Here is a 54,826-nt window from a genome sequence, read left to right as displayed (position 1 = left end):
AAGGCGGTCGCAATCGCGCGCATCGTCGACGGCGCCCATCACGAATCGCAGGTCGCTGGCGCGCTCTTCTTCCATGCGCGCCGCGTCAGCCCGGGCTGGCGCCTCAACCGCGTCGGTACGGTCGGCAACCACGTCTTCTACAACTGATCCGGTCCATCGCCGGTTCGAAAAAGGGGCTGCGAGCGCTGGTTCGCGGCCCCCTTTTGTTCTAGGTCGGACGGATGGCCGATCTTCCCTGTCTAGACGAGTCGCCGCCGCTCGCGCTCGATGTCGCCCGCGGCGTGACGCGACTTTTCGCGCGCGCCGACATCTTCGCGATCTGCGAGGTGCCGCTGCCCAACGGACGGCGCGCGGACCTGATGGGACTCGACCGCAAGGGCAAGCTCGTCATCGTCGAGATCAAGGTCGCGCGCAGCGACCTCGTAGGCGATGCCAAGTGGCACGACTATCTCGACTATTGCGACCGCTTCTACTGGGCGGTGCCGCCCGGGCTCGCGGCGATCTGCGAGGGAGAGGAATATCTGCCCGAGCGCGCGGGGCTGATCGTCGCCGATCGCTACGATGCGGCGATGGCGCGCGAGGCGGCGGAGCAGGCGCTCGCCCCCGCACGCCGCAAGGCCGAGACGCTGCGACTGGCACGACGCGCGGCGCGGCGATTGGCGGGGCAGCTCGACCCGGGTCTCGACGACGGACGCTGACGTTTAGCGCAGGATCGGCCCGAACTCGAGCTTGGGCTGGGCCTGCGTCTTCTCGATGATCGCGAGCAGTTCGGGGTTTCGCGTGTCGCGCGCCGCATACTGGCGCGCCGACATGCCGCCGGCATGGTCGACCTTGTCGGGATCGGCACCTTCCTCGAGCAGCGATTCGAGGATGTCGGGACGGCGCAGCTGGACCGCGAGGATCGCCGGCGTCTCGCCCCAGCGATTGCCGAGATTGGGATCGGCGTCGAAGGCGAGCAGGCGGTCGACCGCTTCGAGATGATCGTTGCGGATCGCGATGTGGAGCGCGGTCTCTCCGTCCTTGTCGAGAATGTCGGGATCGGCATCGTGGATGAGCATCGCCTCGATCCACGCCACCTTCTTGGCGCGGGTGGCGATGTGAAGTCCGGTCTCGCCGTCATGCCCCTTATAGTTGGCAATGCGCGAGCCCGGCGCCTGGAGCATGGGGACCGCGACCGCGCCGTTGAATTCGCGCACCGCGGCGATGAATTTCTCGCCCTCGGGCCCCGATTGCCCCTGCGCCGGCACCACGGCCAGCATCGCTAGCCCCGCCATTGTCACGAACCACTTCCCCACGTCGTCGAATCCTCCTGCCCCATCGATGGATTTTGCCCTTGCAGCCGCCAAGTTGCCCGCGCAAGGGTCGCTTCACGCCATGAATAGCAAAAAACCTTTCTGGGAAAAGCCCTTGGCCGACCTCGACGCGGGCGAATGGGAAGCGCTGTGCGACGGGTGCGGGCGCTGTTGCCTGCATAAGGCCGAGGACGAGGACACGGGCGACTATTACGCCACCAACATCGCGTGCCGCCTGCTCGACCGCGAGACGGGCCGCTGCCGCGACTACGAGACGCGCAAGCGCCACGTGCCCGATTGCACCCAGTTGACGCGGGAAGGCGTCGGCACGATCGGCTGGCTCCCCGCAAGCTGCGCCTATCGCCTGCGCCACGAGGGAAAGCCGCTGCCCGCCTGGCATTACCTCGTGTCCGGCAGCCGCGAGACCGTCCATCAGGCGGGCGAGTCCGTGCGCGGCTGGACGATCGACGAGGACGAAGCCGGCGACATCGAGCATCACCTTGTCGACCGCGCGCTCTGAGCACCGACTTCGCATCGGCGAGGAGGAGGTTGCACTGGAAGTGCGCCGCCATCCGCGCGCGCGCCGCATGGCGCTGCGCTACGACCCGCGCGAGGACCTGCTCAAGCTCACCATCCCATCGCGTCTCGGTCTCGCCATGGCGTTGCGCTGGGCTGGCGAGCATGGCGACTGGATCGAACGACAGCGAAAGGGGCGTCCGGAGGAGATCCGGCTGGTCCCGGGTGCGACGATCCCGTTCGATGGGCGGGAGCTTCTTCTCGTCCATGAGGAGAGCGCCTCTCGCCGCGTTCGCCTCGAAGGCGATACGATCGTCACCGGAGGCCCCGAGGAGGCGTTCGCGGGCCGCGTCTCGCGGTGGTTGAAGGAGCAGGCCCGCACCATCCTCAGCGAGGAAACCGCCGCGATGGCCGCCGCTGCCGGGGTCAGGATCGCCGGCGTGTCGGTCGGCGATGCGCGCAGCCGCTGGGGCAGCTGCTCGTCGGCAGGGCGGCTGCGCTACAGCTGGAGGCTTGTGATGATGCCGCCGCAGGTCCGGCGGTACATCGTCGCGCACGAAGTCGCGCACCGCGTCCACATGGACCATGGCCGTGCATTCCACGCGCTCGAGGCCAAGCTTTTCGGCGGATCGGTCCGCGAAGCGAAGGGCCTATTGCGAGTCTGGGGGAAGCGGCTTCAGCGGGTCGGTTGACGGCTGCTGCTGCGGTTGGGGCGGCTGTACGCGCTGCGGCTCGACGCGCTGGGGCACGACCCGAACCGCGCCCGGTCCGTCCTGGCTGGGCGGCGGGACCTCCTGAGGCTGGCGCTGGCGATCGCGGCGCAGCACGTCGTCGAGCCAGCTCTGGTCGACTTCGCCACCGTCGGGTGACGGCGCCAGCGGATCCGCGGGATCGTAGGGCAGGCCGATGATCTCGCCGTCGGGCCCGATCAGCGGCTCGTTGCCGAACCAGGCTTCCTCGTCCGGCTCGAGTTCCCATTCGGGCAGCGGACCGTTTGTGTCGAATTCCTCGACCGGGCGGCCGGCAACCGCCTTGACCATGAAGTCGCGGAACGCTTGCGCGGGCGCGGTTCCGCCCGCCAGGCCGCCGACGCGCTTGTTGTCGTCGCGGCCCATCCACACGCCGGTGGTGAGGCCGGAGGAGAAACCGACGAACCAGCCGTCGCGATTGTCGTTGGTGGTGCCGGTCTTGCCTGCGACCGGCCGCCCGATCTGGGCCGCGCGGCCGGTGCCGAACTGGACCGCGGATTGCAGCAGGTCGGTCATCTCCGCCGCAACCCACGGCGCGACCAGCACGCGGTCCGCGCTGCGCTGGTGCTGGTAAAGCAGGCGTCCTTCCGCCGTGACGACCTTGCTGATCGCATAGGGCGGGGCGGACACGCCGCCGTTCGAGACGGCGGCATAGGCGCGGGTCAGGTCGAGCAGGCGCACTTCGCTCGTCCCCAGCACCATCGAGGGATAGGTCGACACGTTGTCGGAAATGCCGAACCGGTTGGCCATCGCGGCGATGGTCGAGAAGCCGAACTCCGCGCCGATCGAGGCGCTGACCGTGTTGATCGATCGGGCGAAGGCTTCGCGCAGGCTGACCTCGCCGAGGAACTGGCGGTTGGAGTTGCGCGGCGCCCAGCCGTCGATCTCGATCGGCTCGTCGACGACCATGTCGTCGGGACGCAGCCCGTTCTCGAGCGCGGTCAGGTAGACGAACAGCTTGAACGCGCTTCCCGGTTGGCGCTTGGCGACGGTCGCGCGGTTGTACATCGATTCGACATAGTCCTTGCCGCCGACCATCGCGCGAACCGCGCCGTCGCGGTCGATCGCCACCAGCGCGCCCTGTGCCCCGCTCGGCGCGTGCGCATTGATCGCGGCGTCGGCGGCGTCCTGCATTTTCGCGTCGAGCGTTGTCCACACGTCGATCGGCTCGCCGGTCTCGTCGATCAGCGTGTCGAGCTGGGGCAGCGCCCAATCGGTGAAGTAGCGCGCGCTGTTCTCGTTGGCGCGGCGCTCGAGCTTGATCTCGGCCGGATCGACGCCGCGCGCCTCGGCAGGCGAGAGGTCGCCATGGTCGACCATCAGGTCGAGGACGACGCCGGCGCGGCTGCGCGCCGCTTCGACGTCGGCGGTCGGCGAATAGCGCGAGGGCGCCTTGACCAGCCCGGCGATGATCGCGGCCTCGCCCAGTTCGAGCTCGGTCGCCGAATGGCCGAAGAAAGTACGGCTGGCGGCGTCGATGCCGTAGGCGCCGCCGCCGAAATAGACGCGGTTGAGGTAAAGCTCGAGGATCTGGTCCTTGGTGAACTTCTGCTCGAGCGCGAGCGCGATGATCGCTTCCTTGACCTTGCGACCCATCTCGCGGCGCGGATGGAGGAAAATGTTGCGCGCAAGCTGCTGCGAGATGGTCGACACCGCGCGGACGCGGCCACCGTCGCGGACCGCGACCGCGATGCCGCGCACGATGCCGATCGGGTCGACACCGGGGTGGCTGCGGAAGCGACGGTCCTCGACCGCGACCATCGCGACCTTCATCGTCTCGGGGATCTCGTCGTAGGTCAGCCATCGCCCGAAGCTCGGGCCCATCGAGACGAGGACCGTGCCGTCGACCGCGCGCATGCGCACCGTCTGGCCGAGATCGTCGCGGCGGGTGAGTTCGCGGTAGGAGGGGAGCGACTGCATCGCGATTCCCACCGCGATCGCCAGGCCGACCAGCCCGACGAGTGCCAGGGCCACGCCCCACTTGACGAAACCGATGAAGAGGCGGCGGGCGTTGGTCTTGTTGGTCATCCGGTCTCGTCGCTAGACCGCCGCGCCGTTCGCGACAATCGGGAAATCAGTCGTCGTCCTCGTCGGGCCGGAAATCGAGCGATGCGCTGTTGACGCAGTAGCGCAGGCCGGTCGGGCCGGGTCCGTCGGGGAAGACGTGGCCAAGATGGCCCTCGCAAGCTGAACAGCGGATTTCCACGCGGGTCATGCCGTGGCTCTGGTCGGACCGCTCGTCGATCGCGTCGCGTTCTGCGGGCGCGGTGAAGCTGGGCCATCCCGAGCCGCTGTCGAACTTCGCGTCGGATGCGAACAGGAGCGTCCCGCAGCCCGCGCAGCGGTACCGTCCCTTGCGCTTCTCGCCGTTGAGCGCGCCCGAGAAAGGCGGCTCCGTCCCGCCCTCGCGCAGGATCCGATATTGCTCGGCGGAAAGGCTCCCCTTCCATTCGGCATCGGTGCGGGACTTGTCGGTCATGTCGTCTCCAAGCGTCGGCGGGGCAAAAAGTTGCCCGTTCATTAACCCTGTTTTCATCCTCGCCCAATAGGCCGGGAGCATGACCAAGGGCTGGCTTGCCCCGATTGGCGCGACTCTGGTCGCGATTCTGGCTTCCGTGGCACTGCCCGCCGCGGGGAACGCCCAGTGCCGCCTGTGCTCGAGCCCGGTCACCACGCCCAACCAGTCCGAAAGCGAGCAGCAACTCGTGGAACTGCAGGTCGAATCGCAACTCGACTTCGCGCAGCTGATCGTCCTCGATTCGGGCGAGGGCAGCGCAACGCTCGCCGCCGATGGCGAACGGCGCGTGTCGGGCTCGGTCACTGCCATTTCCTCGCGCGCCATGCTGGGCAGCGTCACCATCCACGGCGAGCCCGGACGGCGCGTGTCGATCGACATGCCCGCGCGAATCGAGCTTCACTCGGTCGACGGCCGGCGAATCGTGCTCGAGGACATCAGTGCCGACTTTTCCGACTTTCCCGCGCTCGGGGGCGATGGAAGTTTCCAGTTCAACTTCGGCGGGCGCCTGATCGTCGAAGGTGGGCTGGAGGGCGATTTTCGCGGAGATATCCCCATTTCGGTGGAATATCTGTGAAATCCATTCCGTTTTAGCGGAATCGTAAACGGCAAATTTACCATGGCCCTGAGCAAAGCCGTAAGCGATCAGGGTTAATTCCCCAAACCACGGACGGCCGGCTTTTCGAGTTGGCAGGCCGAATCACTTCTGATGGACCAGTGGGGAATAACCAGATGACCAATTTTAAGCGTCTCGCCGTTCTCGGCACCTCGATCGCTGCCGTCGCGCTCACCGCGATGCCGGCACATGCCGCCAACCCGAACACCGAAGGCCGCGCCAAGGTGAAGATCGTTCGCCCGATCGACATCACCAACACCGGCGAGCTGGACTTCGGCACGATCGTCCTGCCGTCGGGCGGCACGGGCCTCACCAGCGCGACCGTCGCGGTCAGCGCCGAGGACGGTTCGGTCACCGCCAGCTGCGCGGGCTTCACCTGCTCGCTCAACACCGGCGACACCAGCACCTACGAAACCTATTCGCTCTCGGGCACGCGCGCCGTCAACGTGGTCGTCACGATCCCGCAGTCGGCCCGTCTCTATGTCGACGGCAACACCGCCAATCCGTTCATCGACGTCAGCCTGTCGGGCCAGGCCTCGGTGCTCGGTGCCGCGACCGCTGCCGGGACCGACAACGAGCACACCGTGACGCTCCCGAACACGGGTGCCGCGGGCAGCGCCGCGAGCTTCGACTTCAACGTCGGCGGCTCGATCACCGTCCCGGACAACCAGACGGACGGCGACTATTGGGGTGATTTCACCGTCAGCGCCGACTACGAGTAAGCGACTGACGACCGGGGCTTCCCGGTCCTGAAGAAGGAGGGCGTCGGCGTTTGCCGGCGCCCTTTTTCGTGGTCGGCACGCAGCCTACTCCGGCGGAAATGTTAATCGACGACGCCGACGCGTGGGCAGCGCCGGGCTCTTGCGCCCCGAAAGAACGAACAGGGTTGGCATAAAATTAACCAATTTTGGCGAGGAATAGGTCCGAAACGGCGCAAGAGCTGCGCCGCAGGACCAGGAGTATGTCGCCGATGACCCGTTCCCACCGCCTGATGACCGCTGTTGCCGCCCTCGCTGCGACGCTGGTGCCGGTCTCCGCCAATGCCGGGGTGGGCGACCTCCTGGTCGCCCCGACCAGGATCGTCCTGACCAACGGGCGCGGCACCGAGGTGCTGCTCAACAATATCGGCGAAGAGGAGGCGACCTACCGCGTGTCGGCCGAACTGCGCCGGATGACGCCCGACGGCCAGTTGATCGAGGTCGAGGATCCCACCGAGGCCGAGCGCCTGGCGCAGGAAATGATCTATTTCGCCCCGCGCCGCGTGACGTTGCCGCCCGGCCAGCCGCAGGCGATCCGCATCGCCGCGCGCGCGCCGCAGGGCCTCGCCGACGGCGAATATCGCGTCCACCTGCTGTTTCGCGCGATTCCCAAGCCGCGCCCGGTGGAAAAGCGCGAAGTGGGCGGTGGCATGAGTTTCCGCCTGATCCCGGTCTACGGCGTATCGATCCCGGTGATCGTCCGCTTCGGCCAGCTCGAAGTCGACACCACGATCACCGACGTACGCACGACGAACGAGCGCGCGATCGAGGTCGACCTCAAGCGCGCAGGCGATCGCTCGACCTACGGCGCGATCGAGATCACCAAGGACGGCGAGGAGATGCCGATCGCGGAAATCCGCGGGATCGCGCTCTATACGGAGATTGCCGACCGCACCGTGAAGGTGCCGGTACGCGGCGACTACCAGGGCACGCTCAGCGGACCGGTCAAGGTCACCTACCGCGAGCACCCCAATGACGGCGGCGCGGTGATCGCGGCCTACGACGCGGTCCTCCCCTAGGGCGGCGCCGGGGGGAAGAAGAACCAGCGATGCGGCTCCGGTCCATCTTCAGGAACGCGCTGACGCTGCTGGCCCTCGTGGCCGGCGGCGTTTCCGCACCTGCGGAGAGCCCGGTTACCGAGCGTTGGGTCGCCGATCCCGAGGAGCAGTATCTGCTCGACGTCCGTCTGCGGATGAACCGCATCGGCGATGGCGTGCGTGCTTACCCGACGCCAGAGGGCGCGTGCATCGTCTTCGGCGATTTCCTGTCGACGCTCGACGTGCCTTTGAAAATCGATATCGAAGAACAGCGAGCACACGGTTGGGCGTTTTCCGAGGAAAATACCATCGACATCGATCGCGCTGCTGGCGAAGTGATTACCGCCCGCAATCGCGAGGCAATTGCAAAAAGCGATATTCGCGAGGTTCCCGAAGGCTGGTGCGTGGCCAGCGACGCGCTCGCCCGCTGGTTCGATCTGGGGCTCGAGGCGAACATGTCGGGCGCGCTGTTGCGTGTCGAATCGGAAGCCAAGTTGCCGGTCGAACTCGCCATCGAGCGTCGCAAGCGCGCCGAGGCGCTCCTCGAGCGTGCGACCTTCGACATGGCCGCACTCCCGCAAGTAAAGCTGCCCTATCGCATGTGGCGCACCCCTGCGCTCGACGTGATCGTCAGCGGCGGCGCGGCCTACAGCGCACATAGCGGCGTCAAGATCGACCGCAGTGCGGCGGTCTACGCCTCGGGCGAGATCGCGAAAATGTCGTTCGACGCGCGCCTGGCCAACGAACAGCTGAACGGCACCAGCCTGCGTCTGCGCGCCTATCGCTCGGACCCGGGCGCCGACCTGCTCGGTTTCCTCCACGCAACCCATCTCGAGATCGGCGATCTCGTCCACGGCGCCAACGGCGTCGGGTCGATTGCGGGCGGCGGGCGCGGCGCGCTCGTCACCAACCGCCCGCTGCGCCGACTCGCCAATTTCGATCGCGTTACCTTCGAAGGCGAACTGCCTGCCGGCTGGGACGCCGAACTCTACCGAAACGGCCAGCTGCTGGCCTTCGCCACGGCGTCGCCCGACGGCAAGTATCTGTTCGAGGACATCGAGCTGACCTACGGCGACAACGAAGTCGAGATCGTCCTCTATGGACCGCAGGGCCAGATCCGCCGCCGCCTCGAATCGGTGACGGTCGGCGAACAGCAGATTCCGCCCGGGCAGACCTGGTATTTTGCGTCGGTCAGCCAACCGGGCCGTCAGCTGGTCGAGCTGGGCGGGGGCAACAAGCCGCAATACGACCTCCAGGCAACCGTCGCGCTCGACCACGGGCTCGACCGCAAGACATCGGTCGGCCTCCTCGCGCAGACGCTGCTCGAAGACGACCAGCGCGTCTCCTATGTCGAGGGTGCGGTACGCCGGACTCTCGGGCGTGCGTTCGTCGAAGTGTCGGCGAGCGCCAACGAGAAAGGCGGCTTCCAGTTGCGCAGCCGCGCCATCGCACAGCTTGGCAAGGTCGCGCTGTCGCTCTCGAGCCGACTCAATCGCGGGCTGACCATCGACAGTCGCGAAAATCCGGTCCGCGCGGAATATGTCGCGGGCGCAAGCGTGCCGATCAAGCTCGGCAAGCGCACCGTACCGGTGACCGCGCGATTGCGATTGACCGACAATGCCGACGGTTCGAAGGCGCTCGAGGCAGCGACACGGTTCAACGTCGCCCTCGGCCGGTTCAATCTCGGCACCGAATTCGACTGGACCCGCAGCGGCATCGGCCACGCTTACCGAACGCCCTCCGACGCGATCGGGGCGCGACTGATCGGGTCAGGCCGTGTCGGCAAGGTCCGGCTCCAGGGAGTCACCGACTTCGACCTCGACAAGGGACGGCTGCGAACCGCCGAACTGAGCGCCTACTGGTCGGCCGGCGAACGGGTCGACTGGGACGCGGGGATCGGCTGGCAGCCTGATGCTGGGCGACTGCGCGCGCGGGTCAGCCATATTCGAAAGCTGGACATTGCCTCGCTCGCCTTGACTGCAGAGGCTGCCACCGACGGATCGGTCGCGGCGGGGATCAACCTCGCTTTCTCGATCGATGCTCCGAACGGTCGCTGGCGACCGACCTCCAGGACGCTGGCGCGCAACGGATCGATCAAGGCGCGATTGTTCCGCGACGACAACGGCAATGGGATTCGCGATGCCGACGAGCCTTATCAGGCTGGCGCGGGGATCACCGCAGGGATGCGTGCGAGCGACGCGGTCACCGACGATCGCGGCGAAGTGGTGATGGCGGGGCTCGCCACGCACACGCCGGTGGCGGTCGGAGTCGACCTTGCCACCATCGATCCTTCGCTCGCCCCGGCCGAGGCGCTGCGCGTGGTCGTGCCGCGCCCGGGCGTCACCGCTTCGGTCGACATCCCGCTGGTCGGTGCGGGCATGGTCGAGGGCGTCCTCGTCAATGCCGGCGGCGGCGGGACCGAAGGGGTGGAAATCGTGCTGCTTGATCGCACGGGCCGCAAGGTGGCGAGCGCGCGCAGCGAATTTGACGGCTATTTCCTGATCGAAAAGGTGCCCTACGGCAATTACCGCCTCGCCATCGCCAAGGCGTCGGCCGCGTTCCTCCAGGTCAAAGCGTCGCTCGACACGCCCGTGCTGGTCACTCCCGACGCGCCCTACCAGCGGGTCGGCACCATCGCGCTCAAGCCCGAGACGGGGCGGATCGCCGAGTCCGCGCCGACCCCAACGCTGCCCGACGGGATCGACCCGCCGCAACCGCCGCCTGTCGCCACTGCCTCGCTCGCGCCCGCGCTGGGCGGAGGCGAATAGGGCCCCCGAAAGGGGCGGTTTTTCCAGATTTTCAGGGAGAAATGGTGCGGTCGAGAAGACTCGAACTTCCACGGCCTTTCGGCCACAACGACCTCAACGTTGCGCGTCTACCAGTTCCGCCACGACCGCACATTTCATGGAGGAGCCTTCAGAAGGCTCGACTGGCTGGCGGCGCCTCTAGCAAAGCGTCCTGCCCCATGCAACGCCCGATTTGCGCGTCCCGCATCGGGACGCTCGTTAGGGTCACGGTAACCATCCCGCTTCGATTCGCGTTAAGTCCGGCAGATGGTCGGAGCGACACTCCTCCTTGCAGCGATGACGCTGCCAGCCGAAGGGCCGCACAGCGCGGCGCCGATGGGTGCGAGCGCGCTGCAGGCGAGCGGCCGTGCCAGCGTGAGGATCGAGCGACCGTTCCGCCTTACCGCCGAAAATGCCGAGACGGGGATGCTGCCCGCAGGGGCGCAGCGACGCATGGCGCGACTGACCGATGCCGACGGGATCGCCCGTCAGGCACGGATCGTCATCTTCGAATAGAAATCAGGCTCCGGGATCGGCGAGCGACAGGGTCAGCTTTTCCGCGCCCGCCGGCACGTCGACTTCCGCGCTGTTGAAGCTCGCCGCCTCGCCGGGTGCGAGCGTCGGCGCGGGCGGAGCGATCGTCCAGCTGTAGACGACGCGGCCCTGGGCATCGCGCAGCACCGCGTGCAGCGGGGGCACGCGCTGTTCGGTTTCGGTCGGATTGACGACGCGTCCGGCAACCGTGAACAGCTCGTTGCCGCTCGGCACCGCCTGGCGGTCCGAGGAGGTCAGCACCACCTGCAGCGGTGAAGCAGGCTTTGCGCCCGCCATCCCGAACCGCTCCTTGAGCGCGTCGGGAGCGAGGAAAACGAACGCTGCGGCGGCCACGGCGACCAGCAATAGGAGGACGAGCAGGATCGTGCGCCCGCGCCCACGCCGGGGCTCGCCCCAACCATCGTCGTCGGGGTCCGCGAAATGCATGTCGTCGGCGGGTTCGACGGGATCGAGCGACGTGTGCGGCAGCGCTTCCTGCGCGATCGCCGCCTCCTGCATCGCGGCCTGCTCCTCCACGGCCGCGGCGACTTCCGGGGCGACCGGTTCGTCGTCGAGCGTCACGGGCGGCTCAGGGATCGGCGGCGGTGCCTGTTCGGGCGCCTCGTAGGCGGGCTCGGGTGGCGGGGGCGCAAAATCCTCCGTCACGGGCGGCGGTGGCGTCTCGACGGGCGGCGGCACGAACTCGCCGTCATCCGCATCGGGATCCTGATGCCAACTGTTGCCGCAACTGGCGCAGCGCACCTTGCGTCCCTGGGGCGGGATAGCCCCGTCCTTGACCACGTAGCGCGTTTCGCATGCTGGGCAGGTTAAGATCATTATGTTCCCGTCTCGCTTTCTGGCGGTAAACATGACTTGCAACGGATTGGCAAGTCGAAGGGGGCGTGCGAGAAGACGAGACGATGATCCGGGGGCGTTCGACTTCATGATGGTTTCGTTCGAAGGAGTGGGCTTGCGCTACGGCACCGAGGCCGAGGTGCTGCGTGATCTCGACTTCACCCTCGACAAGCGCGGCTTCTACGTCCTCACCGGCCCATCGGGGGCGGGCAAGACATCGCTGCTGAAACTTCTGTATCTCGCCCAGCGCCCAACGCGCGGGCGCATCACGATGTTCGACCAGGAAGTGACTGACCTGCCGCGCGAGGCCCTGCCGCCGCTGCGCCGCCGGATCGGGATCGTCTACCAGGACTTCCGGCTGATCGAGCACTTGTCGGCGTTCGACAATGTCGCGCTGCCGCTGCGCATCGCGGGGATGAGCGATGCCGATCTCGAACAGCCGGTGCGCGAAATGCTCGCCTGGGTCGGCCTGTCCGACCGCGCGCGCGCCAAGCCGCCGACTCTGTCGGGGGGCGAGCAGCAGCGCGTGGCGATCGCGCGGGCGGTGATCGCGCGACCCGAACTGCTGATCGCCGACGAGCCGACGGGCAACGTCGATGCCGAGATGGCGCAGCGTCTGGTCGGGCTGTTTTCGGGACTGAACCAGCTCGGCACGACCGTGGTGCTGGCGACGCACGACTTGTCGCTGGTCAAGCAGGTGCCTGGCGCGCAGCTGGTGCGGCTTGAGGGCGGCAAGTTGTCCGATCCCACCGGCGCACTGCGCCACCCGCCGCAACGACGCGAGGAGGCCGGGGCGTGAGCGTGCTGAGGATGAGCGCGGCCGAGCGGCGCCTGCTGCCGGGCGGCCGGCTGAGCGGAGCGACCCCGTGGCTGATCGCGATCATGACCTTCGTGATGATGCTCGTGGCGGCAGCGGGACTGACCGTCTCGCACGGGGCGGCGACGCTCGAGGACGCGAGCGCGAGCCGCTACACGCTCCAATTGCCGGGCGGTGCGGGTAAGGAAGAGGCGCTGGCCGCTTCGATCCGCGGGCTGCCGCAGGTGCGAAGCGTCGAGGCGGTGCCGCGCGAAGCGGTCGTCGACAGTCTCGAACGCTGGCTCGGCGCGGCGAGCGAGGGCGCCGACCTTCCGATTCCCGCGCTGGCGGAAGTGACACTGACACCGGGTGCCGACGCGGCGGTCGTCGAGAAAGCGGCCCGCACGAAGTTTCCGACCGCACAGTTGAGTTCGAGCCGGTCGACCCTGGCACCGCTGGTGCGCTCGCTGCGCGCGCTCGGATGGGTGTCGCTCGGGCTGGTGCTGCTTATCGGGCTGGCGGCAGGCGCGGCCGTCGTGCTCGCGACGCGCGCGGCGCTCGCCGCCAATCGCTCGACCATCGCAGTCATGCACGGCGTCGGAGCGACCGACGCACAGGTCGCGGCACTATTCCAGCGGCGCATGGCGCTCGACGCGCTGGCGGGCGCGCTGGTCGGGGCGGCAGCCGCCGGCGGACTGCTCCTCCTGCTGTTCGGCGCCGGGCAGGTCAGCGAGCGCTGGCTCGGGGGTGGCGCACCGATCGGCCCGGGCGCGCTGTTCGTCCTCGCTTTGCTGCCGTTCGCCGCGACCCTCATCGCAATGACGGTTGCACGCGGCGCCGTGATTGCGACATTGCGCCGCACGCCATGATCTTCCGCCTCCTGTCCTTTGTCGCCATGCTGTACGCATTGGGTTTCGCGCTGTTCGCGGTGTCGCTCGGCGAGCCGGCGCCGGCCGACAGCCGCGAGACGCAGGCGATCGTCGTGATCACCGGCGGCTCGGGTCGCATCGAGCAGGCGGTCGACCGGCTCGAAGCGGGCAAGGCCAAGCAGCTCCTGATCGCGGGGACCGACCCGCTCGTCACCGAGGCGGACATCGCCGAGCGGCTGGGCGGGCGCGAGGAACTGATCGAGTGCTGCGTGACGCTGGGCTCGGAATCGGTCGACACCCGCTCCAACGCCGAGGAAGCGCGCGCCTGGCTCGAAGCCAACGAATTCGACGAGGTGCGGCTAGTGACCAGCGACTGGCACATGCGCCGCGCCGCGTTCGAGTTCCGCCGTGCGCTCCCCGAGGACACCTATATCGTCTACGACGCGGTCAAGACCGAACCCGGGCTGGCAACGCTGTTTCTCGAATATAACAAGTACGTATTGCGGCGGCTCGGGCTGCTCCTGGGAATCTGATGGCACTGCTTCGTTCGATCCTCTTCGTCCTGCTCTTCTATCCGGGCACGCTGATCATCTCGTCGGCGGCGCTGGTCGCCGCGCTGTTCGGTCAGGCACCGCTGCGCGCGGTCGTGCATTTCTGGGCCGACTATCATCGCTGGCTGGTGCGCCACGTGCTCGCCATCCGGTTCGAGTGGGACGGGGAGATTCCCGACGGGCCCTACCTCGTCGCGGTTAAGCACGAAGCGATGGTCGAGGCGGTCGACACGCTGCGCTTCGCGCGCACGCCGGTGGTGGTGATGAAGCGCGAGCTGACGACGCTGCCCATTTTCGGCAAGGTCAATCGCACCTACGGGGTGATCGGGGTCGACCGCGAAGCGGGCGCGGCGGCGCTGCGCTCGATGATGAAAGCGGCCAAGAAGGCCAAGGCGGCGGGGCGTCCCGTGGTGATCTTCCCGGAAGGGACGCGGATTCCGCACGGCGAAAAACCGCCATTGCGCCCCGGCTTTGCGGGGTTGTACAAGATGCTGGGGCTGCCGGTGGTCCCCGTGGCGCAGGACAGTGGGCGGATCTGGCCCAAGGGGTTCGTAAAGCGTTCGGGCGTGATCCGGTTCAAGGTCGGCGAGACGATCCCGCCGGGCCTGCCGCGCGAGGAAGTCGAGCGGCGGGTGCACGAGGCGATCAACGCGCTGAACGACTGAGGGGGTGAGCGATGTTCGATAGCAGCAGGTCGGGGCTCGAGCAGCTTCGTTCCCTAATCGAAAAAGACATCCATGTGCCGATGGCCAAGTCGCTCGACTTCAAGCTCATCGACGTGGCCGAGGGCAGCGCGGTCTTCCAGGGACGCGTCGGACCGCAGGTCGCCAACCCGATGGGTTATGTCCACGGCGGCTATGCCGCGACCCTTCTCGACAGCGCCTGTGGCTGCGCCGTGCATAGCGCGCTCGCGCCCGGTCAGGGCTACACGTCGCTCGAGATCAAGACGAGCTTCCTGCGCCCGCTCCAATGCGACGGCAGCGTCGTGATTGCGACCGGCAAGGTGACCAAGATGGGCGGCAAGGCGGCGTTTGCCGAAGCCGAGCTGGTCGACGGGCACGGGCGCCTGATCGCCACCGCCACGTCGACCTGCCTGATCTTCGGTCTCGACGACTAGCCGCGCAGCGTCGCGCCCTTCTTTACCGCCGCCTCGACGATCTTCTTCGAGATCGCGCTTAGCTCTTCCTCGGTGAAGCTCTTCGCCTCGGGCTGGAGCGTGACCTCCACCGCGAGGCTGAGCGCGTCATTGCCTTCGTAGCGATCGAAGATGCGCGCATCGACGATCGCCTTCTTGTCGGCCCCGCGGATCGCGCGGACCAGCTGGTCGGCGGGAAGGTCGTTGGGGACGATGAAGGCGAAGTCGCGGCTGACCGCCTGCAGCGCGGGGGGCGCGTAGGGCGTGCGGGCGCGTTCGGTCTTCTTGGGCTGCGGGATCTGGTCGAGGAAGATCTCCGCGACCACCGTGCCCTTGGGCAGGTCGAGCGCCCTGGCGAGCTCGGGATGCGGTTCGCCGAACGCGGCGAGGATCTTCTTGGGACCGAGGCCGAGCTTGGCCGAGCGGCCCGGGTGCCAGGTCTCGCCAGCATCCATGAACAGCTGGAGATTGTCGGTCGGCGCGCCGGCTGCCTCGAGCAAGGCGAGCGCTTCGGCCTTGGCGTCGAACGCGGTGAAGCCGGTCGCCTTGCCCACGTCCCAGTCGCGCGCGCTGCGCTCGCCGGCCATCAGCAGGGCGGCGGTCGGCTTCTCGCCCTCGGCAAGGTAGCGGCGGCCGACCTCGAACAGGCGCACGCTCGACGCGCCGCGGTCGAGATTGCGGCGTGCGGCGGCGGCGAGGCCCGGTAGCAACGACGGGCGCATCGCCTTCATGTCCTCGCTGATCGGGTTGGCGACGAGGTTGGGCGCACCGCCGAACAGGTCGGCTTGGCTCGTCGGGATGAAGCTCCACGTGATCGCCTCGTTGAACCCGCGCGCGGCCGCCGCGCGGCGCAGGCGGCGCTCGACCACCTGGCTGCGGGTCGCGGTCGGGTGCGCGACACCATCGGGGCGCGGAAGCGGGGTCGAGGGGACCTGGTCGAAGCCGACGATGCGCGCGACTTCCTCGACGAGGTCGGCGGGGCCTTCGATGTCGTGACGCCAGGTCGGCGCGGTGACGTCGTCGCCCTCGACCGTGAAGCCGAGGCTTTCGAGAATCTCGACCTGCCGTTCGCGCGGCACCTCGATGCCGCCGAGCGCGGCGGTGCGGTTCCAGTCGAACGTGATCGTCGGCCGCTCCATCGGCGGGGTGCCCGCGCGGGTCACCTCGCTCGGCGTGCCGCCGCAGGTCTTCACGATGAGGTCGGTGAGGAGCGCAAGCCCGTCGTCCATGAAGGCGGGATCGACGCCGCGTTCGAAGCGGGTACGCGCATCGCTCGACAGCATCAGCTTCTGGCCGGTCTTGGCGATCCGGTCGGGATCGAAATAGGCGATCTCTAGAAGGACGTCGGTGGAGGCTTCGTCGGCACCCGAATGCTCGCCGCCCATGATGCCGCCGATATCGTGCGCGCCCTTGTCGTCGGCGATCACGGTCATGCTCTCGTCGAGCTCATATTCCTTCTCGTTGAGCGCGAGGACCTTTTCGCCCGCCTTGGCGCGGCGCGCGACGACGGGGCCCGAGAGCTTATTGAGGTCGTAGACGTGCGCCGGGCGGCCGGTCGAGAGCATCAGATAGTTGGTGCAGTCGACGAGCGCGGAGATGGGGCGCTGGCCTGCCGCGATCAGGCGGCGCTGCATCCACTCGGGCGAGGCACCGTTCTTCACGCCAGTGATGACGCGCGCGTAAAAAGCCGGGCAGCCTTCGCTGTCGTCGGTGCGGATCTCGACCGGGCAGGAGCCGTCGGTCTCGATGGTCGGGACCTCGACGGGCTTGAAGGTGCCAAGGCCTGCGGCGGCGAGGTCGCGCGCGATGCCCATCACGCCCATGCAATCGGCACGGTCGGGGGTGATGAACACGTCGAACACGGGCGAGGCACCCGAATAGTCGGCGAAGCTGGCGCCGACGGGCGCGTCCTCGGGCAGTTCGATGATGCCGTCGTGATCGTCGCCCAGTTCGAGCTCGCGCGTCGAACACATCATGCCGTTCGATTCGACGCCGCGGATCGCGGCCTTCTTCAGCACCATGCCGTTGGCGGGCACGGTCGCGCCGGGCTGGCCGAGCACGCCCTTCATGCCGGCACGCGCGTTGGGCGCGCCGCACACGACCTGGAGCGGCTTGCCGTCACCGGTGTCGACGGTCAGCACCTGCAACTTGTCCGCATCGGGATGCGGCGCGGCGGTCAGCACCTTGGCGACCGAGAATCCTTCGAGCCTGTCGGCCGGGTCCTCGACACCCTCGATCTCGAGCCCGATCGCGGTCATCGCGTCGGCGAGATCGCTCACCGAGGCGTCGGTGTCGAGGAATTGCTTGAGCCATTCGAGCGAGAACTTCATGCGCCCACTCCTGCCGAGAGGGTGGGCGTGTCGAGGAAGCTGAACCCGTAGTGGCGGAGCCAGCGCAGGTCCGCGTCGAAGAAGGCGCGCAAGTCGTCCATCCCGTATTTGAGCATGGCGAGGCGGTCGATGCCGCAGCCGAAGGCGAAGCCCTGCCACTCGTCGGGATCGAGCCCGCAATTGGCGATGACCTTGGGGTGGACCATGCCGCTCCCCAGAACTTCCATCCAGTTCTCGCGACCGCCGATGACCGGTCGGCCGTTCTCGATCGAGTAGCCGACGTCGACTTCGGCGCTCGGCTCGGTGAACGGGAAATAGGAGGGGCGCAGCCGCAGTTCGACATCGTCACGCTCGAAAAAGGCCTTGAGGAAGGTTTCGAGCGTCCACTTGAGGTGGCCGAGATGGATGTTGCGGTCGATGACGAGGCCTTCGACCTGGTGGAACATCGGCGTGTGGGTGGCGTCGCTGTCCGAGCGGTAGACGCGGCCCGGCGCGATGATGCGCAGCGGGGGCTTGTCACGCATCATGGTGCGGATCTGGACGGGCGAGGTGTGCGTGCGCAGCACCTGCGGCGCCCCCTCCTCGTTGTCGCCCTGCGCAATGTAAAACGTGTCCTGCATGGCGCGCGCGGGGTGCGCCTCGGGAATGTTGAGCGCCCCGAAATTGTGCCAGTCGTCCTCGATCTCGGGGCCTTCGGCGACCGCGAAGCCCAGGTCCGCGAAGATTTCGGCAAGCTCGTCCATGACCTGGCTGACCGGGTGGATCGATCCCTGCGGCGCGGCCGGGGTGGGCAGCGACAGGTCGAGCGTCTCGGTCTTCAGCCGCGCTTCGAGTTCGGCGCGGTCGAGCTCGGCCTTGCGCGCATCGAGCGCGCCCTGCACCGCTTCGCGCAGCGCGTGGATCTTGGGGCCTTCGGTCTTGCGCTCGTCGGGGCTCATCTTGCCCAGCGTCTTGAGCAGCTGGGTGACCTTGCCCTGCTTGCCGAGATTTTCGACGCGCAGCGCCTCGAGCGACGCGGCGTCGTCGGCCGCCCCGATCCGGGCGAGGATTTCTTCACGATCGATCATGGGGGCTTTCCATAGAGAAAGGGCGCGGAATGCCAAGCCTTCCGCGCCCTTCCAATTGTTCGCTATTCAAGCGGATCGGTTCAGGCGACGGCCTTCTTGGCCTGCTCGACGATCCCCTTAAACGCTTCCGGCTCGTGCATCGCGATGTCCGCGAGGACCTTGCGATCGAGGTCGATGCCGCCGACCTTCAGCGCGTGCATGAAGGTGCCGTAGGTCATGCCTTCGGCGCGCACGGCCGCGTTGATGCGCTGGATCCACAGGGCGCGGAAGCTGCGCTTCTTGGCCTTGCGGTCGCGATAGGCGTACTGGCCGGCCTTTTCGACCGCCTGGCGCGCGATGCGGATGGTGTTCTTGCGACGGCCATAATAGCCCTTCGCCGACTTCAGGATCCGCTTGTGCTTGGCGCGCGTGGTGACGCCGCGTTTAACTCGTGCCATCGATCCGTCTCCTTACTTCAGCCCGTAGGGCGCCCACTGCTTGATCGTCTTCGTCTCGCAGGCGTCCAGCACGGTCGTGCCGCGGTTGGTACGGATATACTTGGCGTTGTGGCTGATCAGGCGGTGACGCTTGCCAGCGACGCCGTGCTTGATCTTGCCGGTAGCGGTCATCTTGAAGCGCTTCTTGACGCCGCTCTTGGTCTTCAGTTTCGGCATTTTCGTCTCCTTGTGGCCCCTCGCTCGCGCGATGGACGACGATTTCAACCTGCCTCGGCAGCCTTGATGGCCGGACCGGTCGGATTTCCAATGATTTGGACAATCGGGGGCGCTCTTAGAGAGGCGCCGCCGATTCTGCAAGCCTAGTCGAAGAGGCTCGACACGCTGCTTTCGTCCGCGATCCGGCTGATCGCTTCGCCAAAGAGCGGGGCGATGGTGAGTTTGCGGATCTTGTCGCTGTCGATCATTCCCTCGTGGTGGATCGAATCGGTGACGACCAGCTCGGTCAGTTCAGACTTGGAGACGCGCGCTTCGGCAGCGCCCGACAGGACGCCGTGCGAACAGTAAGCGAGCACTTCCTTGGCGCCCTGCTCTTTCATCGCGGCGGCCGCGTTGCACAGCGTGCCGCCCGAATCGACGATGTCGTCGACGAGGATGCAGACCTGGCCCTCGACGTCGCCGATGATGTTCATCACCTCGGATTCGCCCGCGCGCTCGCGGCGCTTGTCGACGATCGCCAGCGGCGCGTTGTCGAGTCGCTTGGCGAGGCTGCGCGCGCGCACCACGCCGCCCACGTCGGGCGAGACGATGGTGAGGTCCTTCGAGCCGTAGCGCGCCTGGATATCGGCGGCCATGACGGGCGCTGCCCACAGGTTGTCGGTCGGGATGTCGAAAAAGCCCTGGATCTGGCCGGCGTGGAGATCCATCGTCAGCACGCGGTCGGCGCCCGCCTCGGTGATGAGGTTGGCGACGAGCTTGGCCGAGATCGGCGTGCGCGGCCCGGGTTTGCGGTCCTGCCGGGCATAGCCGAAATAGGGCAGCACCGCGGTGATCCGCTTGGCCGAGGCGCGGCGCAGCGTGTCGATCATGATGAGCAGTTCCATCATGTTGTCGTTGGCCGGGTAGCTGGTCGACTGGATCACGAACATGTCCTGCCCGCGCACATTCTCGTGCACCTCGACGAAGATTTCCTCGTCGGCGAAGCGCTTGACGCTGGCCTTGATCAGCGGGCTCTCGAGATAGTCGGCAATCGCCTTGGCGAGGGGAGGATTGGAGTTTCCGGCGAGCAGCTTCATCGAACAATTTCCCCTGTTGGCGCGCGTCAGTGCGGCGTCCTTAGCGGGGGGCGAGGGCAAAGGGCAAGCTTGTGACGCGCGTGTGACGCGGCTAGCGCTTTGGCCATGACGATCCGCATCGCCCTCGCCCAGCTCGACCAGCGCGTCGGTGACCTCGACGGCAACGCCGCCGCGATGCTCGAATGGCGCGCCAAAGCGAAGGCGCAAGGCGCCGACCTCGTCCTGTTCCCCGAGCTCCAGCTGACCGGCTATCCGCCCGAAGACCTGGTACTCAAGCCCGACTTCATTCGCCGCACGATGGAGGCGGCCGAGCGGCTGGCCGATGCGACCGCTCACGAGGGGCCCGCGATCCTCTTCGGGACGATTCATGCGGAGGGCGGGGCGAATTATAACGCGATGGTGCTGGCCGAGGACGGCAAGGTCGTCGCGCGGCGCCTCAAGCACGAGCTTCCCAATTACGGCACGTTCGACGAGCTGCGCGTGTTCGCGCCGGGCCCGCTGCCCGAGCCGATCGAGTGGCGCGGCGTCAAGCTGGGCCTCCCGATCTGCGAGGACATCTGGCTCGAACCCGTCTGTCATCACCTCAAGGCGGCCGGAGCGGAACTGCTGCTGGTCCCCAACGGCAGCCCCTACGAGCTGGGCAAAGACGAGATCCGCCAGGCGCTGGTGCGCGACCGGGTGACCGAGACCGGCCTGCCGCTCGCTTACGTCAACCGCGTCGGCGGACAGGACGAACTGGCCTTCGACGGGTCGAGTTTCGTGGTCAATCGCGGCGGCGAGATCGTCGTCCAGATGCGCGACTGGGACGAGGCGATGGTGGTCACCGACTGGGAGCAGGGCGAGGGCGGCTGGACCTGCACCACGCGCAGCCTCGAGCCGCTCGATCCCTATCCCGAGGACGTCTACCACGCGATGATGGTCGGGCTGGGCGACTATGTGAACCGCAATGGCTTTCCCGGCGTGATTCTCGGCCTGTCGGGCGGAATCGACAGCGCGCTTTCCGCCGCGATCGCGGTCGACGCACTAGGGGCCGATCGGGTCTGGTGCGTGATGATGCCGTCCGACTACACCAGCAGCGAAAGCCTCGAGGACGCCAAGGCCTGCGCCGAGATGCTGGGGTGCAAGTACGACATCATCCCGATCAAACCGGGCGTCGAGGCGATGGACGAGATGCTCGGCGGGGCAAGCGGGCTTGCGGCGGAGAATATCCAGTCGCGGCTGCGCATGGTGACGCTGATGGCGCTGTCCAACGCACACGGGCACATGCTGGTGACGACCGGTAACAAGAGCGAGATGAGCGTGGGCTATGCGACGCTCTACGGCGACATGTCGGGCGGCTACAATCCCTTGAAGGACGCCTACAAGACGACCGTGTTCGAGCTGTCGCGGTGGCGCAATTCCGTGAAGCCGCGCCGCGCGATGGGGCCCGACGGACCGGTCATGCCGGTGCGTATCATCGAAAAGCCGCCGAGCGCCGAACTGCGCCCCGACCAGAAGGACGAGGACAGCTTGCCGCCTTATGCCAAGCTCGACCGAATGCTCGAGGCGCTGGTCGAGGACGAGGTTTCTGTAGCCGAGGCCGCGCGCATCACCGGGGTCGACGAGGCGACAGTGCGCGAGATCGAGCGCAAGCTGCTGCTGGCCGAATATAAGCGCCGCCAGGCCCCGCCGGGGGTCAAGATCGGGCGGCGCAACTTCGGGCGCGACCGCCGCTACCCGATCACCAATTTCTTCCGCACCGGACGCTAGGACCGATGCGGATCCATCATCGATCGAAGGGGAGAAGCATGAAGAAACTGATCCTGACAGCCGCCGCCACGCTGGTGCTGGCCGCCTGCGGCGAGGCCGACGCGCCCGTCGAAGAAGCGACCACCAACGAGGTCGTCGAGGAAGCGGCCGAGGCTGCACCTGCCGAACCCGCGGGCAGCATCGAGGGCAATCTCACGCTGACCGCGATGGGCGGCCAGCCGGTGCCCGATACGGTCCAAGTCTCGGGCAGCGCGTCGGGCGGCAAGATCAGCCTGAAATCGCACTGCGCCAACATGAGCTGGCCGTTCGAACTCAACGGCAATCTCATCACCATGGGCGAGGGCTCGGGCGTCTCGGGTGGCTGCGTCGCCGACCGCACGACTTACGAATATGCCGTCGCCAAGGCGATGAACCAGGCCAACATCGCCATGTTCAACGAAGGCGAAGTGATGCTGTCGGGCCCGGGCGGGTCCGTCACGCTGGCGATGAAGTGATGCGCCGCGGCTTCCTTCTGTTCCTGGCCGGCGCGCTTGCCGTCTCCGGCTGCAATCAGGAGGAGGCCGCGCCATCGATGCCGGTCGAGGACGCATTGCCGGAAGCGCGCGAAGAGACGATCGTCCTTCCGGTCGGCGCGACCACGCCGCCGATGTTCGAAGGCGAATGGCGCGTCGCCGGGGTCGACCGACAGGAGATCGACATCGGCTGGGCAATGACCGCCTCGATCGATGCCGACGCGATCACGATCGTCTCCCAATGCATGACCTTTTCGCGCAGCTACACGCGCGAGGGAATGACGCTGGGCATGCCCGACGTCCCGCCCGCCACCGGGCGGATCGAACCGCCTGCGCCGGTCTGCGCGCGGATGCCCTTGCCGGAGGAACAGGCGGTGTCCAAGGCGCTGCAAGGCGCGACCCTCACCTATCGCCTTCCCGACAACTCGCTGGTGCTCGACGGGGAGGGGGGCAGTCTCACCCTCTTCACCCAATAGGCACGACGCGCTAGGCGCACGGCCATGAGTGTCACCACCCGCTTCGCGCCTTCGCCCACGGGCCGCCTCCATGTCGGCAATATCCGTACCGCGCTCCACAACTTCCTGTTCGCGCGCGCGACCGGCGGGCGCTTCCTGCTGCGGCTGGACGATACCGATGCGGCGCGCTCGACCGCCGACTATGCGCGGCTGATCGGGGAGGATCTCGACTGGCTCGGGCTCGCGCCCGACGCGCGCGTGCGCCAGTCGGACCGGTTCGACGTCTACGAGACGGCGTTCGAGCGGTTGCGCGCGGCCGGGCGGATCTACGCCTGCTACGAAACGCCCGAAGAGCTCGACCTGAGGCGCAAGGTGTTGCTCGGACGTGGTCTTCCGCCCGTCTACGAGCGTCGGCCCGACGGCGCGCCGGTACCCGAGGGGCGCAGTCCTCATTGGCGCTTCCGGCTCGATCACGACGCGCCGATCGAATGGGACGACGCGATCCGCGGCCACCAGAAATTCGATCCCGGACTGATCAGCGACCCGGTCGTGCGACGCGAAGACGGCAGCTGGCTCTACATGCTGCCGAGCGTGATCGACGATATCGACCTCGGCGTCACCCACATCGTTCGCGGCGAGGATCACGTCACCAACTCGGCGATCCAGATGCAGATGTTCGACGCGCTCGGCGCGGCGCGGCCGCAGCTGGCGCACGAGGCATTGCTGGTCGCGGCTGAAGGCAAATTGTCCAAGCGACTGGGCTCGGCGGGGGTCGAGGAAATGCAGGCGCGCGGCCTCGAGCCGATGGCGCTGCTGTCGCTGCTCGCGCGGATCGGGACCTCGCAGCCGGTCGAACCCGTCGCCTCGCTCGACGCACTGGCGGAAGGTTTCTCGTTCGATCATTTCGGGCGCGCCCCGGCGCGGTTCGACTGGGGGGAGGTCGAGCAGCTCAACGCCAAACTGCTCCACGCGATGGACCATCACGAGGTCGCCGACCGATTGCCCGAGGGCGCGGACGAGGCGGTGTGGAATGCGTTGCGCGGCAACGTCGCCCACCTCGGCGAGGTCGCGGACTGGCTGCCCGTCCTGCGCGGCGAGATCGAGGTCGGGGCGAACGAGGAAGACCGCGAGTTTCTCGCGCGAGCGGCGGAGACGGCCGAGGGAATCGAGTGGGACGGCGACGCGTGGAAGACGCTGACGGACGAACTCAAGGCGGAGACGGGTCGCAAGGGCCGGGCGCTCTTCCACCCGCTGCGCCGCGCCCTGACGGGGCGCGACAGCGGACCCGAAATGGCCGTCCTGTTGCCGCTGATCGGCAAGGACCGCGCCTTGAAACGGCTCCGCGCCTGACACGGGCGGCTCCAGTCATCTGCGGTTCATTGTAACATTATAACATGACTTGTCTCGAAAGGAGGCCTGTCATGCTCGCTTATGCTCCCCGTTCGCGCCCCACTCCTTCTCCGTCCTCGCTGGCCCTCGTCATCGGTCTGCACGGCGTCGCGCTTGCACTGCTTGTGACCTCGCGCCCCGACTTCGTCTTTCCGGAAGCCCCAACCCGCACCGAGATCTACGACGTGCCCGTCGTCCCGCCCGAGCCGCTCGATCCGGTCGAGGCCGTGCCGAAGAGCGCGCCGTCGCAGCCGCGTGTTCCGACGCCCGCGGTGCAGTTGCCGATCGCGGGGCCGACCATCGATTTCGCGCCGGTGATCGAGGACATTCCCCTCGGCGACATGGTCGTCGCCGACGGGCCGCTGGTCGAGGACGGGTCAGGCGAGCTTTCGGTTCCGACCGTGTTCGAGGCAGCGCGGCCGAAGACTCCGGCCGATCTTGTCCGCCCTCCCTACCCCGCATCCAAGATTCGCAGCGGAGAGGAGGCGACGATCCAGCTTCGCCTGCACATCGATGCCAAGGGCCGCGTGACCGCGGTCGAGCCCGCCGCGGATGCCGACCCCGCCTTCTTCCGCGCCGCCGAGAAGCATATCCGCCGCAACTGGCGCTACGCCCCGGCAAAGGAAGACGGGCGCGCGGTCGCGAGCCAGATGGTCGTCTCGATCCGCTTCGAGATGATCGACTGACCGATCCCTGAAAGACCGGGGCGCGTCGAGCCTCTGGCAGACGCGGCCCGCTCGCCCTATGGAGGGCCGATGGCCATCATGCCCCCCTTCGTCGGCCCGCGCGCCGCCTTCAAGGACCTGCGCGCCTTCCTGCGCGGGCGCAGCCGAGAACAGCGTCTCGGCGCGGTCCTCGCCGTGTTGTCGACGACGCTGATCGTGCTCCTGTTCATGATCGACTCGAAGGTGAACACCGCGCCCGAGCCGACGATTACCTATGTCGAAAGCTGGAACGCGAACCGGACCGACGAGGAGATCGTCGCCGACAACGAGAAGCGCCAGGCCGAGAAGGAAGCGGCGATCGAGGCGCGGCGGCAGGCGTTCGAGGACCTCGAGAAGCTCAACAATTCGATCGGGCTGGAGTGACGGACAGCGCGGCGCACGAACGCTGGATGGCGCGCGCGCTCGAGCTGTCTCGCGAGGCGCGCGGCACGACTGCGCCCAATCCCAATGTCGGCTGCGTCATCGTCAAAGACGGCGCCATCGTCGGCGAGGGCGCGACCGGTCCGGGAGGACGCCCGCATGCCGAGGCGGTCGCCATCGAGCAAGCGGGCGACAAGGCGAAAGGTGCGACGCTCTACACCACGCTCGAACCCTGCGCGCACGACAGCCATCGCGGGCCGACCTGTTCGCGGCTGATTCCCGAAGCAGGCATCGTCACGGTCGTCTCCGCGATCGAAGATCCCGACCCGCGCACCGCGGGCAGCGGTCTCGACTGCCTGCGCGACGCCGGCGTCGAGGTGATCGAGGGAATTGGCGCTCTCGAAGCCCGCGAGGCGATGGCGGGATTCCTGATGCGGATCGTCGAGGGTCGGCCTTACGTGACGCTCAAGCTGGCGCTGTCGATCGACGGCAAGATCGCGCTTCCCTCGGGCGAATCGAAATGGATCACGGGCGAGGATGCGCGCGCGCACGTCCATCTGGAGCGCGCCCATGCCGACATGATCCTCGTCGGGCGCGGCACGTTCGTCGCCGACCGACCCGGCCTCGACGTGCGCCTGCCGGGGCTCGAGGAACGCTCGCCGCGTCGCGCCCTGCTGACGCGCGGCAACGGGGCCGATGCGGCGGGCTGGGAAATCCTCAATGACCCCGAAGACATCTTCCGTCTCGAGGACGTCAACGACCTTCTCGTCGAGGGCGGGTCGGGGGCGGCAAGCGCCTTCCTCAAGGCCGATCTCGTCGACCGTATCCTTATCTACCGCGCCCCGATCCTGATCGGCGAGGGCAAGTCCTCGGTCGGCTATATCGGGCTCGACCGGATCGCGGATGCGCATGGCCGCTGGCGGGTGGGCGACGGGACGATGCTTGGCATCGACCGGCTCGAAGTCTACGAGCGCGTTCGGACCTGACGAGGAGAGGCGCGATCTTCACCGGCATCATTACCGACATCGGCACCATCCGCGCGGTCGAACCGCGCGAGGACCTGCGCCTCACGATCGGCTGCGGCTACGACATGGACGGGGTCGACATGGGCGCCTCGATCGCCTGTTCGGGCGCGTGCCTGACCGTGGTCGACAAGGGCGAGGACTGGTTCGCGGTCGACCTTAGCCAGGAAAGCGTGTCCAAGACCGCGCCGGGCCTGTGGGTCGAAGGCGGGCGGTTGAATCTCGAACGCGCGCTCAAGGTCGGCGACGAGCTGGGCGGGCACATCGTCACGGGCCACGTCGACGGGATCGCCGAAGTCGTCGCGGTCGAGGAAGTGGGCGGCTCGCTCAAGGTGACCATCGACGCACCGCGCGCGCTGGCAGGCGCGATCGCGGCCAAGGGATCGATCTCGCTCGACGGCGTGTCGCTGACCGTCAACACGGTCGAGGACAGCGCCGCGGCCGCGCGCTTCACCGTCAACCTCGTGCCCCACACCGCCGCGCACACCACCTTCGACGCGATCACAGCCGGACGGCATCTCAACGTCGAAATCGACGTTCTGGCCCGCTATCTGGAGCGCATGCTCGCCAGCCGCATGTGATTTTTCGGATGGTATATCACATTTCAGTGTGATAGTGCGCCGCTCATGTCCACCAAGCTGATTGAAAAAGTCACCGCCCTCGTCGAGACCGGCGAGATGAGCCGTGCGGGTTTGGCCCGCGCCGCCGGCCTCCATCCCAACAGCCTGCGCAAGCTCGGCCAGTCCGATTGGAACCCGACCGCCGACACGCTCGGCCGGCTGGAGAAGCTGATCGGCAAGGCCGACGTGCTGGTCGGCGCCGAGGAAATCATCGACGAAGCGCGCAACGGGCGCATGTTCATCCTTGTCGACGACGACGACCGCGAGAATGAGGGCGACCTCGTCATCCCCGCGCAAATGGCGACCCCCGAGGCGATCAACTTCATGGCGCGCCACGGGCGCGGGCTGATTTGCCTGTCGCTGACCAAGGAACGGGTCGACCAGCTCGGCCTGCCGCCGATGGCGAGCGTCAACCGCGAGAGCATGCAGACCGCCTTCACCGTCTCGATCGAGGCGAAGGAGGGGGTCACCACCGGCATTTCGGCGGCCGACCGCGCGCGCACCGTGTCGGTCGCGATCGACGGCACCAAGGGTCCCGACGACATCGTCACGCCGGGCCATGTCTTTCCGCTTACCGCGCAGCCGGGCGGGGTGCTGGTGCGCGCAGGCCATACCGAAGCGGCAGTCGACGTATCGCGGCTGGCCGGCCTCAACCCGTCGGGCGTGATCTGCGAGATCATGCGCGAGGACGGGACGATGGCGCGTCTCGACGACCTGATCGATTTCGCCGCGCAGCACGGCATGAAGATCGGCACCATCCGCGACCTCATCGCCTATCGCCTCAAGAAGGATCACATGGTGGTCGAGGTGTCGGGCACGCGCTTCACTTCCGAAAGCGGCGCGGGCTGGCACGCGCGCGTGTTCCGCGACAAGGCGACCGGCGCCGAACAGATGGCGCTGGTCCACGGCAGCATCGATCCCGACACGCCGACCTTGGTGCGCATGCACAGCCTCGACCTCTTCTCCGACGTGCTCGGTGAGCAAGGTGAGCGCGCAGGGCTGTTGAAGGGCGCGATGCGGATGATCGAGAAGCAGGGCGACGGAGTGATCGTCGCGCTCCACGCTGCGTCGCCGGGATCGCTCAGCCGCGCGACCGACCTGCGCTCGGGCAAGCCCGCGCCGACGGGTGACGCGCTGCGCAGCTACGGCATCGGCGCGCAGATCCTCGCCGCGCTCGGCATCCACGACATGATCCTGCTGTCGAACACGCGCCATTCGCCGGTCGCGCTCGACGGCTATGGTTTGAAGATCGTCGAAGAGCGCGCGATCGAAACGGGAGACGCCTGATGGCCCACATCCTTATCGTCGAAGCGCGCTTCTACGGCGACCTCAACGACATGCTGATCGCGGGTGTGCGCCGCGCGCTCGACGCCGAGGGGCACAGCCACGAAACGATCACCGTTCCCGGCGCGCTCGAGCTGCCGGGCGCGGTGGCGATGGCCGCCGAAAGCGGGCGCTACGACGCGTTCGTGGCGGTCGGGATCGTCATTCGCGGCGAGACCTACCATTTCGAGATCGTGGCCGGTGAAAGCGCGCGCGGGCTGATGGCGCTGACCATGGACGGGGTCGCGCTCGGCAACGCCATCCTGACCGTCGAGAACCGCGACCAGGCCGAGGTGCGCGCCGATCCCGAACGCAAGGACAAGGGCGGCGAAGCGGCCAGGGCGGCGCTTGCGCTCCTCGACCTCAGGCAGAAATTCTCGGCCTAGCGCTCGACCTCGATCCACAGCTCGTTGCGGCGCAGCGGGCCGGGCATGGCAGGCGAGTTGTAGAAGGCGTGAACCATCGGCGCGCCGGTGGGCTTGAACCCCTTCGCAGCGATCCATTCCGTCAGGTGCGCTTCCTCGACGTCGAAATCGACGTCCTCGGGGCGCCCGTCGAACTCGATCACCGCGACGCGGCGCGGGGGGAGCTGTTCGAGCGTGACGCCCGCGGGCGGGTCGGGCAGGTCGGCGCGCGCATAGTCCTCGGGCATCACGAACCGGACCGTCCAGGTCGACGCCTCGCCTTCCTCCTGCATGACTGGCACCGTCATCGGCACCTCGTCCCCGTCATGGCTGCGCGCGAAGATATAGTCGGCGAGCGTCTTGAAGCCGGCGCGGATGGCGGGGCGGCGCTCGCCCGCGACGCTGGTCTGCGCGACCCACATCGAGCCATAGTCCCGCAGCGCAAACGGTCCATCCTCCTCGACCGGCGCGAACGGGGGTTCGGGGGTGGCGCGTTCGCGGATCAGGTAGCGCGCGCCGCCGACGAGCGCGAGGCCGGCCAGTAGGCCGCCGCCGATCGCCCATTTCTTCCACTTGGGGTCCATCAGGCCTTCGCCTCCTCGAGCGTGGGATAATCGTTATAGCCTTCGGGACCTCGCGAATAGAAGGTCTTGGGGTTCCAGTCGGCAAGCGGCGCGCCGTCGCGGAAGCGGCGCACGAGATCGGGATTGGAAATGAACGGGCGTCCGTAGGCGATGAAATCGCAAATGCCCTCGTCGAGCAGCGCCTGCCCGCTGTCGCAGCGCAGGTCCGAGTTGAGACCGATCATGCCCGAATAGACCTTGCGCATCGCGGGGCTGACGCGGTCCTCGTCAGTGCCGACGAAAGTCGATTCCTCGCCCGGCTCGCGCATCTCGATCCACGGGATCGAAAGGTCTTCGAGGACACGCGCGACGGCAGTGAACAGTCCCTCGGGATCGGGATCGTCGCAGCCGTTGACCTCGCCGATGGGGGAAAAGCGGATCGCGGTGCGCGCCGTGCCGACCGCGGCGGCAACGCCCTCGAGCACTTCGCGCACGAAGCGGGCGCGGTTCTCGGCGCTGCCTCCGTACTCGTCGTCGCGCTGGTTGGCGCGTAGGAACTGGTCGACGAGATAGCCATTGGCGCCGTGGACCTGCACGCCGTCGAACCCTGCACGGATGGCGTTGGCAGCGGCATGGGCGTAGTCGCCGACGACGCGCGCGATCTCGTCTTTCGACAGCGCCTTGGCCTCGACCGGGTCCTTCTTGCCCTCATAGGTGTGGAGGCGGTGCGGACCCGCGGTCGCGCTTGCCGACACGGGCTGGCCGTCCCCCAGATCGGGGTGGACGAGGCGACCCATGTGCCACAGTTGCGCGACGATGCGCCCGCCAGCCTCGTGGACCGCCTCGGTGACCGGTTTCCAGCCCTCGACCTGTTCTTCGCTCCACAGGCCGGGCGCATAGGGCCAGCCCAGCCCTTCGCGGCTGATGCCGGTGCCCTCGGAGATGATCAGACCTGCGGACGCGCGCTGACGATAATAGTCGACCGCGAGCGGGCCATGGACCCCGCGCGCGTCGGCGCGGCCGCGGGTGAGCGGAGCCATGACGACACGGTTGGGGCACTCGATCGCGCCGAGGCTGATGGGGTCGAAGAGGCTGGGCATCGGGTCCTTCCGCTCATGCTGCATTGCGCAAAATGCGCGAGGCGCGCGCTTGTATCCATCCGGAAATTGACGCACGGGCGGTCCATGCGGACACGCGAGACCACACTGGCCTTCATGGCCCTGATGATCGGGTCGGCGGCGCTCGCGCTCGGACCGTGGCTGGTTCGGATCGCGGGCGTGGGGCCGGTCGCGGCGGGCTTCTGGCGACTGGCGCTGGCCGTGCCGATGCTCGCCCTCGTCGCGCTCGCGCTCGGCCAGTCGCTCAAGGCGCCGCCGAAAAAGGCGATGCTGCTGGTCGCGGTCGGTTCCTTCTTTTTCGCCGCCGACCTCGCCAGCTGGCACATCGGCATCCACCTCACCAAGCTCGGCAACGCGACGCTGTTCGGCAATTTCGGCAGCTTCCTGTTCGCGGTCTACGGACTGGTGCTGCTGCGCACGCTCCCGACGCGCGCGCAGGGTCTCGCGCTGTTCCTGGCAGCGTTCGGCGCGGTGCTACTCCTCTCGGGAAGCCTCGAGATCAGCCTTGCGAACCTGCGCGGCGATCTTCTCGCGCTGCTCGCGGGGCTGCTCTACACCGGCTACCTCATTTCGATCGACCGCGTGCGCAAGACCATCGACGCGCTGCCGATCATCTTCTGGGCGAGCCTGGCGGGCGCGGTATGGATCCTGCCGATGGCGATCCTGTCGGGCGACCGGATGATCCCCGAGGAATGGAGCCATGTCGCCTTGCTCGCTTTCTCGAGCCAGCTCGTCGGGCAGGGGCTGCTGGTCTATGCGATCGGGCGCCTGCCGCCGCTGGTGGTGGGCATCGGTCTTCTCACCCAGGTCGCAATCGCCGCGGCGGTCGGCTGGCTCGTCTACGGCGAGGCGTTCGCGCCGCTCGACTGGGTCGGGGCGATCGCGATCGGGGTCGCGCTGGTGCTCATCCGCTTGCGCCCGCGCCCGATTGCCACCACTTAAGGGGCATGGAGACCCGGACCGCCCCGACCCCGCTCGAGCAGTTGCGCGCCGACATGGCGCTCAAGGTCGCCGAAAATGCGGTGTTCGACGGCTGGACCGCGAAGGCGGTCGAGGCGACTGCGGCGCAGATGGAGGTCGATCCGGCGAAAGCTAAGCTGGCCTTCCCCAAGGAGCCCGCGGCGATGGTCGCCGCGTGGATCGAGGCGGTCGATGCCGAGATGGCGCGGCGGTTGCCGCCCGAGAAGCTGGCCGCGATGAAGATCCGCGACCGCATCCGCGCATTGATCTGGACCCGGCTCGAAATCGCGGGCGAAGCGCGCGAGGCGGTGCGGCAGGGCCTGTCGATCCTCTCGATGCCGAAGAATATCCCGCTCGGCCTGTCGACCGCTTGGCACAGCGCCGACGTGATGTGGCGGCTGGCGGGCGACAGGGCGACCGACTTCAACCACTATTCCAAGCGCACCATCCTTTCGGGGGTCTACGGCGCGACGCTGCTCGCCTGGCTCGACGACGAAAGCGAGGGGTGGAGCGAGACCGCTGCATTCCTCGACAGGCGGCTCGCCGACGTGATGAAGTTCGAGAAGTTCAAGGCAGAGTGGCGCGGTCGTGCCGAACAGCGTCCCAGTCTGGTGCGGTTCCTTGGAAGGCTGCGCTACCCGCCGCGCTGACCCTTGAAGTAAATACAGATTAACCGCATGCTTCCCGACGGCGCCGCCTCGTGCGGTGCCGAGTCTGTAACAAGGGGGTAAGCTTATGCGTACCAAGACGATTTTCGCCGCATCGATGATCCTGCTGGCAACGCCTGCGATGGCCGGCGGCAATGCCAACAGCGGACCGACGGTCGGCAACTGCATTTCCGACATGTTCTACGGGAACGAACCCAATCCCGTCGGTATTCCGAGCGACACGAACACCGGGCCTGCCGAGATGGAACCGGGCACCAAGGGAGGGCAGATCCTGCCGTCCGCATCGCCCGGACCGTTCGTCTATAATGGCGGCGATCCCTATTTCGGGCTGACCGTCGGCGGCTTCCGCAAGGAATATGGCATGACCCTGCCCTCGGCCTGCCGCGACTATCTCGACGACGACGATTGAGTCTGGCTTCGCGCCTTCGTTATTGATAATCAGTCGCAATGACGAAGGCGCACCCCTCGGATTCGCTGGCGCTCGACCAGCTTGCGATCGGCACGTCGGCCGAGATTTCTTCGATCGACTGGTCGTTGCTGGCCGAAGGCGATGCCAATCGCCTCAAGCATTTCGGGTTCGACGAGGGCGTGGCCGTGACCGCGCTGCATTCGGGCCCGTTCGGGCGTGATCCGCTCGCGGTGCGTGTCGGCCGCATGACCGTTGCCATCCGCCGCGCGCATGCCGCCGCGGTTCGCGTCATTCCCCGCGCCGCGTGACCTCCCGCCCGCTGATCGCCGTCGCCGGCAACCCCAATGCCGGCAAGAGCGCACTGTTCAACGCGCTGACCGGCGCGCGCCAGAAGGTCGGCAATTATCCCGGCGTCACGGTCGAGCGCCACGTCGGCAAGCTTGGCCTGCCCGGTGCGGGCGAGGCCGACATCGTCGACCTGCCGGGCGCCTACGCGCTCGAGGCGCACAGTCCCGACGAGGAAGTCACCCGCTCGGTGCTGCTCGGCGAGGGCGAATATGAGCGGCTGCCCGACGCGATCGTGATCGTGCTCGACGCCTCCAACCTCGACAACCACCTGCGCTTCGCGCTGCAGCTGATCGGGCTGGGCCTGCCGACGGTGGTGGCGCTCAACATGATGGACCTCGCCAAGCGCGACGGGCTCGAACTGGATTCGGCCAGGCTGTCCGAGGAACTCGGCGTGCCGGTGGTCGAGACGGTCGCGGTGCGCCGCCGCGGGCTCGACGATCTCAAGGCCAGGCTCGACGAGGCGCTCGCATCGCCGCGCGAGATTCGCGCCGGCGAGGGGCCCGAGGAAGACCCGCTCGCGCTCCAGCGTCATGCGCGCCGCATCGCGCTCGCCGCGATCGTGTCGGAGACGCCGGTGCGCCGCTGGACCCACCGCCTCGACAGCATCTTCCTCCATCCGGTGTGGGGGCTGGCCATCCTCGCGGTCGTCCTGTTCACCATCTTCCAGGCGGTGTTCGCCTGGGCCGCGCCGCCCGCCGACTGGCTCGAGGGGCTGGTGATCGCGATGGGCGACTGGGTCGCGCGCACGCTGCCCGACGGTCTCTTCAAGTCGATGATCGTCGACGGCCTGTTCGCGGGCGTGGGCGCAGTGGTCGTCTTCCTGCCGCAGATCCTGATCCTGTTCCTGTTCATCCTGGTGCTCGAGAGCACCGGCTACATGGTCCGCGCCGCCTTCCTGATGGACCGCATCATGAGCCATGCGGGCTTGAACGGGCGCGCCTTCATCCCGCTATTGTCGAGCTTCGCCTGCGCGGTGCCCGGCATCATGGCGACGCGCACCATCGACGATCCCAAGGACCGGCTGACCACGATCCTGATCGCCCCGCTGATGACCTGCTCGGCGCGGCTGCCGGTCTACACGCTGATCATCGCCGCCTTCATTCCCGACCGGCCGGTGGGACCGGGCATCGGGTTGCAGGGACTCGTCCTGTTCGGGCTCTACCTGGCGGGCATCGTCGGCGCGCTCGTCGTCGCGACGGTGCTGCGCCGTACGGTCGTGAAGGGCGGGGGCTCGGGCTTCATGATGGAGTTGCCCAAGTACCAGATGCCCCAACTGGCCGACGTCCTCATCGGCCTGTGGCAGCGCGCGCGCATCTTCCTGCGCCGTGCGGGCACGATCATCCTTGCGACCACGGTCATCCTGTGGGCGCTCGCCAGCTTCCCGAAAGCGGGCCCCGGCGAAAGCCAGGTCGAGGCGTCGATCGCGGGCAAGATCGCGGGAGGGATCGAGGTCGTGGTCGCACCGATCGGCTTCAACCGCGACATCAGCCTCGCATTGCTTCCCGCCATGGCCGCGCGCGAAGTCGCAGTCGCGGCGATCGGCACGGTCTACGCGCTCGATGCCGAGGAAGAAGAGGGCCTGCAAACGCTCGAGGAGCGGCTGGCGGGTCGCTGGAGCCTTGCCACCGCGCTCGCCTTCCTCGCCTGGTTCGTGTTCGCGCCGCAGTGCATCTCGACCATCGCGGTGACCCGCCGCGAGACGAATGGCTGGAAGTGGCCGCTCTTCATGACCGGCTACCTGTTCGCCATCGCCTACGCGGCGGCCGGGATCACCTACTGGACCGCGGTCGCCTTCGGGCTCGGCTAGATTTTTCCCGACACCGAGAAGGCGAAGATGCGGCCATATTCGCGCGCGCGGCTCTCGCGGAAGGCGAGCGGGCCATCGCGCCGGTCGACATACGCCTCGCGCCAGTAATTGTCGGTACTGTCGAGAAGGTTGTAGACGCTCGCCCGCACGGTCATCCCGGCGACATCCTTGTGCTCGACGAACAGGTTGGCGTTGGGGGTCTTGTTCCAGCTGCGCGAGACCTGCTCGAGCCGATAGAAGGGGCTCTGGCGGAATTGCGAGATGCCCGCGCCCCAGGCCCAGTTCGACCCGGGCACGTCGTGGCGCAGGTTGACGTTGTAGTTGTGCCGCAGGCGCGCGGAAATCTCGCGCGTCGTGCCGAGCAGCGGATCCTCGATCCGCGTGTCCTGCCAGCCCCCGTTGAAGTCGATCTTGGCGCCGCGCCAGCCGAGCTTGTCGAGCTGCAGCGTGCCTTCGCCCCCGATGTAGAGCGCGGTGGCGAGCGGCACGTTGCCGAGCGCTTCCTGCGTGTCGGAGATGGGGATCGTCTCGATGAGGTCCTCGATGCGCGCATATTCGACGAACGGCTTGATCGCACCCCAGCCGGGTACGCGCTTCAACGCCTCGACGCGCATGCGCCAGCGCTGCGAGGGGACGAGGCCGATATTGGTCCCGCGATCGACGTCGTCGGCGAGGTCGACCGCGGCGAGGAAGTCGAAGAAGCTGAGCTGGTCAACGCGGCGTTCGATCTCGGCATTGACCGACAGGGTCGGCGAAGCGCGCCATGCGAGCGACAGCGATCCCTTGGGACGTACATATTCGCCCGAGCCCTCGCCCGCCTGTCCGGAGACCGCGAGGCGACTGAATTCAGCGCCGAGGTTGAGCTGCATTGTCAGCCCTTCGGCGATCGGGCGCCCGTAGCTGACGATCGCCTCGGCGCGTTTCTCGGTGATGGTCGCGTTGGCGCCGGGGAGCGGGATCTCGAACTCGTCCATTCCGGCGGGTTCGAGGAACAGGTAGGCCTCGCTGTCGAGCTTGTTGTAGGCGCCCTCGAGGCTGACCTGCCAGTCGGCGGGCCCGCCCTTCCAGCGATATTCGGAACGCAGGATGCTCTCCGAACTGTCGAGAGTCTGCTCGAAGCGATCGCGATTGCCGTTCATCGCGACGAAGCGGTTGATGGTGGGCGAATGCTCGAAGCTCTGCAGGCCGATCGTCTTGAGCCTGCCGCTGCCGAGCGCGAATTCGTAATCGCCGCCGACCTCCATCTCCCACGCCCGCGTGCTCGACCGGAAGAGCTCCTCGCCGAGGGCGTTCCCGTCGGGGTCGAAGATGTCGCCCGCGATGCTGTTGCGTCGATGCTCGAGCGCGCCGGTTGCGTTGAAATTGAGGATGTTGCCGTTGAGCGCCGTGCGCGACAGCGAGGCGCGCAGGCGCGGCTGGTCGCCGTAGTAGCGGCCGAATTCGTCGCGGCTGAGCAGCAGCGTGCCGTCGGGGGCGTAGACATATTCGGGGCCCCAGTGCCCCTGGCGCGGGCTCTCGTTCGACAGGCTCGCGCTCCATTCGGTAGCGCCGCTTCGCCCGTTGAGACTGACCTCGGCATCATAGAGCGTGTCGGGAAGATTCTTGCGCAGCTGCGCGCTGTACGAGAAGTTTCCGCCGATCGAGCTGGCGCGATAGACGATGTTGGCGACCGATCCGGCAAGACCCGGAATGTCGAGCGTCGCGCCGTCGAGGATTTCGATGCGGATGACGTCCTTGGCGTCGATGCGCGACAGCGCCGAGGCAGCGTCGTTCGACTTGCCTGACATGCGCTGCCCGTTGAGCAGCACGTTCTGGCTGGCCTGGCCTAGGCCACGCTGCCCCTGGTCGGTGCCACTGATCGAGAAGCCCGGGATCTGGCGCACCATGTCGAGCGCGCTCTTGGGCGCGTATTGTGCGAGGTCATCGTAGGTGAAGACGCGGTTGGCGAGCGCCAGCTGGCTGCCGACGACTTCGCTGGTCGCCGGGTCGAACGCCTCCTCTCCCGTCTCGCTGGGCGTGTCGCCCGACGCAAATGCCGGGCTCGCCAGCGTCATCGCGGCAAGGCTCGCGCCCAGCATGAATTTCGTCATCGTCGTGATGGATGTCGCTCGCATCCTGCTCTCCTTGGCCCTGTTGAGCGTGCCGGCCTTTTGGGGAGAGGCACCGACGCGCAACACTGCTGGAGGCGCTCAGGCGCTGAATGGCATATGAACCTGAAGGGCCCGTTCGATGAACGGGCGAGTGGACTTGTCCAACGGGCGTTGGCGTCGACCAGCGACGAACGGATGCCGCGCGGTCCGGACCAAAAGACGCGTGACTTCGAGGCGGCGCCTGCCTATCCCTGATCCTCGAAATTCTAGCGAAGGAAACGAGAATATGGCGGGCGTCAACAAGGTCATCCTGGTCGGCAATCTCGGGGCGGATCCCGAGGCGCGGAGCCTCAACAACGGCGGGGAGGTGGTGAACCTGCGCGTCGCGACCTCGGAGACGTGGAAGGACCGCGACGGCAACCGCCAGGAACGCACCGAGTGGCACTCGGTCGCGATCTTCAACGAAAATCTCGGCCGGGTCGCGAAGAACTATCTGAAGAAGGGCTCGAAGGTCTATCTCGAGGGCCAGCTGCAGACGCGCAAGTGGCAGGACCAGTCGGGCAACGACCGGTACACGACCGAGATCGTGCTGCAGCGCTTCCGCGGCGAACTCGTGCTGCTCGACGCGCGCGGAGAAGGCGGCGGCGGAGGCAGCGGATACGGCAACGAGGGCGGCGGCTTCGGTGGCGGCGGCTATGGCGGCGGTGGCGGCCAGCAGCAGCAGCGCCCGCAGCCCGCGGCGTTCGACAGCGACCTCGACGACGACGTGCCCTTCTAGGGCTCACGCCGCCTAGTCGGGCTTCTGCATCTTTTCCTTCAGCGCCGCGAGCGCGGAGAACGGGCCGGCTTCCTCTTCGGTGAGGACGCCGGCCTCTTTCAATGCGGCATCGGCGCCCGCGCTGCGCGGATAGGGATCGAGCGCGAGGCTGAGCGTGTCGGCGATCGCATCGCCCAGGGCAAGGGTCGCGCCATCGTGGAAGACCGTGTCGAGATCTTCGCCGCCAAGCTCCACTTCCTCGTCCGCATCGCCGCCGCTTGGGCTCGGCACGAAGCGAAGGTCGAACGGCTCGTCGATGCTCGCGGCCACCGGGTCGCCGGTCGCGATGCAGGCCTGGTCGGCTTCCGCCATCACCCGGCCCCGCGCGGTGATCGTCGCGCCGTCGAGCGTCAGCGTGAGCTGCGCCTCGAGACGGTCGAGCGAAAGGAGGCGCAGGCGCTTCGCGATCGCCGCGCGGTCCTCCTCGTCGGCGACGAGATGAAGATGGTCGCCGTCGCGGATCGCGTTGATCCGGACGGGGTCGAAGAAATCGCTCACGGCCAGCGTCCCCTGATGATCTCGCTATCGTCCGCACCGGCCAGTCGTTCCTGGAAGCGGCGCAGTTTTTCGCTCGACATCGTCAGCGCGCTCTCTTCGGCCTCGGCGTCGCGATAGACGCTCCAGCGGACGGCTTCGATCCAGCCTTCGCCGCCGGCGATGGCAGGCCGCCAGCGCTCGACCCGCGCGGCCAGCGCCCCGACGAGGCTGCGGACCTGCTTGCCGAGCGACGGATCCCCGAACCCTGCCTGGCGCATCTGAGCGTCCATGTCCTCGATAAAGAGCTCGGTCAGGTGCACCGAAGCATGGACCGCCTCCTCGCCGCCGTCCTCGAGCCGCAGGATCGCCAGCGCGACGAGGGTCGAGAGCAGACCGAAGCGTCCGTCCATCGTGTCCGGCACCTTGCCGCCGAGATACCAGTCGGGCTGGCGCGCTTCGGCAACGAGCGCCGCGTAGGCGTCGCGGGGCCACTTGGTGTCGTTACGCCTGAACAGGGTCGCGAGACGAGGCATCGTGCCCTCCTATTTCGACGGCGCCCTTGCGCCAGCCGCCGTGGCCCGCATATTGAGCCGAAACGCGCGCCGCAAGGGCGCGACGATTCTTTTGCGAGGCACAACATGGTCGACTTCAAGCGTATCCTCCTTCCCGCGGCGCTCTGCGTCTCGCTCGCGGCGTGTGCGGGCGTCCGGGATTCGAGCGGCTACATCGCGATGCCCGAGCTGGTGGACGCGGTCGAAGTCGGGATCGACAACAAGGCCTCGGTCGAACGCACGCTTGGCCGCCCGACCTTCACCGGGCAGTTCGACGACAAGAACTGGTATTACGTGACGCGCCAGACCTCGCAGTTCGCGTTCCGCAAGCCCAAGCTCACTGACGCCTCGATCATTCACGTCCAGTTCGACGACGCCGGCAATGTCGCCGTGGTCGACCGCGGCGGCCCCGAACTGGCGGTCAACATCGACCCCGCCGGCGGCAAGACCCCGACGCTGGGCCGCGAGAAGAGCTTCTTCGAGGAACTGTTCGGCAATATCGGCTCCGTCGGCCAGGCCGGCATGCTCGCCCCCGAACAGACCCAATAGTCCTTCCCGCGCGGGCGCTGGACGGCACCTTGCCGGGGGGCGCTCGCGCGCGTAAGCCAGCGGCATGACCGTCCAGCCCGCCGGCATGACCTATGCCCAATTCCTCGACCTCGAGCGCGTGCTCGGGGCGCAGCATCCCCAGTCGGAAATGCACGACGAGATGCTGTTCATCATCATCCACCAGAACAAGGAGCTGTGGCTCAAGCAGCTGCTTCACGAGGTCGCCTACGCGATCGATCTGCTGCGCGACGACCAGTTCGGGCTTGTCCACAAGACGCTGTCCAGGGTCAGTCGCATCCAGACGGTGATGACCTTGTCGTGGGACGTGCTGACCACGCTGACTCCGGTCGATTACATGAAGTTCCGCCACGTGCTCGGAACCGGATCGGGCTTCCAGTCGGCGCAGTTCCGCGAACTCGAATATCGGCTCGGGATCAAGGATCCTGCCTATCTCGAAATCAACGAGGGCGGCAGCGAGGCACGCCGGAAGCTCGAGAAGGCGCTCGAGGACCCGAGCCTGTGGGACGAGGCGGTCGCGGCGCTCGGGCGCGGCGGGTTCGATGTCTCGGACGACGACGCGATCCGCGCTTCGTGGCTGGACATCTACCGCAACGCCGATGCCCATGTCGGGCTTTACGGGCTGGCCGAGAAACTGGTCGACATCGACGAGGCGCTCGCCGCCTGGCGCCACCGGCACGTGCTGATGGTCGAGCGGGTGATCGGCATGAAGCGCGGCACCGGAGGCTCGGCCGGCGCGCCTTACTTGCGCTCGACGCTGACCAAGCGGGCGTTCCCGCTGCTGTGGGACCTGCGCACCGAGATATGAGCTTCAAGCGCCTGTTTTCGGCGAGCCTGAGCGCCGCCCCGGGGCGGCTCCACATGGCCGCGCACAGTCACCACCTGTGGCCCGACGCGAGCCGCGTGGGCCAGTTGCGCTGCTGGGACGATGCCGCCGCGCTGGCCGACACCAAGTGGGACACGGTGATGGGCGAGGTGTGGCCCGAGGCGGCCGCCGGCGTCTCCGCCGAGCTCGGTCTCGGCACCGCGGCCTGGCGACAGGTCGTGTTCGCCGCCAACACGCACGATCTCATCGTGCGGCTGGTCGCGGCCTGTCCGCGCGGTGCAGGCGGCGCGCTGCGCATCCTCACCACCGACGGCGAATTCCACAGCGCGCGGCGCCAGTTCGCGCGCTGGCTCGAGGCGGGTGAGATCGCGGTCGAGACGGTCCCCGTCGAACCGTTCGACAACTTTGCCGAGCGCTTCCTGGAAGCGGCTTCGTCGGGCGCGCATGACATGATCTTCGTCAGCCACGTGCTGTTCGGGAGCGGGCGGATCGTCGATCCCGTCGATCCTATCTGCGAGCTTGCGCGTCCCGAGGGACCGTGGGTCGCGGTCGATGGCTATCACGCCTTCATGGCGCTCGAACACCCCTTCTCGCGCGCCAACGCGGACAAGGCCTTCTATCTCGGTGGCGGCTACAAATATGCGATGGCGGGCGAGGGGATGGGGTTCATGACCTGCCCGCCGGGCTTCGGGCCGCGTCCGCCGATCACCGGCTGGTTTGCCGAGTTCGAGGACCTCACCCTGCCGCCCGGCATGGTCGGCTATGCCGAGGACGCGATGCGTTTCATGGGCGCGACGTTCGATCCGTCCGCCCTCTACCGCTGGAATGCGATCCGCGGGATGCTGATCGCGGAAGCAATCGATGTCGCCGACACCAATGCGCATGTCGCGGAGCTCCACGAGAAACTTGTCGACGGGCTGGGCGAGACCGTGTTTGCCGGGGCCGACTTGCTCAACCCGCTCGACGGTCATCCGCATGCGCGGTTTCTCGCCTATCGTCACGCAGACGCGGCGCGCTGGTGCGATGAACTCAAGGCGAAAGACTGCATCACCGACGTGCGCGGCGACGTGCTGCGGGTCGGGCTCGGCCTCTATCACGACGAGGCTGACATCGATCGGTTCGTCGCGATGGCGAAGGGCCTCGCGTGACCCGCGCCGCGCAATCCAACCGCACCGTGATGATGGCGATGCTCGTCATCGCCTACACGCTCAACTTCATCGATCGTCAGATCATCGGGATCCTCGCCGAACCGATCAAGCTCGACCTCAAGCTGTCCGACGGCCAGCTCGGCTGGATGGGCGGGACGGCCTTCGCGCTCTTCTACACCGCGCTCGCCATCCCGGTGGCGCTGCTCGCCGACCGCAAGAACCGCAGCTGGATCATCACCATTGGGCTCGCCTTATGGAGCGGGGCGACCGCGCTGTGCGGCATGGCGATGAATTTCTGGCAATTGTTCCTCGCGCGCATGAGCGTGGGCGTGGGCGAGGCGGCCGGGGCCGCACCGGCCTACTCGCTGATCAGCGACCTCTATCCCGCCGAGGCACGTGCGCGGGCGCTCGCCATCTTCTCGCTCGGCATCCCGCTCGGCTCGGCGCTGGGTGTGCTGTTCGGCGGCCTCCTCGCCGCCACGGTCGACTGGCGCGCCGCCTTCATCGCGGTCGGACTGGCCGGACTGGTCTTCGCGCCCATCTTCAAATTCTTCGTGCGCGATCCCGGCCACGGCCATGCAGCCGACGGCGTGTCGGAGGCGGCACCCTCGGTCGGCACCGTGTTCCGCACCGTTGCCGCCAAGCCGAGCTTCTGGATGCTCGGGTTCGGCGCTGGCCTCGCCAGCATGGCAGGCTATGGTTTCGCCTTCTGGATCCCAAGCTTCCTCGCACGCAGTTTCGAACTGTCGCTGGTCGATCGCAGCTGGCTCATGGCGGGCATGTTCGGGGTCGGCGGCGCGGTCGGTATTTATGCGGGGGGCGTGCTGGGCGACCGGCTCGGCGCGGCGCGCGTCGGGGGTTATGCGAAGCTGGTCGCGATTGCCTTTGCGGTGACGCTGCCCGCCTACCTGCTCGCCTTTTCGAGCACCAACCTGGCCGCCAGCTTCTTCCTGTTTCTCGTCCCGACCGCGCTGTCGCTCATGTGGCTGGGCCCGGTGGTGACCGCCATCACCAAGCTGGTTCCCGCGCGCATGCGCGCCACGGCATCGGCACTGTTCCTGTTTATCAACAACCTGCTCGGCCTGGGGCTCGGATCGCCGCTGATCGGCGAGATTTCCGACGCGCTGACCCCGGTCTACGGTGACGAGGCGCTCCGCTACTCGGCGATGCTGGCCACGTCGGTCTACGCGGCCGCCGCATTCCTGATGTGGCTCGCCTCGCGTCGACTGGATCGGGACGTCGTCGAGCGCTGAGAGGGAACGCGACCCCCGACTTGCCCGTTTGGAGCCTCCGAGAGGAGTGAATCCATGCGTTATCTCAGTTTGATCGCGGGCGCTGCGGCGCTCGCCGTGACCGCGCCACTGGCTGCACAGGGGCACGGAAACAAGGACAAGGACCGCGGCGGCCATCAGGATCGCGGCGGCCACGGCAAGGAAAAGTCACACAAGGCCAAGAAGGCCGATCGGGTGCGTGTCTCCCACGACTCCGAGTCGCGCGGGCGCGCAAAGGTCGAGAAGGAACGGGGGCGCTCCTACGCCCGCGCCGAGCGCGGCGATCGAGTCTTCGTCGTCGACAAGCCCGGCCGCCGTCAGGCGCCGTCCGTGTCGGCGCGCCGGGTCAAGGCCGACGTCAGGGTCGACCGCCATCCCTCGGCAAAGTGGCGTTACGGCGCGTCGGGGCTGGGAACGGCTGCCAGCTGTCCCCCGGGCCTCGTGCCGATGAGCTACGGCTGCATGCCGCCCGGGCAGGCAAAGAAGATGTGGGGGCAGCAGATCCCGCAAAGCTATGCCGACCGCCGGCTGGTCGGGCCCTATGCCGCCTGGTTCGACGAGGATGACGACGGGTTCCGCTACCGGATGGGCGACGACTATATCTATCGCATCGCTTCGGACGGGATCGTGCGCGGCCTGATCCCGCTCTACGACCGCCCGGGCTATTATTATCCGGTCGGGACCCGCTATCCGCAGGCCTACGACTTCTACAACGTGCCGATGCAGTACCGGACCTATTATTCGGATCCGTATTACCGCTACGGCGACGGGGCGATCTACCGGGTCGACCCGGAAACACAGCTGATCCGTTCGGTGGTCGCGCTGCTTGCGGGCGATCTTGCGGTAGGCCAGCCGATGCCGAATGCCTATTCGGTCTACAACGTCCCGCTGACCTACCGGTCGACCTATTATGACACGCCGGACAACTGGTATCGTTACAATGACGGCTACATCTATCGCGTCGATCCGACCACCATGCTCGTGACCGAGCTGGTCAAGGCGATCATCTGAGGAAGGAAGTCTCCATGCGTTTCATGATCATGGCCGCAAGCGCGGCCCTGGCGCTTGGCGCCTGCTCGGACCAGACGCCGGCACAAGAAGCGCCGACCTCTGTCGAGGCGGACGCCGATCTGTCAGACCTGGTGGGCAAGGACGGCAAGTTCGGCGAGGCGATCGAGGCGGCCGGTCTCGGCGACGTGCTCTCGGGCGTCGGCCCCTACACCGTGCTCGCCCCGTCCGACGCGGCGTTCGATGCGCTCCCCGCCGGGGCGTTCGATGCGCTGATGGCCGAGGATGCGCGAGAGCAGCTCGGCCAGGTGCTCAGCTACCACATCATGCCCGGCACCATTCTCGCCGAGGATATCGGGAAGGCGATCGATGCCGGGGGTGGTAGCGCCACGCTTCCCACGCTCGGTCCCGACACGTTGACCGCCAAACGCGACGGCGAGGCGATCGTGCTGACCGACGGTGCGGGCGGCGAGGTGCGCATTACCGAAAGCGACGTGGAAGGCTCGAACGGGGTCGTCCACCGCGTCGACGGCGTGCTCATGCCGAGCTGACGCTTCCAACGGTTGCGGTAATCGAGGGCGCCTCCCCGCATAAAAGGGGGGCGCCCTCTTCTTTGGTCCGGAACGGATCGGACGCTGCTCGTCTTCTCGCTTGCATTTCCGTAGCCCAAAAAGGGAATGGAAGGAGAACGGACGTGCAACTGCGCCTTCCCGCCAGCGCCGTCATCCGCCGGCTCGTACCGGGCCTGCCTGTGCTGGTCGCGCTCGCCCTCGCGCTTTCGGTGTTCGCGATCGCCTTCGCCGGAATCACGCTGACGCGCGAGTCCGGGCGGATCGCGGTCGTCTGGTTGTCCAACGCGGTAACCGTGGCCGTCATGTTGCGCGCGGCGCCACGCCATCATCTCGGCCTTGCCGTCGCGGCGTTCGTCGGCCTTCTCGCGGCGAATCTCGCACATCACGACCCGCTTGCCCGGGCACTCGCCCTGGGCACTGCCAATCTTGCCGAGGTCGCGCTTGTCGTGACGATGGTCGCGCCGGCGCTCGCCCCGTCGCAAAGTTTCGATCAGGGCCGAGCCATCGCGCGCCTCCTTCTTGCTTCGATCCTTGCGCCGCTCCTGTCGGCCGCAATCGCGTCGGCCTGGCTCGTGGGCATCGAGGGCGCTCCCTTCGTACCGAGTTACTTGAGCTGGGCGGTTTCGGATGCGCTGGGACTGATGATCGTCGCTCCGTTGCTCCTCTCGCTCCCGCCCCGCTTGAGGAGTTGGTGGCGCGCTCGCAAGACCTTGCGCCCGCGCGACGCCGCGGAAGGCATTGCCTTGTTCTCGGCGCTGCTGGTGCTGTGCGCGGCGGCCTTCACCCAGGGCCAGCCGCCATTGCTCTTCCTGCTCGCCCCGCTCTTCGTGCTGGCGGCTTTCCGCCTCAACCTGCCGGCCGCGACGCTGGCGATCTTCTGTTGCTCCGCGATCGCGATCGGGGCGACCGCCCTCGAACTCGGGCCGCTTGCCGAGATTTCGAGCGACCGCTCGATCCGTATCACGGCGCTCGAGACGTTCGTCGCAACACTCGTATTCCTCGTGCTGCCGGTGCGGGCGGTCATCAGCGAACGCGACCGGCTGGGCGACGCCTTCGAGCGAAGCGAGCGCAAGTTCCTGCGGATCGCTGAGGCGTCTCCGGCAGGCATCCTCCATCTCGATCCCGCGGGGCGGGCGACCTGGGTCAACAATTGCTGGCTCCGCCTGACCGGCCAGACCCGCGCCGACCTGCTCGAGGGCAGCTGGCTCGACGCGATCGCACCGGAGGACCGAGGCAAGGCCCAGTCACTGTGGGCCCGGGCACGCGCGACGCTGGAGCCCGTCCGCGAAGAGTTCGCCGCGCTGCGCATCGAACGGGGTGTGTCGGGCCAGCCGCGGGGCGCGCGCACGACCGACTTCTCGCAAGCGCGGACCTGGGTGGACCTGTCGATCCATCCGGAAACCGATCGCGAGGGGGACCACGGCGGCTTCGTCGCGCGGCTCGCGGACATCACCCAGCGTCGCCGCGCCGAAGAGCGGCTCGTGGAATCCGAGGGACTCTATCGACTGGTCACCGAGAATGCCGGCGACATCGTGATCCGCCTCGGGCTCGACGGGATGCAACATTACGTGTCCAGTGCGTCCCAACGTGTCCTCGGACTCGCGCCCGAGGAAATGGTCGGCCACCGCCTCTCCGATTACGTTCACCCGTCCGATCAGGAAATGCTCGTCCATGCCCTTAGCGACCTGCTCGTCGGAAGCGGGACGCCGCAGATGCGCTATCGCCAGCGCCATCGCGACGGGCGTTACCTTTGGGTCGAGGCGGGCTTTCGCCTGGTTCACGACCCTGCAACCGGGGATCCGCGCGAGCTGGTCGCGACCGTGCGCGACATCAACCGCCGCTTCGAAGCGGAGAGGATCGCGACCGAATCCGCAGCCAAGCTGCGCGAAAGCAACCGCGTCCTCAGCCTCGCCGAGGACCTTGCGGGGGTGGGGCACTGGCGGCTCGACCTGAGGACGCGCAGCTTCGACTATTCGCATCAGGTCAATGCGATCACGCAAATCGAACGCGACGACGCGATCTCGGCGCGGCGTGCGTTGCGCTGCCTCGTTCCCGCGGATCGCGGCACCCTGCTCTCGACGCTGGCGCGCGCGCGCCGCGCGGAGCGGGCATGCGAATGCAGCGTCGATCTGGCGACGGCGCAAGGCGAAGTCAGGCATCTCAGGGTGGTGCTGCAGGCCGATCGCGATGAGGCGGGCGAGGTTCAGGGATATGTCGGCGTCGTTCGGGACGTCACGGTCCAGCGCAATGCACACCGCGAATTGGCCGCATCGCGCGACCGGGCGCGGTCGGCGGCCGAGGCCAAGTCGCAGTTTCTCGCAACGATGAGCCACGAGATCCGCACGCCGATGACGGGTGTGCTCGGAATGATCGACCTATTGCTCGCCAAACCTGGGCAGGCCGACCGCGAACGCTATCTCGGCATGCTCAAGACGTCCGCCGACTTGCTGATGGCGGTGCTCGACGACATTCTCGATTTCTCGCGTCTGGAGAGCGGCAAGGTGAAGATCGAGCGGCGCGATTTCGCGTTGTCCCCGATGCTTGCCGACGCCGTTGCGCTGTACGAGCCGTCGGCCAGCGAAAAGGGGATCGACCTTGTCTTCGAGAACCGGATCGAGGGCGACCCGTTCGTGAAGGGAGACCCGGTTCGCCTGCGCCAGCTGCTCGGCAACCTCGTCTCCAACGCGATCAAGTTCACGCCTGCCGGGTCGGTCACTGTGACCGCACGATCGCGCCGGGAGGCGGACGGGTTGCACCTGTCGCTTCGGGTCGCCGACACCGGGATCGGGATCGACCCCGCGGCGGCCGAGCGCCTGTTTCAACCGTTCAGCCAGGCCGACGCGACGACATCGAGGCGCTTCGGCGGGACGGGGCTCGGCCTGGCGATTTGCAACCGACTGGTCGGCGCGATGGGCGGGACGATCGGCTTCGACAGCGCGCTCGGTCGAGGATCGACCTTTCGCATCGACCTCGGGCTGGAAAAGGGCGACCCGGCGCGCGCCGAGGCGCAAGGACCCGACGCAGGCGCGATCCGCTCGCCACGCGTCCTGTCGATCCTCGTGGCCGAGGACAATCCGGTCAACCAGATGCTGATCGGCGCGATGCTGCGCGCGGCCGGGCACCGGGTGACTTGCGTCGAGAACGGGCGGCTCGCGGTCGAGGCGGCCCGGGCGGAGCGCTACGACGCGATCATCATGGACATGCAGATGCCCGAACTGGACGGACTTGCCGCGACGCGGCTGATCCGCGCCTCCGACGGGCCGTGCGCCGCGATCCCGATCCTTGCGCTCACGGCCGACGCTAGCCCGGAGCGGCGGCGTTTCTACGACGGTGCGGGCCTCAGCGCCTTTCTGACCAAACCGATCGACCAAGCGGCGCTGCTCGACCAGTTGGCGGCGATCGCGGGGCTGGCGGCGTCGGGTGACAAGGGAGACGAGCAACGTCGATCGGCCGCGCCGCCGCTCCCGCCGTCTCCCGCCTTGTTCGACCGCGACCAGCTGGCGCAGTTGCGCACGGCGCTGGGAGAGGCGCGCCTCGACAACCTGCTCGGGCTGCTCGACATCGAGGCCGAGGCGCGGCCGCGCGACATCGAGGCGGCGCTCGCCGAGGGGGAGGGCGAGACCGTCCTGCGCATCGCGCACAGCCTCAAGGGCGCTGCAAGCAGTATAGGGGCCGAGGCGCTGGCGCGCTGTGCGCAGGCGTTCGAGGCGCAAGACGCCGACCCACATCGATGCCTCGCGGCCCTTCACGGGGCTGCGACACGCACGCGAAAGGCGATCGCGGCGCTGCGTCAACGCGAGGACGATGGCAAGGGCGAGGCGGGAAAACGCGGTCGATCGGCGCGAAGGACAGCCTGATTCGGTCTCGTTGCAGCGACGGACCCGGCCCGAGTGCGTACGGGGCGTCTTTTGGCTGGCACCATCGCGTTGCCGCGCTATAACGAGTGACCAATCACTCAAACGCGGGGGCTAGGATCAGCAATGAAAGCGACACTTGAACGGGCGGTGCTCCTCAAGAGCCTGGGCCATGTCCAGTCGGTCGTCGAGCGGCGCAATACCATTCCGATCCTTTCCAACGTGATGCTCGAGGCGGGCGACGACGGCTCGCTGCGCCTGATGGCGACCGACCTCGACCTCCAGGTCGACGAAAAGGTCGCAGCCCAGGTCGAGCAGGCCGGCGCGACAACCGTGCCCGCGCACACCTTCTTCGACATCGTTCGCAAGCTGCCCGAGGGCGCGCAGGTCGAACTGACCGCCGCCGACGGAAAGATGCAGGTCGTCGCGGGCCGCGCGCGCTTCAATCTGCAGACGCTGCCGCGCGACGATTTCCCGGTAATCGCGGAAGGCGAGCTGCCGACCCGGTTCGAACTGCCTGCGGCGACGCTCAGGCAGATCATCGACAAGACGCGCTTCGCCATCTCGTCGGAAGAGACGCGCTATTACCTGATGGGCATCTTCTTTCACGTCGACGACGACAAGCTGAAGGCCGCCGCGACAGACGGTCACCGCCTTGCGCGCGTCACCGTGGACAAGCCCGAGGGCGCCGACGGCATGCCCGACATCATCGTCCCCAAGAAGTGCGTCGGCGAATTGCGCAAGCTGCTCGACGAGGTCGAGGGCACGGTCGAGATCTCGCTGTCTGCCTCGAAGGTCCGCTTCGGGCTGGGTTCGGCGGTCCTGACTAGCAAGCTGATCGACGGCACCTTCCCCGACTACAACCGCGTCATCCCGACCGGCAACGACAAGCTGATGAAGGTCGACCCCAAGAGCTTCATGGACGGCGTCGACCGCGTTGCGACCATCGCCAGCGAGAAGACCCGCGCGGTCAAGATGGCGCTGGGCAAGGACAAGGTGACGCTGTCGGTGACCAGCCCCGAGAACGGCGTCGCGGTCGAGGAAGTGCCGGCCGACTATGGTAGCGACGGGCTCGAGATCGGCTTTAACGCGCGCTATCTCATGGACATCCTCCATGAGATCGAAGGCGATACGGTCGAAGTCCACTTCGCGGACGCCGCCGCGCCGACCCTGCTGCGCGAGAACGACCAAAGCCAGGCGCTCTACGTGCTGATGCCGATGCGTGTCTAAACCGCCGAGCGTAGGCCAAGCGGAGCGAAGCGAGTGAGGCCTACGCGAAGAGACGGTGCAGACCGGACAGCGGGTTGCGAAGCAATCCAGTCTGACGGCGCGGGCTGCCCCGCGCCGTTCTGCTACGAGTAAGCGGCATGACCGCCCTTTCGCGCCTCTCTCTCACCGATTTCCGCAATCACGCCGATGCGCTGCTCGGGCTGGCGCCGGGGTTCGTGATGCTGTCGGGCGACAACGGGGCGGGCAAGACGAACATTCTCGAAGCCGTGTCGATGCTTGCGCCGGGCCGCGGACTGCGGCGCGCGGCGCTGCGCGACATGGCGCGGCAGGCCGGGCCCGGAGGCTTTTCCGTGGCGGCGCGGCTGGAGGACGGGACCGAGCTTGGTACCGGCACGCTCGCGGCCGCGCCCGACCGGCGGCAGCTAAGAGTCAACGGGGCCAATGCCCCCCTCTCGCAACTGGCCGAGCGGCTCGCCATCCTGTGGCTGACGCCCGCGATGGACCGGCTGTTCGCCGACAGCAAGGCGGCGCGGCGCGCTTTCCTCGACCGGCTGACGCTTGCGCTCGAACCGGGGCACGGGCACCATGCCAGCCGCTACGAGGCCGCGATGCGCGCGCGCAACAAGCTGCTCGCCGAACCCGAGAGCGCCGACCCCGACTGGTTGTCCAGCCTCGAAGCCGGTATGGCCGAGCATGGAGAGGCGCTTCACGCGGCGCGCGAAAGAACGGTCGCGTCACTGTCGGAGGCGGTCGCGGGTGCGCCCGTAGGGAATTTCCCGAAAGCCGGCCTCGTGCTCACCGGCTATGACGGCGGCGACCTGCGACAACAGTTGCGTACCTCGCGCACGCGCGATGGGCAGGCCGGGCGCACGCTCGTCGGCCCACACCGCCAGGACCTCGAAGTCTCCCATCTCGAGAAGAACCAACCCGCCAGCCTGTCGTCGACCGGCGAGCAGAAGGCGCTGCTCCTGGGCCTCGTCCTGGCGCATGGCGAACTGGTCGAGACGCGGCGCGGCATGGCGCCGATCCTGCTTCTCGACGAGGTCGCTGCGCACCTTGATCCGGGACGGCGCGAGGCACTTTACGAAAGGCTCGAAGGGCGCGGGCAGGTGTGGATGACGGGAACCGAAGCCGCGCTGTTCGACGGCGTCGAAGGGACCCGCTTTCATGTGGCCGACGGACGGGTCGAAGCGAATTAACTGGTAATTCAGACGGATTGCCCTATATCGCACCGCAACATCGGCGCGCCGACCAGCGGCGTGATGCTCCCCAAGGGGAGCGCCCTGCGCGCCACCGCCAACCAATGGCCCTCTCATCACGCGGGGTATCCACCCCCTGAAATTTCAGCGTCGCGCGGCTTTTCGCGCGCGCTCGACACAAGGTATTCGCATGAAATTCTCCGATCTCGGGCTTTCGCAGCCCATTCTCGCCGCGCTCGAAGCGCGCGACTATTCCGACCCGACCCCGATCCAGCAGAAGGCGATTCCGCCCGTGCTGGCGGGCAAGGACCTCGTCGGCATCGCCCAGACGGGCACCGGCAAGACCGCAGCCTTCGTGTTGCCCACCATCCAGCGGCTGGTCGACAGCGCGCCGCAGCGGCTCGTGCCGGGGCGGGCGCGCATGCTCGTCCTCGCGCCCACGCGCGAGCTGGCGGCGCAGATCGCCACTGCCGCGCGCGGCTATGCCCAGGGCCAGCACGTGCGCGTCGGCGTCATCTTCGGCGGCGTTCCCGTGCCGCGCTCGATCCGCGAAGTCAGCCGCGGTCTCGACATTCTCGTCGCGACCCCGGGCCGCCTGCTCGATCTCGTCGACCAGCGCGTGCTCGATCTTTCCGCGCTTGAGATCCTCGTCCTCGACGAGGCCGACCAGATGCTCGACCTGGGTTTCATCCACGACCTCAAGCGGATCGTGAACATCATTCCCGAGAAGCGCCAGACGCTGTTCTTCTCGGCGACCATGCCCAAGCAGATCCGCCAGCTGGCCGATCGCTACTGCCGCAACGCGGTCGAGATCTCGGTGACCCCGGTGTCCTCGACCGCCGAGCGCGTCAGCCAGGCAGTGACGTTCGTCAACCAGAAGGAAAAGCAGGCGCTGCTGACCCTGTTCTTCCAGCACGAGCCGATCGACCTCAGCCTCGTCTTCTCGCGCACCAAGCATGGCTGCGACCGGATCGTGCGGCGCCTCAAGGCAGCCGGTATCGAAGCGGTGGCGATCCACGGCAACAAGAGCCAGGCGCAGCGCGAGCGCGCGCTCGAGGCCTTCCGCCGCGGCGACATCCGCATCCTCGTCGCGACCGACATCGCGGCGCGCGGGATCGACATTCCGGGCGTCAGCCACGTCGTCAATTTCGACCTGCCCAACGTGCCCGAGCAGTATGTCCACCGCATCGGTCGGACCGCGCGTGCGGGCCGCGAGGGCATCGCCTACAGCTTCTGCGCCGAGGACGAGCGGCCCTACCTCAAGGACATCGAGAAGCTGATCAAGCAGCGCATCGGTGCGGTGCCGCTGCCCGACAATTTCATGGGCACGGTGCAGGCGCTCCAGGCAATGCCGGAAGTGCGCGAGGACATGCGCGACGAGGAGCAGCGTGAACGTCGCGGTCCGCGTCGTGGTCCGCCGCGCCACGGCAAGAAGAAGGCCGCACATGCGATCAAGCCGGCCGGCCATCGCCCGGGAGGCGCGAAGCCCAAGAAGCCGGGCAACAAGGGGCCGCGTCGCGGTCCTCGTCGCGCCCGCGGCTAAGATACGGACGGACCAGCCCGCAAGACCTCGGACGGAAAGGCCGCGCCGTGAGCGCGGTCGAGCCGCTCGCGGTCGGTTTTCGCACTCAGAGCGTCCATCGCCCGACCGCGCGCGTCACTCGCGAGCCTTGCCATCGCGCCGGCCGCACCCGGAAATGTCTCGGCCAATCCGCCGAGCAGCTTCTGGAGCTGGATACCGACCTCGACAAGATGGGCGCCGTCGCGCGCGATCGGCAGGACGAGGTCCTCGACCATTTCCTCGAGCGAAAGGGGGTGGTCGAGCAGTCCGGGGTACGGAGCGGGTGCGCTCGGCGCATCGAGAAAACGTTCAAGAACACGCTGCGCGGACACCAGCACCGCGATAGCAGAGCCGGGGTCGTTGACTGCGGGCGACAAGGCGCGCGAAGCGATTTCCGATAACACTACCATGCCGAAACGCGGGTCCTGGTCGAGATCGCGGGACCGGTGGACGGTGAAACGCGCGCGCACCTTTTCATGGTCGAGGCCTGTCGCCGGGGGACGTGACCAGGCCAGCGGCGACCCCTTGCGCACAAATTGGCCGGGCGGCGCGCACAAGACCAATTCGACTCCTGCCTCGGTCGCCAACCCGGCGAGCGACTGGCGGTCGACATGGGCAATATAGCCCGCGCCTTCTGCAGGCACCGCAATCGCGTCTGGCGGCATCGCGATCGCTGCTCGCCCAGAAAAGATGCGGGCGCCCGGATAGGCCTCCAGCTGGTCACGACTTTTTCTCTCGACCCGCGCGATCGTGTCGCCGAGCCGACCGAAATAGGCAAGCCGTCCGATCCAGCGCAGCAGCGTGACCGCGATCCATGCGATCATGAGGATCGTGCCGATCAACAGGATGGCGCGACCCTGTTCGCCGTAGAGCCCGGTCGACAGCGCGATGACGCCAACGATCGCGAACAGGAAGCCACCGAGGAAGATCGACAGCGCGTTCTGCGCGGTCTTGTCTTCGATCAGCAACTCGGTGGCGCGCGGCGTGCCGAGCTGTGCCGCGCCCGAGAAGGCGGTGACCATTGCTGTCAGTGAGAAGGTTGTCACCGCAAGCATCGAGGAGGCGAGAATGGTGAGGATGTTGTCGGTCGCCTTGGCACCGATCTTGATGCTGAGGTCGTAAGGCATGATCGGTGCGAGCGCCGCGGCGGACAGGGCCAGCAACACCGACAGGAACGCGATCATCGCGGCGCGGAACCAGATTCGCGACAGCAATTCCCTCAAAATCCAGCGCCAGTGGGGCATCGTTCCTCCTTCGCTCTGACGCCCAACGCGACAAGTTGCCGAAAGGGCCCGCAACAGCGGGATCGAGGAGGCAAAAAAAGGGCCCAAAACGCTTGGTTTCGAAGGCCAAAAATGCCATAAAATCAGGATGAAAGTCGCCGTCCTCGCGAAAGTCCGCCTTCTGGCCTTTTCGCGTTCCTTCTCCTGACGGCGGCGCGTTCCCTAAAGCACGGAAAAGCAAGCGAATTTCGATGGCAGAAGAAGCGAACAAGAACCAGTACGGTGCCGACAGCATCAAGGTCCTCAAGGGGCTCGACGCGGTGCGCAAGCGGCCGGGCATGTATATCGGCGATACCGACGACGGTTCGGGCCTCCATCACATGGTGTTCGAAGTCTCCGACAACGCCATCGACGAGGCGCTCGCAGGCCATTGCGACCGCGTGCTGATCACGCTGAATGCCGACGGTTCGTGCAGCGTCGAGGACAATGGCCGCGGCATCCCCACCGACATGCACAAGGAAGAAGGCGTGTCGGCGGCCGAGGTGATCATGACCCAGCTCCACGCGGGCGGGAAGTTCGAGAACACGTCCGACGAGAACGCCTACAAGGTCTCCGGCGGCCTCCACGGCGTGGGCGTCTCGGTGGTCAACGCGCTGTCCGAATGGCTCGAGCTTGTCATCTGGCGCGACGGCAAGGAGCACTGGATGCGCTTCGAGCACGGCAACGCGGTGGAATCGCTTCGCGTCGTCGGCGAGGCCGTGGGCAAGAAGGGTACCAAGGTCACCTTCATGCCGAGCTCCGACACGTTCAAGTTCATCGAGTTCGACTTCGAACGGCTCGAACACCGCTTTCGCGAACTGGCGTTCCTCAACTCGGGCGTGCGCATCCTGCTGGCCGACGCGCGGCACGACGAACCGCGCGAAGTCGAGATGTACTACGAGGGCGGGATCGCCGCCTTCGTGCAGTATCTCGACCGCGCCAAGACCGCGCTGATGCCCGATCCGATCGCCATCACCGGGCAGCGCGACGATATCGGCATCGAGGTCGCGCTCGAGTGGAACGACAGCTATTACGAGAACGTCCTCGCCTTCACCAACAACATCCCGCAGCGCGACGGCGGCACACACATGTCGGCCTTCCGTTCGGCGCTGACGCGCACGCTTAACGCCTATGCGGAAAAGACCGGCCTCCTGAAGAAGCAGAAAGTGTCGCTCACCGGCGACGATATGCGCGAAGGCCTCACCGCCATCGTCAGCGTGAAGCTGCCCGATCCTAAATTCTCCTCGCAGACCAAGGACAAGCTGGTCAGCTCGGAAGTGCGCCAGCCGCTGGAAAGCCTGATTGCAGACAAGCTCAACGAGTGGCTCGAGGAGAACCCGAACGAGGCGCGGCAGGTCGTCCAGAAGGTCATCGACGCCGCGGCCGCGCGCGAAGCGGCCCGAAAGGCGCGCGAGATGACCCGCAAGGGCGCGATGACCGTCGCCTCGCTGCCGGGCAAGCTTGCCGACTGCCAGGAACGCGATCCTTCGAAGGCCGAACTGTTCCTGGTCGAGGGTGATTCCGCCGGCGGCTCCGCCAAACAGGGCCGCGACCGCAAGACGCAGGCGATCCTGCCCTTGAAGGGCAAGATCCTCAACGTCGAACGCGCGCGTTTCGACCGCATGCTGTCGTCGAAGGAAATCGGGACGATGATCCAGGCGCTCGGCACCGGCATCGGGCGTGAGGAATTCAACCTCGAAAAACTGCGCTATCACAAGATCGTGATCATGACCGACGCCGACGTCGACGGCGCGCACATCCGCACGCTGCTGCTCACCTTCTTCTACCGGCAGATGCCCGAGCTGGTCGAAGCGGGGCACCTCTAC

The 54,826-nt window shown here is 67.3% G+C and carries 56 protein-coding genes and 1 tRNA gene (2 of these 57 only partly in view); 41 read left to right on the top strand and 16 right to left on the bottom strand.

The annotated features are described in order from the left end of the window. Both NNY25_RS01365 and NNY25_RS01360 read left to right on the top strand, forming a co-directional pair. Nucleotides 1-147 carry the end of a cell wall hydrolase gene (locus tag NNY25_RS01365; protein WP_265569563.1) on the top strand. The gene continues 525 nt to the left of window position 1, outside the view, so 147 of the gene's 672 nt are visible here — the last part of the coding sequence; its start codon lies beyond the left edge, outside the window; the stop codon is at nt 145-147. Between the two features lie 74 nt (nt 148-221). After that, the gene (locus NNY25_RS01360; RefSeq protein WP_265569562.1) at nt 222-698 is read left to right on the top strand and encodes an MmcB family DNA repair protein; all 477 of its coding nucleotides are present in this window, start codon (nt 222-224) and stop codon (nt 696-698) included. Between the two features lie 3 nt (nt 699-701). Here the strand turns inward: NNY25_RS01360 and NNY25_RS01355 are convergent, their stop codons facing one another. Next, nucleotides 702-1,295 carry an ankyrin repeat domain-containing protein gene (locus tag NNY25_RS01355; protein ID WP_265569561.1) on the bottom strand — a complete coding sequence of 198 codons (594 nt, stop codon included), beginning with the start codon at nt 1,293-1,295 and terminating at the stop codon, nt 702-704. Between the two features lie 79 nt (nt 1,296-1,374). Here NNY25_RS01355 and NNY25_RS01350 point away from each other — a divergent pair, with 79 nt between their 5' ends. Together NNY25_RS01350 and NNY25_RS01345 are read left to right on the top strand one after the other, a co-directional pair. Then, complete coding sequence (locus NNY25_RS01350; RefSeq protein ID WP_265569560.1) at nt 1,375-1,812, top strand: YcgN family cysteine cluster protein; 438 nt, start codon at nt 1,375-1,377, stop codon at nt 1,810-1,812. Between the two features lie 40 nt (nt 1,813-1,852). Beyond that, a complete protein-coding gene (locus NNY25_RS01345) occupies nt 1,853-2,500 on the top strand; it encodes a M48 family metallopeptidase (protein WP_265569559.1) in 648 nt (215 codons plus the stop codon). Here NNY25_RS01345 and NNY25_RS01340 read toward each other — a convergent pair. Next, nucleotides 2,459-4,585: a transglycosylase domain-containing protein gene (locus tag NNY25_RS01340; protein WP_265569558.1), complete on the bottom strand. Its 2,127-nt coding sequence runs from the start codon at nt 4,583-4,585 to the stop codon at nt 2,459-2,461. The two genes, NNY25_RS01345 and NNY25_RS01340, sit on opposite strands and share 42 nt — an antisense overlap. Before the next feature lie 46 nt (nt 4,586-4,631). Next, a complete protein-coding gene (gene msrB, locus NNY25_RS01335; protein WP_265569557.1) occupies nt 4,632-5,036 on the bottom strand; it encodes a peptide-methionine (R)-S-oxide reductase MsrB in 405 nt (134 codons plus the stop codon). A 79-nt stretch (nt 5,037-5,115) separates the two neighbouring features. On the opposite strand from msrB, the gene NNY25_RS01330 reads away from it, so the two are divergent. The 4 genes from NNY25_RS01330 (at nt 5,116) to NNY25_RS01315 (ending at nt 10,251) form a co-directional block, all read left to right on the top strand. Further along, nucleotides 5,116-5,649, top strand: a complete 534-nt coding sequence (locus tag NNY25_RS01330; RefSeq protein WP_265569556.1) for a DUF4402 domain-containing protein — start codon at nt 5,116-5,118, stop codon at nt 5,647-5,649. Nucleotides 5,650-5,804: 155 nt separating this feature from the next. After that, entirely contained in the window at nt 5,805-6,410 is a 606-nt protein-coding gene (locus NNY25_RS01325; RefSeq protein ID WP_265569555.1) for a DUF4402 domain-containing protein, read from the top strand. Between the two features lie 248 nt (nt 6,411-6,658). Then, complete coding sequence (locus NNY25_RS01320; RefSeq protein WP_265569554.1) at nt 6,659-7,465, top strand: fimbrial biogenesis chaperone; 807 nt, start codon at nt 6,659-6,661, stop codon at nt 7,463-7,465. Between the two features lie 29 nt (nt 7,466-7,494). Beyond that, nucleotides 7,495-10,251 (top strand): carboxypeptidase-like regulatory domain-containing protein, encoded by a 2,757-nt coding sequence (locus tag NNY25_RS01315; RefSeq protein ID WP_265569553.1) that lies wholly within the window; start codon nt 7,495-7,497, stop codon nt 10,249-10,251. Nucleotides 10,252-10,293: 42 nt separating this feature from the next. Here NNY25_RS01315 and NNY25_RS01310 read toward each other — a convergent pair. Further along, a tRNA-Leu gene (locus NNY25_RS01310) sits at nt 10,294-10,380 on the bottom strand. A 156-nt stretch (nt 10,381-10,536) separates the two neighbouring features. Between NNY25_RS01310 and NNY25_RS01305 the strand changes: the two genes are divergently transcribed. After that, nucleotides 10,537-10,785: a hypothetical protein gene (locus NNY25_RS01305; RefSeq protein ID WP_265569552.1), complete on the top strand. Its 249-nt coding sequence runs from the start codon at nt 10,537-10,539 to the stop codon at nt 10,783-10,785. A gap of 3 nt (nt 10,786-10,788) precedes the next feature. Here the strand turns inward: NNY25_RS01305 and NNY25_RS01300 are convergent, their stop codons facing one another. Beyond that, entirely contained in the window at nt 10,789-11,640 is an 852-nt protein-coding gene (locus tag NNY25_RS01300; RefSeq protein ID WP_265569551.1) for a zinc-ribbon domain-containing protein, read from the bottom strand. Nucleotides 11,641-11,746: 106 nt separating this feature from the next. Here NNY25_RS01300 and ftsE point away from each other — a divergent pair, with 106 nt between their 5' ends. From ftsE to NNY25_RS01275, 5 genes are read left to right on the top strand one after another with little or no spacing between them, the layout of a single operon-like run. Beyond that, complete coding sequence (gene ftsE / locus NNY25_RS01295) at nt 11,747-12,457, top strand: cell division ATP-binding protein FtsE (protein WP_265569550.1); 711 nt, start codon at nt 11,747-11,749, stop codon at nt 12,455-12,457. Further along, a complete protein-coding gene (locus NNY25_RS01290; RefSeq protein ID WP_265569549.1) occupies nt 12,454-13,323 on the top strand; it encodes a cell division protein FtsX in 870 nt (289 codons plus the stop codon). Before ftsE ends, NNY25_RS01290 begins: the two co-directional genes overlap by 4 nt. Further along, nucleotides 13,320-13,856: a YdcF family protein gene (locus NNY25_RS01285; RefSeq protein WP_265569548.1), complete on the top strand. Its 537-nt coding sequence runs from the start codon at nt 13,320-13,322 to the stop codon at nt 13,854-13,856. The genes NNY25_RS01290 and NNY25_RS01285 overlap by 4 nt, the downstream gene beginning before the upstream one ends. Continuing rightward, the gene (locus tag NNY25_RS01280) at nt 13,856-14,539 is read left to right on the top strand and encodes a lysophospholipid acyltransferase family protein (RefSeq protein WP_338112450.1); all 684 of its coding nucleotides are present in this window, start codon (nt 13,856-13,858) and stop codon (nt 14,537-14,539) included. The genes NNY25_RS01285 and NNY25_RS01280 overlap by 1 nt, the downstream gene beginning before the upstream one ends. A gap of 11 nt (nt 14,540-14,550) precedes the next feature. Continuing rightward, a complete protein-coding gene (locus NNY25_RS01275; RefSeq protein WP_265569547.1) occupies nt 14,551-14,991 on the top strand; it encodes a PaaI family thioesterase in 441 nt (146 codons plus the stop codon). Here NNY25_RS01275 and pheT read toward each other — a convergent pair. The 5 genes from pheT to NNY25_RS01250 form a co-directional block, all read right to left on the bottom strand. After that, entirely contained in the window at nt 14,988-17,339 is a 2,352-nt protein-coding gene (gene pheT, locus NNY25_RS01270; RefSeq protein ID WP_265569546.1) for a phenylalanine--tRNA ligase subunit beta, read from the bottom strand. The two genes, NNY25_RS01275 and pheT, sit on opposite strands and share 4 nt — an antisense overlap. After that, nucleotides 17,336-18,406, bottom strand: a complete 1,071-nt coding sequence (gene pheS, locus NNY25_RS01265) for a phenylalanine--tRNA ligase subunit alpha (protein ID WP_265569545.1) — start codon at nt 18,404-18,406, stop codon at nt 17,336-17,338. Before pheS ends, pheT begins: the two co-directional genes overlap by 4 nt. Before the next feature lie 80 nt (nt 18,407-18,486). Further along, nucleotides 18,487-18,843: a 50S ribosomal protein L20 gene (gene rplT, locus NNY25_RS01260; protein ID WP_265569544.1), complete on the bottom strand. Its 357-nt coding sequence runs from the start codon at nt 18,841-18,843 to the stop codon at nt 18,487-18,489. 12 nt (nt 18,844-18,855) lie between these two features. After that, nucleotides 18,856-19,059 (bottom strand): 50S ribosomal protein L35, encoded by a 204-nt coding sequence (rpmI, locus tag NNY25_RS01255; protein WP_265569543.1) that lies wholly within the window; start codon nt 19,057-19,059, stop codon nt 18,856-18,858. Nucleotides 19,060-19,202: 143 nt separating this feature from the next. Then, nucleotides 19,203-20,135 carry a ribose-phosphate pyrophosphokinase gene (locus tag NNY25_RS01250; RefSeq protein WP_265569542.1) on the bottom strand — a complete coding sequence of 311 codons (933 nt, stop codon included), beginning with the start codon at nt 20,133-20,135 and terminating at the stop codon, nt 19,203-19,205. A 105-nt stretch (nt 20,136-20,240) separates the two neighbouring features. Between NNY25_RS01250 and NNY25_RS01245 the strand changes: the two genes are divergently transcribed. The 10 genes from NNY25_RS01245 to ribH all read left to right on the top strand — a co-directional run bounded on the left by NNY25_RS01245 (nt 20,241) and on the right by ribH (nt 28,676). Beyond that, nucleotides 20,241-21,884: an NAD+ synthase gene (locus tag NNY25_RS01245; RefSeq protein WP_420854299.1), complete on the top strand. Its 1,644-nt coding sequence runs from the start codon at nt 20,241-20,243 to the stop codon at nt 21,882-21,884. Nucleotides 21,885-21,922: 38 nt separating this feature from the next. Continuing rightward, nucleotides 21,923-22,378, top strand: coding sequence for a hypothetical protein (locus NNY25_RS01240; RefSeq protein WP_265569540.1), 456 nt, complete (start codon nt 21,923-21,925; stop codon nt 22,376-22,378). Next, entirely contained in the window at nt 22,378-22,872 is a 495-nt protein-coding gene (locus tag NNY25_RS01235) for an META domain-containing protein (RefSeq protein WP_265569539.1), read from the top strand. The genes NNY25_RS01240 and NNY25_RS01235 overlap by 1 nt, the downstream gene beginning before the upstream one ends. Nucleotides 22,873-22,896: 24 nt before the next feature. Continuing rightward, nucleotides 22,897-24,201, top strand: coding sequence for a glutamate--tRNA ligase (locus NNY25_RS01230; protein WP_265569538.1), 1,305 nt, complete (start codon nt 22,897-22,899; stop codon nt 24,199-24,201). A 71-nt stretch (nt 24,202-24,272) separates the two neighbouring features. Then, entirely contained in the window at nt 24,273-24,926 is a 654-nt protein-coding gene (locus NNY25_RS01225) for an energy transducer TonB (protein ID WP_265569537.1), read from the top strand. A 69-nt stretch (nt 24,927-24,995) separates the two neighbouring features. Then, nucleotides 24,996-25,328 (top strand): hypothetical protein, encoded by a 333-nt coding sequence (locus tag NNY25_RS01220; RefSeq protein WP_265569536.1) that lies wholly within the window; start codon nt 24,996-24,998, stop codon nt 25,326-25,328. Beyond that, entirely contained in the window at nt 25,325-26,311 is a 987-nt protein-coding gene (gene ribD, locus NNY25_RS01215) for a bifunctional diaminohydroxyphosphoribosylaminopyrimidine deaminase/5-amino-6-(5-phosphoribosylamino)uracil reductase RibD (protein WP_265569535.1), read from the top strand. Before NNY25_RS01220 ends, ribD begins: the two co-directional genes overlap by 4 nt. Nucleotides 26,312-26,325: 14 nt before the next feature. Beyond that, complete coding sequence (locus NNY25_RS01210; protein ID WP_265571421.1) at nt 26,326-26,928, top strand: riboflavin synthase; 603 nt, start codon at nt 26,326-26,328, stop codon at nt 26,926-26,928. A 45-nt stretch (nt 26,929-26,973) separates the two neighbouring features. After that, a complete protein-coding gene (gene ribB, locus NNY25_RS01205) occupies nt 26,974-28,254 on the top strand; it encodes a 3,4-dihydroxy-2-butanone-4-phosphate synthase (protein WP_265569534.1) in 1,281 nt (426 codons plus the stop codon). Continuing rightward, entirely contained in the window at nt 28,254-28,676 is a 423-nt protein-coding gene (gene ribH / locus NNY25_RS01200) for a 6,7-dimethyl-8-ribityllumazine synthase (RefSeq protein WP_265569533.1), read from the top strand. Before ribB ends, ribH begins: the two co-directional genes overlap by 1 nt. On the opposite strand, the gene NNY25_RS01195 is transcribed toward ribH, so the two are convergent. Further along, nucleotides 28,673-29,278, bottom strand: coding sequence for an SOUL family heme-binding protein (locus NNY25_RS01195; RefSeq protein ID WP_265569532.1), 606 nt, complete (start codon nt 29,276-29,278; stop codon nt 28,673-28,675). The genes ribH and NNY25_RS01195 overlap by 4 nt on opposite strands. Then, on the bottom strand, nt 29,278-30,357 hold the full coding sequence (locus tag NNY25_RS01190) for an alkene reductase (protein ID WP_265569531.1): 1,080 nt from the start codon (nt 30,355-30,357) through the stop codon (nt 29,278-29,280). Before NNY25_RS01190 ends, NNY25_RS01195 begins: the two co-directional genes overlap by 1 nt. A gap of 84 nt (nt 30,358-30,441) precedes the next feature. Here NNY25_RS01190 and NNY25_RS01185 point away from each other — a divergent pair, with 84 nt between their 5' ends. The 5 genes from NNY25_RS01185 (at nt 30,442) to feoB (ending at nt 34,567) form a co-directional block, all read left to right on the top strand. Then, nucleotides 30,442-31,317: a DMT family transporter gene (locus NNY25_RS01185; RefSeq protein WP_265569530.1), complete on the top strand. Its 876-nt coding sequence runs from the start codon at nt 30,442-30,444 to the stop codon at nt 31,315-31,317. 5 nt (nt 31,318-31,322) lie between these two features. Next, complete coding sequence (locus NNY25_RS01180; RefSeq protein ID WP_265569529.1) at nt 31,323-31,985, top strand: COQ9 family protein; 663 nt, start codon at nt 31,323-31,325, stop codon at nt 31,983-31,985. Nucleotides 31,986-32,070: 85 nt separating this feature from the next. Then, the gene (locus tag NNY25_RS01175) at nt 32,071-32,412 is read left to right on the top strand and encodes a hypothetical protein (RefSeq protein ID WP_265569528.1); all 342 of its coding nucleotides are present in this window, start codon (nt 32,071-32,073) and stop codon (nt 32,410-32,412) included. A gap of 38 nt (nt 32,413-32,450) precedes the next feature. After that, entirely contained in the window at nt 32,451-32,720 is a 270-nt protein-coding gene (locus NNY25_RS01170) for a FeoA family protein (protein ID WP_265569527.1), read from the top strand. Then, on the top strand, nt 32,717-34,567 hold the full coding sequence (gene feoB, locus NNY25_RS01165) for a ferrous iron transporter B (RefSeq protein ID WP_265569526.1): 1,851 nt from the start codon (nt 32,717-32,719) through the stop codon (nt 34,565-34,567). Before NNY25_RS01170 ends, feoB begins: the two co-directional genes overlap by 4 nt. On the opposite strand, the gene NNY25_RS01160 is transcribed toward feoB, so the two are convergent. Beyond that, complete coding sequence (locus tag NNY25_RS01160) at nt 34,564-36,681, bottom strand: TonB-dependent receptor plug domain-containing protein (RefSeq protein ID WP_265569525.1); 2,118 nt, start codon at nt 36,679-36,681, stop codon at nt 34,564-34,566. The genes feoB and NNY25_RS01160 overlap by 4 nt on opposite strands. Before the next feature lie 262 nt (nt 36,682-36,943). Between NNY25_RS01160 and ssb the strand changes: the two genes are divergently transcribed. Next, nucleotides 36,944-37,435, top strand: a complete 492-nt coding sequence (gene ssb / locus NNY25_RS01155; RefSeq protein ID WP_265569524.1) for a single-stranded DNA-binding protein — start codon at nt 36,944-36,946, stop codon at nt 37,433-37,435. A gap of 12 nt (nt 37,436-37,447) precedes the next feature. Here ssb and NNY25_RS11555 read toward each other — a convergent pair whose 3' ends face one another. Together NNY25_RS11555 and NNY25_RS01145 are read right to left on the bottom strand one after the other, a co-directional pair. After that, complete coding sequence (locus tag NNY25_RS11555) at nt 37,448-37,972, bottom strand: YceD family protein (RefSeq protein WP_265569523.1); 525 nt, start codon at nt 37,970-37,972, stop codon at nt 37,448-37,450. Then, nucleotides 37,969-38,484, bottom strand: coding sequence for a ubiquinol-cytochrome C chaperone family protein (locus NNY25_RS01145; RefSeq protein WP_265569522.1), 516 nt, complete (start codon nt 38,482-38,484; stop codon nt 37,969-37,971). The genes NNY25_RS11555 and NNY25_RS01145 overlap by 4 nt, the downstream gene beginning before the upstream one ends. A 105-nt stretch (nt 38,485-38,589) precedes the next feature. Between NNY25_RS01145 and NNY25_RS01140 the strand changes: the two genes are divergently transcribed. The 10 genes from NNY25_RS01140 (at nt 38,590) to NNY25_RS01095 (ending at nt 51,720) form a co-directional block, all read left to right on the top strand. Then, nucleotides 38,590-39,051, top strand: coding sequence for an outer membrane protein assembly factor BamE (locus tag NNY25_RS01140; RefSeq protein ID WP_265569521.1), 462 nt, complete (start codon nt 38,590-38,592; stop codon nt 39,049-39,051). Nucleotides 39,052-39,115: 64 nt separating this feature from the next. Continuing rightward, nucleotides 39,116-39,877, top strand: a complete 762-nt coding sequence (locus NNY25_RS01135; RefSeq protein ID WP_265569520.1) for a tryptophan 2,3-dioxygenase — start codon at nt 39,116-39,118, stop codon at nt 39,875-39,877. Beyond that, nucleotides 39,874-41,043, top strand: coding sequence for an aminotransferase class V-fold PLP-dependent enzyme (locus tag NNY25_RS01130; RefSeq protein ID WP_265569519.1), 1,170 nt, complete (start codon nt 39,874-39,876; stop codon nt 41,041-41,043). The genes NNY25_RS01135 and NNY25_RS01130 overlap by 4 nt, the downstream gene beginning before the upstream one ends. 29 nt (nt 41,044-41,072) lie before the next feature. Further along, nucleotides 41,073-42,296, top strand: coding sequence for a spinster family MFS transporter (locus NNY25_RS01125; RefSeq protein ID WP_276591690.1), 1,224 nt, complete (start codon nt 41,073-41,075; stop codon nt 42,294-42,296). 54 nt (nt 42,297-42,350) lie between these two features. Then, nucleotides 42,351-43,325, top strand: a complete 975-nt coding sequence (locus NNY25_RS01120; RefSeq protein WP_265569517.1) for a hypothetical protein — start codon at nt 42,351-42,353, stop codon at nt 43,323-43,325. A 14-nt stretch (nt 43,326-43,339) separates the two neighbouring features. After that, the gene (locus NNY25_RS01115) at nt 43,340-43,873 is read left to right on the top strand and encodes a fasciclin domain-containing protein (protein WP_265569516.1); all 534 of its coding nucleotides are present in this window, start codon (nt 43,340-43,342) and stop codon (nt 43,871-43,873) included. A 143-nt stretch (nt 43,874-44,016) separates the two neighbouring features. Beyond that, the gene (locus NNY25_RS01110) at nt 44,017-47,751 is read left to right on the top strand and encodes a PAS domain S-box protein (RefSeq protein WP_265569515.1); all 3,735 of its coding nucleotides are present in this window, start codon (nt 44,017-44,019) and stop codon (nt 47,749-47,751) included. Nucleotides 47,752-47,874: 123 nt separating this feature from the next. Next, entirely contained in the window at nt 47,875-48,978 is a 1,104-nt protein-coding gene (dnaN, locus tag NNY25_RS01105; protein ID WP_265569514.1) for a DNA polymerase III subunit beta, read from the top strand. A 137-nt stretch (nt 48,979-49,115) separates the two neighbouring features. After that, nucleotides 49,116-50,177 (top strand): DNA replication/repair protein RecF, encoded by a 1,062-nt coding sequence (recF, locus tag NNY25_RS01100; RefSeq protein WP_265569513.1) that lies wholly within the window; start codon nt 49,116-49,118, stop codon nt 50,175-50,177. A gap of 190 nt (nt 50,178-50,367) precedes the next feature. Further along, nucleotides 50,368-51,720 carry a DEAD/DEAH box helicase gene (locus tag NNY25_RS01095; protein WP_265569512.1) on the top strand — a complete coding sequence of 451 codons (1,353 nt, stop codon included), beginning with the start codon at nt 50,368-50,370 and terminating at the stop codon, nt 51,718-51,720. Here the strand turns inward: NNY25_RS01095 and NNY25_RS01090 are convergent. Further along, the gene (locus NNY25_RS01090) at nt 51,717-52,982 is read right to left on the bottom strand and encodes a DUF2254 domain-containing protein (protein WP_265569511.1); all 1,266 of its coding nucleotides are present in this window, start codon (nt 52,980-52,982) and stop codon (nt 51,717-51,719) included. The two genes, NNY25_RS01095 and NNY25_RS01090, sit on opposite strands and share 4 nt — an antisense overlap. 230 nt (nt 52,983-53,212) lie before the next feature. On the opposite strand from NNY25_RS01090, the gene gyrB reads away from it, so the two are divergent. Beyond that, nucleotides 53,213-54,826 carry the 5' portion of a DNA topoisomerase (ATP-hydrolyzing) subunit B gene (gene gyrB / locus NNY25_RS01085; RefSeq protein WP_265569510.1) on the top strand. Its footprint extends 828 nt past the window's final position, so the window shows 1,614 of its 2,442 coding nt (coding positions 1-1,614); it begins with the start codon at nt 53,213-53,215; the stop codon falls past the right edge of the window.

Source organism: Sphingomicrobium nitratireducens, from assembly GCF_026157035.1.
In the GTDB taxonomy this organism is placed as follows: domain Bacteria; phylum Pseudomonadota; class Alphaproteobacteria; order Sphingomonadales; family Sphingomonadaceae; genus Sphingomicrobium; species Sphingomicrobium nitratireducens.
The sequence above is the reverse complement of the archived record's forward strand: the minus strand, read 5'-3'. Positions and strand labels throughout refer to the sequence as shown.

What these genes read in the sequence shown, in the direction of transcription:
- NNY25_RS01360 (WP_265569562.1), top strand. Translation starts at nt 222, where the DNA reads ATGGCCGATCTTCCCTGTCTAGACGAGTCGCCGCCGCTCGCGCTCGAT.
- NNY25_RS01350 (WP_265569560.1), top strand. Translation starts at nt 1,375, where the DNA reads ATGAATAGCAAAAAACCTTTCTGGGAAAAGCCCTTGGCCGACCTCGAC.
- NNY25_RS01340 (WP_265569558.1), bottom strand. Translation starts at nt 4,585, where the DNA reads ATGACCAACAAGACCAACGCCCGCCGCCTCTTCATCGGTTTCGTCAAG.
- msrB (WP_265569557.1), bottom strand. Translation starts at nt 5,036, where the DNA reads ATGACCGACAAGTCCCGCACCGATGCCGAATGGAAGGGGAGCCTTTCC.
- NNY25_RS01330 (WP_265569556.1), top strand. Translation starts at nt 5,116, where the DNA reads ATGACCAAGGGCTGGCTTGCCCCGATTGGCGCGACTCTGGTCGCGATT.
- NNY25_RS01325 (WP_265569555.1), top strand. Translation starts at nt 5,805, where the DNA reads ATGACCAATTTTAAGCGTCTCGCCGTTCTCGGCACCTCGATCGCTGCC.
- NNY25_RS01320 (WP_265569554.1), top strand. Translation starts at nt 6,659, where the DNA reads ATGACCCGTTCCCACCGCCTGATGACCGCTGTTGCCGCCCTCGCTGCG.
- NNY25_RS01315 (WP_265569553.1), top strand. Translation starts at nt 7,495, where the DNA reads ATGCGGCTCCGGTCCATCTTCAGGAACGCGCTGACGCTGCTGGCCCTC.
- NNY25_RS01305 (WP_265569552.1), top strand. Translation starts at nt 10,537, where the DNA reads ATGGTCGGAGCGACACTCCTCCTTGCAGCGATGACGCTGCCAGCCGAA.
- NNY25_RS01300 (WP_265569551.1), bottom strand. Translation starts at nt 11,640, where the DNA reads ATGATCTTAACCTGCCCAGCATGCGAAACGCGCTACGTGGTCAAGGAC.
- ftsE (WP_265569550.1), top strand. Translation starts at nt 11,747, where the DNA reads ATGATGGTTTCGTTCGAAGGAGTGGGCTTGCGCTACGGCACCGAGGCC.
- NNY25_RS01285 (WP_265569548.1), top strand. Translation starts at nt 13,320, where the DNA reads ATGATCTTCCGCCTCCTGTCCTTTGTCGCCATGCTGTACGCATTGGGT.
- NNY25_RS01280 (WP_338112450.1), top strand. Translation starts at nt 13,856, where the DNA reads ATGGCACTGCTTCGTTCGATCCTCTTCGTCCTGCTCTTCTATCCGGGC.
- NNY25_RS01275 (WP_265569547.1), top strand. Translation starts at nt 14,551, where the DNA reads ATGTTCGATAGCAGCAGGTCGGGGCTCGAGCAGCTTCGTTCCCTAATC.
- pheT (WP_265569546.1), bottom strand. Translation starts at nt 17,339, where the DNA reads ATGAAGTTCTCGCTCGAATGGCTCAAGCAATTCCTCGACACCGACGCC.
- pheS (WP_265569545.1), bottom strand. Translation starts at nt 18,406, where the DNA reads ATGATCGATCGTGAAGAAATCCTCGCCCGGATCGGGGCGGCCGACGAC.
- rplT (WP_265569544.1), bottom strand. Translation starts at nt 18,843, where the DNA reads ATGGCACGAGTTAAACGCGGCGTCACCACGCGCGCCAAGCACAAGCGG.
- rpmI (WP_265569543.1), bottom strand. Translation starts at nt 19,059, where the DNA reads ATGCCGAAACTGAAGACCAAGAGCGGCGTCAAGAAGCGCTTCAAGATG.
- NNY25_RS01250 (WP_265569542.1), bottom strand. Translation starts at nt 20,135, where the DNA reads ATGAAGCTGCTCGCCGGAAACTCCAATCCTCCCCTCGCCAAGGCGATT.
- NNY25_RS01245 (WP_420854299.1), top strand. Translation starts at nt 20,241, where the DNA reads ATGACGATCCGCATCGCCCTCGCCCAGCTCGACCAGCGCGTCGGTGAC.
- NNY25_RS01240 (WP_265569540.1), top strand. Translation starts at nt 21,923, where the DNA reads ATGAAGAAACTGATCCTGACAGCCGCCGCCACGCTGGTGCTGGCCGCC.
- NNY25_RS01235 (WP_265569539.1), top strand. Translation starts at nt 22,378, where the DNA reads ATGCGCCGCGGCTTCCTTCTGTTCCTGGCCGGCGCGCTTGCCGTCTCC.
- NNY25_RS01230 (WP_265569538.1), top strand. Translation starts at nt 22,897, where the DNA reads ATGAGTGTCACCACCCGCTTCGCGCCTTCGCCCACGGGCCGCCTCCAT.
- NNY25_RS01225 (WP_265569537.1), top strand. Translation starts at nt 24,273, where the DNA reads ATGCTCGCTTATGCTCCCCGTTCGCGCCCCACTCCTTCTCCGTCCTCG.
- NNY25_RS01220 (WP_265569536.1), top strand. Translation starts at nt 24,996, where the DNA reads ATGGCCATCATGCCCCCCTTCGTCGGCCCGCGCGCCGCCTTCAAGGAC.
- ribB (WP_265569534.1), top strand. Translation starts at nt 26,974, where the DNA reads ATGTCCACCAAGCTGATTGAAAAAGTCACCGCCCTCGTCGAGACCGGC.
- ribH (WP_265569533.1), top strand. Translation starts at nt 28,254, where the DNA reads ATGGCCCACATCCTTATCGTCGAAGCGCGCTTCTACGGCGACCTCAAC.
- NNY25_RS01195 (WP_265569532.1), bottom strand. Translation starts at nt 29,278, where the DNA reads ATGGACCCCAAGTGGAAGAAATGGGCGATCGGCGGCGGCCTACTGGCC.
- NNY25_RS01190 (WP_265569531.1), bottom strand. Translation starts at nt 30,357, where the DNA reads ATGCCCAGCCTCTTCGACCCCATCAGCCTCGGCGCGATCGAGTGCCCC.
- NNY25_RS01185 (WP_265569530.1), top strand. Translation starts at nt 30,442, where the DNA reads ATGCGGACACGCGAGACCACACTGGCCTTCATGGCCCTGATGATCGGG.
- NNY25_RS01180 (WP_265569529.1), top strand. Translation starts at nt 31,323, where the DNA reads ATGGAGACCCGGACCGCCCCGACCCCGCTCGAGCAGTTGCGCGCCGAC.
- NNY25_RS01175 (WP_265569528.1), top strand. Translation starts at nt 32,071, where the DNA reads ATGCGTACCAAGACGATTTTCGCCGCATCGATGATCCTGCTGGCAACG.
- NNY25_RS01170 (WP_265569527.1), top strand. Translation starts at nt 32,451, where the DNA reads ATGACGAAGGCGCACCCCTCGGATTCGCTGGCGCTCGACCAGCTTGCG.
- NNY25_RS01160 (WP_265569525.1), bottom strand. Translation starts at nt 36,681, where the DNA reads ATGCGAGCGACATCCATCACGACGATGACGAAATTCATGCTGGGCGCG.
- ssb (WP_265569524.1), top strand. Translation starts at nt 36,944, where the DNA reads ATGGCGGGCGTCAACAAGGTCATCCTGGTCGGCAATCTCGGGGCGGAT.
- NNY25_RS01145 (WP_265569522.1), bottom strand. Translation starts at nt 38,484, where the DNA reads ATGCCTCGTCTCGCGACCCTGTTCAGGCGTAACGACACCAAGTGGCCC.
- NNY25_RS01140 (WP_265569521.1), top strand. Translation starts at nt 38,590, where the DNA reads ATGGTCGACTTCAAGCGTATCCTCCTTCCCGCGGCGCTCTGCGTCTCG.
- NNY25_RS01135 (WP_265569520.1), top strand. Translation starts at nt 39,116, where the DNA reads ATGACCGTCCAGCCCGCCGGCATGACCTATGCCCAATTCCTCGACCTC.
- NNY25_RS01130 (WP_265569519.1), top strand. Translation starts at nt 39,874, where the DNA reads ATGAGCTTCAAGCGCCTGTTTTCGGCGAGCCTGAGCGCCGCCCCGGGG.
- NNY25_RS01125 (WP_276591690.1), top strand. Translation starts at nt 41,073, where the DNA reads ATGATGGCGATGCTCGTCATCGCCTACACGCTCAACTTCATCGATCGT.
- NNY25_RS01120 (WP_265569517.1), top strand. Translation starts at nt 42,351, where the DNA reads ATGCGTTATCTCAGTTTGATCGCGGGCGCTGCGGCGCTCGCCGTGACC.
- NNY25_RS01115 (WP_265569516.1), top strand. Translation starts at nt 43,340, where the DNA reads ATGCGTTTCATGATCATGGCCGCAAGCGCGGCCCTGGCGCTTGGCGCC.
- dnaN (WP_265569514.1), top strand. Translation starts at nt 47,875, where the DNA reads ATGAAAGCGACACTTGAACGGGCGGTGCTCCTCAAGAGCCTGGGCCAT.
- recF (WP_265569513.1), top strand. Translation starts at nt 49,116, where the DNA reads ATGACCGCCCTTTCGCGCCTCTCTCTCACCGATTTCCGCAATCACGCC.
- NNY25_RS01095 (WP_265569512.1), top strand. Translation starts at nt 50,368, where the DNA reads ATGAAATTCTCCGATCTCGGGCTTTCGCAGCCCATTCTCGCCGCGCTC.
- NNY25_RS01090 (WP_265569511.1), bottom strand. Translation starts at nt 52,982, where the DNA reads ATGCCCCACTGGCGCTGGATTTTGAGGGAATTGCTGTCGCGAATCTGG.